The organism is Streptomyces sp. NPDC045778 (assembly GCF_056431945.1).
The window spans coordinates 273,120-329,338 of sequence record NZ_JBWKJZ010000001.1; the positions used below are offsets into that span (position 1 = coordinate 273,120).

The 56,219-nt window shown below is 71.6% G+C and carries 53 protein-coding genes; 22 read left to right on the top strand and 31 right to left on the bottom strand.

The annotated features are described in order from the left end of the window. Positions 1-44: 44 nt before the first annotated feature. The 5 genes from AC07GB_RS01175 to AC07GB_RS01195 all read right to left on the bottom strand — a co-directional run bounded on the left by AC07GB_RS01175 (position 45) and on the right by AC07GB_RS01195 (position 5,361). Positions 45-389 (bottom strand): thioredoxin family protein, encoded by a 345-nt coding sequence (locus AC07GB_RS01175; protein WP_478841129.1) that lies wholly within the window; start codon positions 387-389, stop codon positions 45-47. A 13-nt stretch (positions 390-402) separates the two neighbouring features. Then, positions 403-819 (bottom strand): MerR family transcriptional regulator, encoded by a 417-nt coding sequence (locus tag AC07GB_RS01180; protein ID WP_478841130.1) that lies wholly within the window; start codon positions 817-819, stop codon positions 403-405. Between the two features lie 52 nt (positions 820-871). After that, positions 872-1,756 (bottom strand): NAD(P)-dependent oxidoreductase, encoded by an 885-nt coding sequence (locus AC07GB_RS01185; RefSeq protein WP_478841131.1) that lies wholly within the window; start codon positions 1,754-1,756, stop codon positions 872-874. A gap of 86 nt (positions 1,757-1,842) precedes the next feature. Further along, entirely contained in the window at positions 1,843-3,504 is a 1,662-nt protein-coding gene (locus AC07GB_RS01190) for an AAA family ATPase (protein WP_478841132.1), read from the bottom strand. A 174-nt stretch (positions 3,505-3,678) separates the two neighbouring features. Beyond that, positions 3,679-5,361, bottom strand: a complete 1,683-nt coding sequence (locus AC07GB_RS01195) for an MFS transporter (RefSeq protein ID WP_478841133.1) — start codon at positions 5,359-5,361, stop codon at positions 3,679-3,681. Positions 5,362-5,511: 150 nt separating this feature from the next. On the opposite strand from AC07GB_RS01195, the gene AC07GB_RS01200 reads away from it, so the two are divergent. After that, a complete protein-coding gene (locus AC07GB_RS01200; protein WP_478841134.1) occupies positions 5,512-6,225 on the top strand; it encodes a TetR/AcrR family transcriptional regulator in 714 nt (237 codons plus the stop codon). On the opposite strand, the gene AC07GB_RS01205 is transcribed toward AC07GB_RS01200, so the two are convergent. Next, the gene (locus AC07GB_RS01205; RefSeq protein WP_478841135.1) at positions 6,222-6,662 is read right to left on the bottom strand and encodes an ATP-binding protein; all 441 of its coding nucleotides are present in this window, start codon (positions 6,660-6,662) and stop codon (positions 6,222-6,224) included. The genes AC07GB_RS01200 and AC07GB_RS01205 overlap by 4 nt on opposite strands. Before the next feature lie 177 nt (positions 6,663-6,839). On the opposite strand from AC07GB_RS01205, the gene AC07GB_RS01210 reads away from it, so the two are divergent. Further along, a complete protein-coding gene (locus AC07GB_RS01210) occupies positions 6,840-7,700 on the top strand; it encodes a helix-turn-helix domain-containing protein (protein WP_478841136.1) in 861 nt (286 codons plus the stop codon). Between the two features lie 3 nt (positions 7,701-7,703). After that, the gene (locus AC07GB_RS01215; protein ID WP_478841137.1) at positions 7,704-8,009 is read left to right on the top strand and encodes a DUF397 domain-containing protein; all 306 of its coding nucleotides are present in this window, start codon (positions 7,704-7,706) and stop codon (positions 8,007-8,009) included. Here the strand turns inward: AC07GB_RS01215 and AC07GB_RS01220 are convergent. Both AC07GB_RS01220 and AC07GB_RS01225 read right to left on the bottom strand, forming a co-directional pair. After that, positions 7,980-8,204, bottom strand: a complete 225-nt coding sequence (locus AC07GB_RS01220; RefSeq protein ID WP_478841138.1) for a hypothetical protein — start codon at positions 8,202-8,204, stop codon at positions 7,980-7,982. The genes AC07GB_RS01215 and AC07GB_RS01220 overlap by 30 nt on opposite strands. Positions 8,205-8,297: 93 nt before the next feature. Continuing rightward, positions 8,298-9,743 carry a cation:dicarboxylate symporter family transporter gene (locus tag AC07GB_RS01225; protein WP_478841139.1) on the bottom strand — a complete coding sequence of 482 codons (1,446 nt, stop codon included), beginning with the start codon at positions 9,741-9,743 and terminating at the stop codon, positions 8,298-8,300. Between the two features lie 208 nt (positions 9,744-9,951). Between AC07GB_RS01225 and AC07GB_RS01230 the strand changes: the two genes are divergently transcribed. The 6 genes from AC07GB_RS01230 (at position 9,952) to AC07GB_RS01255 (ending at position 16,333) form a co-directional block, all read left to right on the top strand. After that, positions 9,952-11,586: a sensor histidine kinase gene (locus tag AC07GB_RS01230; RefSeq protein WP_478841140.1), complete on the top strand. Its 1,635-nt coding sequence runs from the start codon at positions 9,952-9,954 to the stop codon at positions 11,584-11,586. Next, entirely contained in the window at positions 11,583-12,278 is a 696-nt protein-coding gene (locus AC07GB_RS01235; protein ID WP_478841141.1) for a response regulator, read from the top strand. The genes AC07GB_RS01230 and AC07GB_RS01235 overlap by 4 nt, the downstream gene beginning before the upstream one ends. A gap of 133 nt (positions 12,279-12,411) precedes the next feature. Further along, entirely contained in the window at positions 12,412-13,776 is a 1,365-nt protein-coding gene (locus AC07GB_RS01240) for an extracellular solute-binding protein (protein ID WP_478841142.1), read from the top strand. Positions 13,777-13,850: 74 nt separating this feature from the next. Further along, positions 13,851-14,696, top strand: a complete 846-nt coding sequence (locus AC07GB_RS01245; RefSeq protein ID WP_478841404.1) for a carbohydrate ABC transporter permease — start codon at positions 13,851-13,853, stop codon at positions 14,694-14,696. Continuing rightward, positions 14,696-15,526 (top strand): carbohydrate ABC transporter permease, encoded by an 831-nt coding sequence (locus AC07GB_RS01250; RefSeq protein WP_478841143.1) that lies wholly within the window; start codon positions 14,696-14,698, stop codon positions 15,524-15,526. Before AC07GB_RS01245 ends, AC07GB_RS01250 begins: the two co-directional genes overlap by 1 nt. Positions 15,527-15,637: 111 nt before the next feature. Next, the gene (locus AC07GB_RS01255) at positions 15,638-16,333 is read left to right on the top strand and encodes a helix-turn-helix domain-containing protein (protein ID WP_478841144.1); all 696 of its coding nucleotides are present in this window, start codon (positions 15,638-15,640) and stop codon (positions 16,331-16,333) included. Positions 16,334-16,463: 130 nt separating this feature from the next. Here AC07GB_RS01255 and AC07GB_RS01260 read toward each other — a convergent pair whose 3' ends face one another. After that, on the bottom strand, positions 16,464-17,489 hold the full coding sequence (locus AC07GB_RS01260; protein WP_478841145.1) for an ATP-dependent 6-phosphofructokinase: 1,026 nt from the start codon (positions 17,487-17,489) through the stop codon (positions 16,464-16,466). Between the two features lie 199 nt (positions 17,490-17,688). Here AC07GB_RS01260 and pta point away from each other — a divergent pair, with 199 nt between their 5' ends. The 3 genes from pta to pyk all read left to right on the top strand — a co-directional run bounded on the left by pta (position 17,689) and on the right by pyk (position 22,504). Beyond that, positions 17,689-19,788, top strand: a complete 2,100-nt coding sequence (gene pta / locus AC07GB_RS01265; protein ID WP_478841146.1) for a phosphate acetyltransferase — start codon at positions 17,689-17,691, stop codon at positions 19,786-19,788. Next, a complete protein-coding gene (locus tag AC07GB_RS01270) occupies positions 19,785-20,999 on the top strand; it encodes an acetate kinase (protein WP_478841147.1) in 1,215 nt (404 codons plus the stop codon). The genes pta and AC07GB_RS01270 overlap by 4 nt, the downstream gene beginning before the upstream one ends. A gap of 74 nt (positions 21,000-21,073) precedes the next feature. Then, positions 21,074-22,504 (top strand): pyruvate kinase, encoded by a 1,431-nt coding sequence (gene pyk / locus AC07GB_RS01275; RefSeq protein WP_478841148.1) that lies wholly within the window; start codon positions 21,074-21,076, stop codon positions 22,502-22,504. Between the two features lie 70 nt (positions 22,505-22,574). Here the strand turns inward: pyk and AC07GB_RS01280 are convergent, their stop codons facing one another. The 4 genes from AC07GB_RS01280 to AC07GB_RS01295 all read right to left on the bottom strand — a co-directional run bounded on the left by AC07GB_RS01280 (position 22,575) and on the right by AC07GB_RS01295 (position 26,884). Then, positions 22,575-23,777: a hypothetical protein gene (locus AC07GB_RS01280; protein ID WP_478841149.1), complete on the bottom strand. Its 1,203-nt coding sequence runs from the start codon at positions 23,775-23,777 to the stop codon at positions 22,575-22,577. Positions 23,778-23,856: 79 nt separating this feature from the next. Then, positions 23,857-24,378 carry a DUF6114 domain-containing protein gene (locus AC07GB_RS01285; RefSeq protein ID WP_478841150.1) on the bottom strand — a complete coding sequence of 174 codons (522 nt, stop codon included), beginning with the start codon at positions 24,376-24,378 and terminating at the stop codon, positions 23,857-23,859. 207 nt (positions 24,379-24,585) lie between these two features. After that, positions 24,586-25,212 carry a DUF6230 family protein gene (locus AC07GB_RS01290; RefSeq protein ID WP_478841151.1) on the bottom strand — a complete coding sequence of 209 codons (627 nt, stop codon included), beginning with the start codon at positions 25,210-25,212 and terminating at the stop codon, positions 24,586-24,588. A 703-nt stretch (positions 25,213-25,915) separates the two neighbouring features. Continuing rightward, positions 25,916-26,884: a tetratricopeptide repeat protein gene (locus AC07GB_RS01295; protein WP_478841152.1), complete on the bottom strand. Its 969-nt coding sequence runs from the start codon at positions 26,882-26,884 to the stop codon at positions 25,916-25,918. Positions 26,885-27,223: 339 nt separating this feature from the next. Between AC07GB_RS01295 and AC07GB_RS01300 the strand changes: the two genes are divergently transcribed. Further along, a complete protein-coding gene (locus tag AC07GB_RS01300; protein ID WP_478841153.1) occupies positions 27,224-27,868 on the top strand; it encodes a TetR/AcrR family transcriptional regulator in 645 nt (214 codons plus the stop codon). Positions 27,869-28,124: 256 nt separating this feature from the next. Here AC07GB_RS01300 and AC07GB_RS01305 read toward each other — a convergent pair whose 3' ends face one another. Further along, entirely contained in the window at positions 28,125-29,150 is a 1,026-nt protein-coding gene (locus tag AC07GB_RS01305; protein WP_478841154.1) for a GDP-mannose 4,6-dehydratase, read from the bottom strand. Continuing rightward, a complete protein-coding gene (locus tag AC07GB_RS01310; RefSeq protein WP_478841155.1) occupies positions 29,147-30,352 on the bottom strand; it encodes a UDP-N-acetylglucosamine--N-acetylmuramyl-(pentapeptide) pyrophosphoryl-undecaprenol N-acetylglucosamine transferase in 1,206 nt (401 codons plus the stop codon). The genes AC07GB_RS01305 and AC07GB_RS01310 overlap by 4 nt, the downstream gene beginning before the upstream one ends. Positions 30,353-30,425: 73 nt before the next feature. On the opposite strand from AC07GB_RS01310, the gene AC07GB_RS01315 reads away from it, so the two are divergent. Together AC07GB_RS01315 and AC07GB_RS01320 are read left to right on the top strand one after the other, a co-directional pair. Beyond that, positions 30,426-31,160 (top strand): response regulator transcription factor, encoded by a 735-nt coding sequence (locus AC07GB_RS01315; RefSeq protein WP_478841405.1) that lies wholly within the window; start codon positions 30,426-30,428, stop codon positions 31,158-31,160. Next, entirely contained in the window at positions 31,157-32,563 is a 1,407-nt protein-coding gene (locus tag AC07GB_RS01320) for a sensor histidine kinase (protein WP_478841156.1), read from the top strand. The genes AC07GB_RS01315 and AC07GB_RS01320 overlap by 4 nt, the downstream gene beginning before the upstream one ends. A gap of 35 nt (positions 32,564-32,598) precedes the next feature. On the opposite strand, the gene AC07GB_RS01325 is transcribed toward AC07GB_RS01320, so the two are convergent. From AC07GB_RS01325 to AC07GB_RS01355, 7 genes are all read right to left on the bottom strand, one after another. Then, on the bottom strand, positions 32,599-32,781 hold the full coding sequence (locus AC07GB_RS01325; protein WP_478841157.1) for a hypothetical protein: 183 nt from the start codon (positions 32,779-32,781) through the stop codon (positions 32,599-32,601). A gap of 112 nt (positions 32,782-32,893) precedes the next feature. Further along, the gene (locus tag AC07GB_RS01330) at positions 32,894-33,028 is read right to left on the bottom strand and encodes a hypothetical protein (RefSeq protein WP_478841158.1); all 135 of its coding nucleotides are present in this window, start codon (positions 33,026-33,028) and stop codon (positions 32,894-32,896) included. Positions 33,029-33,040: 12 nt separating this feature from the next. Next, positions 33,041-36,283: an RHS repeat-associated core domain-containing protein gene (locus tag AC07GB_RS01335; RefSeq protein ID WP_478841159.1), complete on the bottom strand. Its 3,243-nt coding sequence runs from the start codon at positions 36,281-36,283 to the stop codon at positions 33,041-33,043. Between the two features lie 513 nt (positions 36,284-36,796). Beyond that, positions 36,797-38,497 (bottom strand): acyl-CoA mutase large subunit family protein, encoded by a 1,701-nt coding sequence (locus AC07GB_RS01340; RefSeq protein WP_478841160.1) that lies wholly within the window; start codon positions 38,495-38,497, stop codon positions 36,797-36,799. Between the two features lie 72 nt (positions 38,498-38,569). Then, complete coding sequence (locus AC07GB_RS01345; protein WP_478841161.1) at positions 38,570-38,902, bottom strand: DUF3817 domain-containing protein; 333 nt, start codon at positions 38,900-38,902, stop codon at positions 38,570-38,572. A gap of 66 nt (positions 38,903-38,968) precedes the next feature. Beyond that, complete coding sequence (locus AC07GB_RS01350) at positions 38,969-39,478, bottom strand: MarR family winged helix-turn-helix transcriptional regulator (RefSeq protein ID WP_478841162.1); 510 nt, start codon at positions 39,476-39,478, stop codon at positions 38,969-38,971. A gap of 44 nt (positions 39,479-39,522) precedes the next feature. Then, complete coding sequence (locus AC07GB_RS01355; protein WP_478841163.1) at positions 39,523-40,821, bottom strand: MFS transporter; 1,299 nt, start codon at positions 40,819-40,821, stop codon at positions 39,523-39,525. 91 nt (positions 40,822-40,912) lie between these two features. Here AC07GB_RS01355 and AC07GB_RS01360 point away from each other — a divergent pair, with 91 nt between their 5' ends. From AC07GB_RS01360 to AC07GB_RS01370, 3 genes are all read left to right on the top strand, one after another. Then, on the top strand, positions 40,913-41,893 hold the full coding sequence (locus AC07GB_RS01360) for an ArsR/SmtB family transcription factor (protein ID WP_478841164.1): 981 nt from the start codon (positions 40,913-40,915) through the stop codon (positions 41,891-41,893). A 178-nt stretch (positions 41,894-42,071) separates the two neighbouring features. Then, on the top strand, positions 42,072-43,112 hold the full coding sequence (locus AC07GB_RS01365) for a glycoside hydrolase family 6 protein (RefSeq protein WP_478841165.1): 1,041 nt from the start codon (positions 42,072-42,074) through the stop codon (positions 43,110-43,112). 106 nt (positions 43,113-43,218) lie between these two features. After that, complete coding sequence (locus AC07GB_RS01370) at positions 43,219-43,971, top strand: 2-phosphosulfolactate phosphatase (RefSeq protein WP_478841166.1); 753 nt, start codon at positions 43,219-43,221, stop codon at positions 43,969-43,971. 18 nt (positions 43,972-43,989) lie between these two features. Here the strand turns inward: AC07GB_RS01370 and glxA are convergent, their stop codons facing one another. From glxA to AC07GB_RS01405, 7 genes are all read right to left on the bottom strand, one after another. Next, positions 43,990-45,969 (bottom strand): radical copper oxidase GlxA, encoded by a 1,980-nt coding sequence (gene glxA / locus AC07GB_RS01375; protein ID WP_478841167.1) that lies wholly within the window; start codon positions 45,967-45,969, stop codon positions 43,990-43,992. A gap of 4 nt (positions 45,970-45,973) precedes the next feature. Continuing rightward, positions 45,974-47,749: a glycosyltransferase family 2 protein gene (locus tag AC07GB_RS01380; RefSeq protein ID WP_478841168.1), complete on the bottom strand. Its 1,776-nt coding sequence runs from the start codon at positions 47,747-47,749 to the stop codon at positions 45,974-45,976. A gap of 261 nt (positions 47,750-48,010) precedes the next feature. After that, positions 48,011-48,640, bottom strand: a complete 630-nt coding sequence (locus AC07GB_RS01385) for a TetR/AcrR family transcriptional regulator (protein WP_242723274.1) — start codon at positions 48,638-48,640, stop codon at positions 48,011-48,013. Further along, positions 48,637-49,317, bottom strand: coding sequence for a DUF4166 domain-containing protein (locus tag AC07GB_RS01390; protein WP_478841169.1), 681 nt, complete (start codon positions 49,315-49,317; stop codon positions 48,637-48,639). The genes AC07GB_RS01385 and AC07GB_RS01390 overlap by 4 nt, the downstream gene beginning before the upstream one ends. After that, complete coding sequence (locus AC07GB_RS01395; protein WP_478841170.1) at positions 49,314-50,036, bottom strand: hypothetical protein; 723 nt, start codon at positions 50,034-50,036, stop codon at positions 49,314-49,316. The genes AC07GB_RS01390 and AC07GB_RS01395 overlap by 4 nt, the downstream gene beginning before the upstream one ends. 178 nt (positions 50,037-50,214) lie before the next feature. Then, positions 50,215-50,511, bottom strand: a complete 297-nt coding sequence (locus tag AC07GB_RS01400) for an MTH1187 family thiamine-binding protein (protein WP_478841171.1) — start codon at positions 50,509-50,511, stop codon at positions 50,215-50,217. Further along, on the bottom strand, positions 50,508-50,852 hold the full coding sequence (locus AC07GB_RS01405; protein WP_478841172.1) for a DUF3817 domain-containing protein: 345 nt from the start codon (positions 50,850-50,852) through the stop codon (positions 50,508-50,510). Before AC07GB_RS01405 ends, AC07GB_RS01400 begins: the two co-directional genes overlap by 4 nt. Before the next feature lie 146 nt (positions 50,853-50,998). Between AC07GB_RS01405 and AC07GB_RS01410 the strand changes: the two genes are divergently transcribed. The 4 genes from AC07GB_RS01410 (at position 50,999) to AC07GB_RS01425 (ending at position 53,708) form a co-directional block, all read left to right on the top strand. Continuing rightward, complete coding sequence (locus AC07GB_RS01410; protein ID WP_478841173.1) at positions 50,999-51,637, top strand: AIM24 family protein; 639 nt, start codon at positions 50,999-51,001, stop codon at positions 51,635-51,637. 1 nt (position 51,638) lies between these two features. Further along, positions 51,639-52,289 (top strand): AIM24 family protein, encoded by a 651-nt coding sequence (locus AC07GB_RS01415; RefSeq protein ID WP_478841174.1) that lies wholly within the window; start codon positions 51,639-51,641, stop codon positions 52,287-52,289. Next, complete coding sequence (locus AC07GB_RS01420) at positions 52,286-53,113, top strand: AIM24 family protein (RefSeq protein ID WP_478841175.1); 828 nt, start codon at positions 52,286-52,288, stop codon at positions 53,111-53,113. The genes AC07GB_RS01415 and AC07GB_RS01420 overlap by 4 nt, the downstream gene beginning before the upstream one ends. A gap of 118 nt (positions 53,114-53,231) precedes the next feature. Then, on the top strand, positions 53,232-53,708 hold the full coding sequence (locus tag AC07GB_RS01425; protein WP_478841176.1) for a MarR family winged helix-turn-helix transcriptional regulator: 477 nt from the start codon (positions 53,232-53,234) through the stop codon (positions 53,706-53,708). Between the two features lie 56 nt (positions 53,709-53,764). Here the strand turns inward: AC07GB_RS01425 and AC07GB_RS01430 are convergent, their stop codons facing one another. After that, entirely contained in the window at positions 53,765-55,453 is a 1,689-nt protein-coding gene (locus tag AC07GB_RS01430; RefSeq protein ID WP_478841177.1) for a sensor histidine kinase, read from the bottom strand. After that, positions 55,450-56,133 (bottom strand): response regulator transcription factor, encoded by a 684-nt coding sequence (locus tag AC07GB_RS01435; protein WP_478841178.1) that lies wholly within the window; start codon positions 56,131-56,133, stop codon positions 55,450-55,452. Before AC07GB_RS01435 ends, AC07GB_RS01430 begins: the two co-directional genes overlap by 4 nt. Between the last annotated feature and the right edge of the window lie 86 nt (positions 56,134-56,219).

A 56,219-nucleotide genomic window follows, 5' to 3' on the forward strand; every position in this document is an offset into this window, starting at 1 on the left:
CGCCGCTCGACTCCGGCGGACCGGCTTCCGTCAGGCGGCAGGGCTCAGAGCACGCCCGCCCCCGTCAGCTCCCCCACCAGCTTGCGCTTCGCCCGCGCCCCGACGGCCTGCCACACCGGCTCACCGTCACGGAACACCATCAGCGTCGGCGTGGAAAGCACCCCATAGGCGATCGTCGTCTCGGGATTCCGGTCCACATCGATCCGCACCACCTTCAGGCGCTCCCCCTCCTCCGCGGCGAGAGCACCGAGCACCGGCGCCAGCTGCCGGCACGGCCCGCACCACTCAGCCGTGAACTGCACGAGCACCGGCCGCTCACCGCTCAGCACCTCGAACCCGAAATCCCCGTCCGTCACCTCGGCCACACCCTCGGCCCGCACACCACTCATGCCCGTCCACCCCTTACGTCAGTTCGCACCGCGGCTCCGGACCACCCGGAGCCTCCGCGTCGGCCGCCAGCTCCCGCAGCGCCCGCTCGGCCCGCGCCAGCTGCGCGCCGACCTGCGCGCGCACCGCGCCCAACTCTCCGATCAGGGCGTCGATTTCGGCCAGCTTGCGGCGGTACACGGCCACCGACGCCGGACAGGAGTCGCCCGCCGGGTGCCCGGACCGCAGGCACTCCACGAACGGCCGGGTCTCCTCCAGGTCGAAGCCGAAGTCCTGGAGCGTCCTGATCTGCTCCAGGAGCCGGACGTCGCCCTCGTCGTAGGCGCGATGGCCGTTGCCGTCCCGCCGCGCGGGCAACAGCCCCCGCGACTCGTAGTACCGCAGCGTCCGCGTGGTCGTCCCCACCCGTGACGCGAGTTCGCCGATGCGCATGCCGCGACCGTAACCCTTGACGTCGGCGTCAAGGCCAGCGATCCGCGCGGGGTCAGGGCTTGCGGACCGCCTCCACCGTCGCCGTCCAGTCGTCGGCGCCGTGGCCCAGGTCGACGCCGCGCCGGGCCACCGCGTTCACGGCGCGCAGCACGGAGGTGTCGAGGCCGCGGTGCTCGGCGGCGTGCACGATGTGGTCGATGCCCGCCACCTCCATCACCAGGTTCGCCTCCGCGCCCGGGTAGCTGCCGGAGTCGACCTGCCCCGCCATCTCGTCGACGAGGGAGGTGACGAGACCGGCGTTCGCCTTGAGGAAGGGGGCGAGCGCGGCGGCCGGGACGCCCTCCGCCGTCGCCAGCGCCAAGGCGTGCACGACGCCGGACATCGCGGTCCAGAAGTAGTCGAGCAGCGACAGGTCGTACACGGCGGCGAGGCCGTGGTCCTCACCGACGTACGTCGTGTGCCCGCCGAGCGCCTTGAGGGCCTGCTCGTGCTTGTCGTACGCGGCACGCGGGCCCGCGTGGAAGAGCAGCGCGTCCGGCGTGCCGACGACGGACGTGGGCACCATCACCGCGCCGTCCAGGTAGTCGACGCCCGCCGCGGCGGCCCACTTCGCGGCGTTCCGGGCGCGCTCGGGGGTGTCGGAGGTGAGGTTCACCAGAGTGCGCCCGGCGAGGTCGGCGGCGAGCGGTTCGAGGACGGCCGCGGAGGCGTCGTAGTCGACGACACACACGACGACCAGCTCGCTCGCGCGCACGGCCTCGGCGGCGCTCGCCGCGCGGACGGCACCCCGGGCGACGAGGTCCTCGCCCTTGCCCGCCGAGCGGTTCCAGACGGTCGTCGGATGGCCGGCGTCGAGGAACGCTCCGGCGAGGGCCCGGCCCATGGCGCCGAGGCCGATGACGGTGACAGAGGTCTTGGGGTGGGTGTCGTTCTGCATGCCCCCCATGCTTGGTGAGTACGTACGCGGCTACAAGTACCGACTATTTGGTCAGGTACTCACCTTTTGGTAAGCATGGGGGCGCGTCAGCGCAGCGGGCGGTACGAGGCCCGGGTGAAGAACGCGCCGCCGTTCGCACCGAGGCGTCCCGGGCCGGGGAAGTGGTCGGGCAGGTCCCCGCGGCGGAGACCGGGGCCGACGTCGGGGCCCTCGTCGTCATCGTCGTCGTCCCCGTATCCGTATCCGTCGTCGCCGTCGTCGCCGTCGTCCTCACCGTCCTCGTCGTCCTCTTCGTCGCCCGGCACGCCCAGCAGACGGCGTGTCAGCAGGTCGCGGTCCGACAGGAGTTCGTCCAGAGCCGCGCGTACGTCCCCGGGCTCCGTGCGGGCCGCGTCGCGCTCCGCGGCGATGAGGACCGCGCGCCGGACCAGCTCCTTGGTGAAGGACGCCGTCGTGCCCTCCGTGCGCGCGACGACCTCGTCGGCGAACGCCTCGTCGAGGCCGAGCCCGTCGCCGTACAGGGCGAGCAGCCGACGACGGCCCGCCGCGTCGGGCAGCGGGATCTCCACCGCGAGGTCCACGCGGCCCGGGCGCTGCACCAGGGCGGGCTCCAGGAGGTCGGCGCGGTTGGTGGTGAGCAGGAAGGCCACGTCGGCGTCGTCACCGAGGCCGTCCATCTCGTTCAGGACCTGGAAGAGCAGGGGCTGTTCGCCGTCCCCGTAGTCCCGGGCCTCGGCGACGAGGTCGCAGTCCTCCAGGACGACGAGCGCGGGCTGGAGCATGCGGGCGAGCGCGCAGGCCGGGCCGATCGCGCCGATCGTGACGCCGGAGAGCAGCACGACGGTGAAGTCCGGCATGCCCGAGAGCAGATAGCGGATGGTGTGGGTCTTGCCCGTGCCGGGCGGCCCGTACAGGAGCAGGCCGCGCCGCAGGTGCTGGCCCGCGGCGAGCAGCCGCTCGCGCTGCCGGGCCACGCCCACGACGTGCCGCTCGACGCGGTCCAGGAGCCCCTCCGGCAGGACGATGCCGTCGCGGTCCAGGTCCGGGCGCCGGTGGAAGCGGAACGGTCCGAGGCCTTCGCTGAAGTCACCGCCTTCGAAGGACAGGACCTGGCCCCGCAGCACGTTGTGCTCGCGGATCAGCGCGTCGACCCCGGCCAGCAGCCGCTTCGCGGTGTCGCGGTCCGCGGCGAGGACTTCGAGCTGGACCATGTCGTGGCCGTACTCGCGGCCCGGGCCGCGCAGGAGCACGACGCAGCGCTCCTCGCGGCCGTCCGCGGTGCGCTCGGTGCCGAGGTAGAACCCGAAGGACACGCAGGCCAGTTCGGCGTCCGGGGACACGGGCAGGTGCGCGTAGTCGACGGCGCCGATCACGAACCTGTCGTAGCGGCTGGCGGATTCGAGGATCTCGGACAGCGTGTAGTGGCCGCGGTGGTCGGCGCCGGTCATGCCGATCAGCTCGTACGAGCGCGACGCGGCGCCGAACCAGCGCTCCAGGGCCAGGTGCACGTTCGGGTGGTCGTAGGGCGCGTACGCGGCCTTCACCACCGGGGCCTGGCCCGGCTCGACGCCGAGGTGCCGGCGCAGGCGGGCGGTGAGGTCGCGCTCGCCGTCACCCTCGGTGCGCGGGCGGCGCGCCACGGCCTCGACGAACTTCGTGAACAGCTCGCCGACCCGCTCCAGCTCGGCCTGCTCGCTGCCCGGCGCGCCCTCGTCGCCGGGGCCGCTGGAGACGATCCGTGTGGTCATGGGTGTGCTCCCCCGTCGTGCCACGGCCGCTGGTCGGGCGGCCCGAGGTCTTCCAGCGTGGCGGGGGCTGTTCGCCGCCGTCAACGCCATTTCGTGGGCGGGAGGGGCGGGGGCGCGCCGCGGTGTCGTCAGCGCCGATTCGCGGACGGCGGGCCGGGGCGCGCCGCGGTGGCGTCAGCGGTGTGACACGGGTTCCCTCGCCGTGTCCCGCGCCGGCGCGTCGGCCTGGGGCGCGGGCTCCTGCCGCTTCCTCGGCAGCAGCAGGGCCACCACCAGCGTGCCCACGCCGAGGATGACCGCGCCGACCAGGCTGGTGTGGGCCACCGCGTCGGAGAAGGAGGTGCCGACGGCGTGCTTCATCTGCTCGGCGCCCTGCGCGAGTTCGGCGGCCTGGGCCTTCAGCTCGGCGGCCTTCCGCGGGGAGTTCGCGCCCGCGGCCTGCTCGGCGAGGTGCCGCGCCTGCTGCCCGACGGCCTGGGCGACACCGCCGCCCGCGCCCACGGAGTCCTGGGCCTGCTCAAGAGCGGACGCCGGGAGCTTGCTGCCCGCGGTCTCGTCGGCGAGACCGTCGGCGTACGAGGTGCCGAGGACCGAGCCGAGGACGGCGATGCCGAGGGAGCCGCCCAGTTCGAGCGAGGTGTCGTTGACGGCTCCGCCGACACCAAGGTCCGACTCCGGGAAGGCGCCCATGATCGCGTCCGTGCAGGGCGAGACCGCCAGGCCCATCGACAGGCCGAGGACGACGAGGGGCAGCACGAAGTCCCCGTACGACGTCGCCGCGTCGGTGGTGGTGAGCAGGGCCAGGGCCGTGGTGCCGCCGACCATGCCCGCGGTGACCATCACCTTCGCGCCGAGCCTCGGCGTGAGGAAGCCGGTGAGCGCGGAGCCCACGAACACCGCGCCCGCGAGCGGCAGCATGCGCACGCCCGTCTCCAGCGGGTCGTACTCCAGGACGAACTGGAGGTGCTGCGTCAGGAAGTAGAAGGCGCCGAACGCGGCCACGAAGAACAGGGCCACCGCGAGGTTGGCGCCGGAGAAGCCGCGCCGGGCGAACTTGCGGACGTCCAGGACGGGGCGCGGGTGGCGCAGCTCCCGGACGACGAAGAGGACGAGGCCGACGGCGGCGACCACGGCCGCGCCGATGGCACTGGCACCCCACCCGAAGCCGGGCCCCTCAATGATCATGTAGATGAGCGCGCCGATCCAGACGACGGAGAGGAGCCCGCCCACGTAGTCGATGCGCCCCGCCGCCGAGGACTTCGACGGCGGTACGAGCACGAACGCGCCGATGATCGCGACGGCTGCCACGGGGATGTCGATGAGGAACGTCGACGCCCAGCCGTAGTCCTCCAGGAGCATGCCCGCGATCAGCGGGCCCGCCGCGATGGCGATGCCGGACGTGGCCGCCCACAGCGTGATCGCCTTGGCGCGCTCCTGGCGCGGGAACGTGGCCGCGAGCAGGGAGAGCGTCGCGGGCATGATCATCGCCGCGCCCACGCCCATCACGCCGCGCGCGACGATGACGGCCGTCGAGCTGTCGGCGAGCGCCCCGGCACCCGCGCCCGCGCTGAGGACGAGCAGCCCGAGCACGAGCGCGCCGCGCCGGCTGTACTTGTCGCCGATCGCGCCGAAGAGCAGCATCAGGGCGGCGTACGGGACGGTGTACGCGTCGATGACCCATTGCAGGTCGGAGCTGCTGAGGTCGAGGTCGCGGGTCATGTCGGGCGCCGCCACCGTCAGGGCGGTGTTCGCCATGACGGCGATCAGCAGGCTCAGGCACAGGACCAGCAGCGCCCACCAGCGGCGCGCGTAGGGCCGGTCCATCCGCTCCACCGGCTCATTGATCAACAAAGGCATCGTGGCCCACCCCTCGGAGTACGTCGAGCATGTACGCGGTCCAGTAACTTGCACACCGATGTGTAATTGCACGGCGGTGTGCAATCTAGCTCAAGGGTGCCTTCTTGCACAGCAGTGTGCAAATACGGGGGTGGGCGGCACAATGGCGCCATGAGCCGTACGAAGCCGATGTCGTCGCGGGGTGCTGCCGCCGGGGCCGCCGGGGCCGCCGCCGGGGCCGCCGGGCCCGTCGCCGGGGCCGCTGCCGGGTCCCCCAGGGCCGCCGGGTCCGCCGCCACGGCGCGCGCCGACGCGAATCGCCGCCGCATCCTCGATGTCGCCTACGCCGAGCTGACCCGGGACCCGGACGCGTCCATGGACCAGATCGCGCGGGGCGCCGGGGTGGTGCGCCGCACGGTCTACGGCCACTTCCCGAGCCGGGACGCGCTGATCACCGCGCTCCTCGACGAGGCCGTGGAAGCGGTGATGGCCGCGCACTCCGCCGCCTACGCGAACGCGGAGGACCCGGCGCGTGCCGTGGCCGCCGCGATGCTCGGCGTCTGGCGCGTCACCGACCGCTACCGCCTGCTGCTGTCCCTGGCGCAGCGCGCGGTGACCATGGACGGCATCCGCGAACGCCTGGCGCCGATGAACGCGGCGGGCGAGGCGATGTTCCAACGGGCCCTGGACGAGGGCCGTTTCACCACCTCGGTGCCGCCGCGCGCCCTGGTCTACGTCCTGGAGAGCATCGTCTTCGGCCTGATGGAGGCGGTGAACGCCGGGGTCATCGGCTCGGAGGAGGCAGGCCGCGCGGCCCCCATCACGTTCCTCACGGCAGCGGGCCTCCCCCTGCCGGAGGCCACGGCGCTGGTGGACGGGCTCTAGCCCCTGCGGGCCAGCAGCGCCCGGACCGTCTTGCCCTGTCCCTGGCGGGGGAACCAGCCCACGTCCTGGGCGAGTTGGCGTACGACGAGCAGTCCCCGGCCGCCCTCCCCCGTGGGTGACGGGCCTGCCGCGTCGAAGCCGGGGAACTCCCCTACGGGGTCCGACACGTCGACGACCAGGGCGCCGCTCTCCGTGACGGCGAGCCGTAGCCACAGGTGGTGCCCCGTGACGCGCCCGTGCCGGGCGGCGTTGGCGACCAGCTCGGAGACGACCAGGACAGCGTCGTCGGCGTCGCCGCGCCATTCCCATGCGTCGAGCCGCAGCCGCGTGCCCTTGCGGGCGAGGGCCGGGGCCGCCGGGGTCATCGGGTAGCTGGTGGCCCAGGCGCGCGCCAGCTGTACCGCTGGTGGGGGTGGAAGTTCCGTGGGGTTTGTCATGGGCCTACGGTCCCGAGCTTGCACGTTCGACTTCAATCGAACTTCCCTGAAATTTCAGGGTGATTGTGAAGTGGACTATGCGCGAATCTGCACAACCCTCTGCGCCGACCGCGCACGAGGTGTCACACTCCGACCGCAAGGGCAGGTGACACGCACAAGGAAACATGGGCGGTGCACATGGCAGCCAAGCGCGGACGGACCGGGCAGCGGCTGGAACTCGGGCTACAGCTGCGACAGTTGAGGGAAGAACGCGGCCTGACGCGGAAACAGGCCATTCAAGGGCTACGCATCTCCGAGGCATCACTGCTCCGGATCGAGAACGGTGACCTGAACTTCCGCTACGTGGGAGACCTCCGGAAGGTACTGACCAAGTACGGCGTCACCGACGAGGACGCCGTCGATGCGTTCGTCTACCTCAACCGGGAGTCCTCGCGCCAGGACTGGCTCACGCAGTACCGCGGGCTGATGCCCGCTGGCATGCCGAGCTTCGTCGGCCTCGAACCAGAGGCCAGGAGCATGCGGATCTACCACCCCACCCTTGTCCATGGCCTTCTTCAGACACAGCGCTATGCGCAAGCCCTCCACGACTTGAACAAGCCTGTGGAGGAGACCACGTCGGAGTTCATCCGCAACAGCGTGGAGCTACGGATGAAGCGGCAGGAGTGCTTGACCCGGGAGAACCCGGTCAAGCTGCGTGCCATCCTCGGCGAGGCCGCTCTGCGCTATCCGGTCGGAGGCAAGGATGTGATGTGCGAACAGTACGAGAAGCTCTCCGAACTGGCCTCCTGGGAGCACATCACGCTCCAGGTGCTGCCGTTCAGCAACGGCTACCGCTCGACGAACGACTTCGGGATTCTCGACCTCGGCGACAGGCTGCCGCACCGGGTCCAGATCGACAGCGCTTGGGGCGCGGTGCACAGCTCGGACAAGCGCCGCGAAGTCGACCGGTTCATCCGACGGTTCGACGCCATGGTCGCCTCCGCCTTGCCGCCCGAGGACACTCCCCAATTCATGACCCAACTACAACGGGAACTGTGACCCATGACTCGCATCACCAACACATCCGAACTCGCGCCTGAAGAAGCCTGGTTCAAGTCGTCGTACAGCGATGGTCAGGGGCAGAGCTGCGTAGAGGTGGCCGATGTCACGAGCTGGCGCAAGTCGTCGTACAGCGACGGCGTCCCCAGTAGCTGCATCGAGGTCGCCGACCTCACCCGCCAAGCCGGCGGCAGCCACAGCGGTGACGTCGGCATACGGGACTCCAAGAACCCCGACGGCCCCGCCCTGCTCCTGGGGGCGCCCGCCTGGAGGGCCTTCCTAGCGGGGCTCGCCCCCGGCGTGGGGTGATCGCGGGCGGTGCAGCCGGGCCGGGAGGTCGTCCCACTGCGGGCCCAGGCGGTAGTGGGAGGTGTGCACGCAGTCCGGGCACACGTACTGCGTGCGCCAGCCGCCGCCCCGGCAGCGGACCTCGCCCACGGGTATCGGGGCGGTGGTCCAGTGGCCGCAGACGCCGAGCACTCGGTCCGGGAGAGCAGTACGCATGAGGGTGGTCAGCTCCTCTGAAGTCGTATCCCCGGCCCCCGGACCGCGAGGGTCCGGGGGCCGGGGCGCGTCACCTGGGGGCAGCCGCGAGGGCTAGGCCTGCACCGGGGCCTTCGCCAGCGGCACCTGCTCGGGCACGGCCTCGGCCGCCGCCGGAGGCGCCCCGTGCTCGTCGTCGACCAGCGTGCGCTCGTCGAAGGGCAGCTCGCCGTCGAGCACGAGGGCGACCCGCTCCCGGTCGACCTCCTTGGTCCACGTGCCGATGAGGAGCGTCGCCACCGCGTTGCCCGCGAAGTTGGTGAGGGCGCGCGCCTCGCTCATGAAGCGGTCGACGCCGATGATGAGGCCGACGCCGTCGACGAGCCCGGGCTTGTGCGACTGGAGGCCGCTGGCGAGGACGGCGATGCCGGAGCCGGAGACGCCCGCCGCGCCCTTGGAGGCGATCATCATGAACAGCAGCAGGGAGATCTGCTCGCCCACGCCCAGCGGCTGGTCCATCGCGTCGGCGATGAAGAGCGAGGCCATGGTCAGGTAGATCATCGTGCCGTCGAGGTTGAAGGAGTACCCGGTCGGCACGGTGATGCCGACGACGGGGCGGCTGACGCCCAGGTGCTCCATCTTCGCGATGAGCCGCGGCAGCGCGGACTCCGACGACGACGTGGAGAGGATGAGCAGGAACTCCCGGCCCAGGTACTTCAGGAGCTTGAAGAGGTTGACCCCGGTGACCAGGCGAAGCAGCGTGCCGAGCACGAGCAGGATGAAGAGCGCGCAGGTGACGTAGAAGCCGATCATGATGGTGGCCAGGGCCTTGAGCGCGTCCGTGCCGGTCTCGCCGATGACCGCGGCCATCGCGCCGAACGCACCGATGGGCGCGGCCCACATGATCATGCCCAGGATGCGGAAGACCAGCTTCTGGATGTGGCCCACCCCGCGGAGGATCGGCTCGCCCGTGCGGCCCATGGCCTGGAGGGCGAAGCCGACGAGGAGCGCGACGAGCAGGGTCTGGAGGACCTCGCCCTGGGTGAAGGCGGAGACCATCGTCTTCGGGATGATGCCGAGCGCGAAGTCGACGAGGCCCTTGTCCGCCTCGTCGGCGGCGTCGTGGCCCGCGGCCTTGTCCGACGAGGTCAGGTCCATGCCGGAGCCGGGGTGCAGGATGTTGCCGACGACCAGGCCGATGGCCAGGGCGACCACCGACATGGCGACGAAGTAGGCGAGGGCGAGACCGCCGACCTTGCCGACCTTCGCGGCCTGCCGGACCGAACCCACGCCGAGCACGATGGTGCAGAAGATGATCGGCGAGATCATCATCTTGATGAGGTTCACGAAGCCGGTGCCGAGGGGCTTCAGCTCCTTGGCGAAGTCCGGCGCGATGAAGCCCACGGCGATGCCGACGAGCACGGCCGCGATGACGGCGATGTAGAGGTAGTGGGTGCGGTCCCGCTTCTCGCGGGGCGCGCGTGCGGGCGGGGCGTCCGGCCCCGCCGGGGGCCGCGCCCCGGTCCCGGCGGCGCCCGCCGCCGTCCTGTCATCTGCCACGGTTGCCTCCTTGGGCGACTACGACCTCTGCGTCCTCGCGAGTCGTGCGGCTCACGTCCTGGCGATTCCGGGTGACTATCTCCCGGGGTGTGAGGGCGGTCACCCTTGCGTTCATTGAGTTCGCGCGGAGGTCTCCGTGGATGTGTCCGCGCGCGTCTCCGTCGACGTTCCTTTAGGTCAGGCGCGTACGGCGAGGCAGACTTGCACCATGCCCCAGGCCCCCCGACCGCCCCGCCGACCGCGGGCTCCGCGCAGCCTCGCCGGTCAGCTCTTCGCCATGCAGGTGGTCCTGGTGGCGGTCGTGGTCGCGGGCTGCGCCCTGTTCACGTACCTCAGCGACCGGCACCAGGCGGAGGAGGCGGCACGGCGCCAGGCCACGGCGGCGGCGCGCGCGGTCGCGGACGCGCCGTCCGTGCGCGAGGCGATCCGCGGCGACGACCCGTCCCGCGCGCTCCAGCCGTACGCGTCGAAGGTCCAGCGGGACACCGGTGTCGCCTTCGTGACGATCATGGACAGGCGCGGCATCCGCTGGACCCACCCCGACCCGGCCCGCATCGGCCAGCGCTTCCTCGGCCACACGGCGGAGGCGCTGCGCGGCCAGACCTTCACGGAGACGTACACCGGCACCCTCGGGCCCTCCGTGCGCGTGGTCACGCCCATCCACGACGGCGGCCGGATCGTCGGCCTGGTCAGCGCGGGCATCACCATCGAGGAGATCACGGCGAAGGCCCGCGGCCAGCTCGTGTCGCTGCTCGGCGTCGCGGCGGCGGCCCTGGTGCTCGGCGCGGTCGGCACGTACGTCATCAACGCGCGGCTGCGCCGCAGCACCCACGGCATGAACGCGGCCGAGCTGAGCCGCATGCACGACTACCACGAGGCCGCGCTGCACGCCGTGCGCGAAGGCCTGCTCATGCTCGACGGGCGGCGCCGCGTGGCGCTCATCAACGACGCCGCGCGCGAGCTGCTCGGCGCGGGCGAGGGCGTCGTCGGCGCCTACGTCACGGACCTCGGCCTGCCCGCGCCGCTGACCGGCGCGCTGCTCGACGCGGCGCCGCGCGTGGACGAGGTGCACCTGACGGCGGACCGCGTCCTCGTCGTGAACACATCGCCGGTCTCCGGCGGCGACCGCAAGGGCACCGTGGTCACCCTCCGCGACCACACCGAACTCCAGGCCCTCACCGGCGAGCTGACCTCCGAGCGCGGATTCACCCGCGCCCTGCGCTCCCAGGCCCACGAGGCCGCGAACCGGCTGCACACCGTGGTCTCCCTGATCGAAATGGGCCGTGCCGACGAGGCGGTGGAGTTCGCCACCGCCGAGCTGGAGCTGGCCCAGGCCCTCACCGACCAGGTGGTCGCCGCCGTCAGCGAACCGGTCCTCGCGGCCCTCCTCCTCGGCAAGGCGGCCCAGGCCAACGAGCGCGGCGTCGAGCTGGTCGTCTCCGACGACACCAGCGTCGACGACGGCGAGCTGCCGAGCGCGCCCGCCTCGCGCGACCTCGTCACCATCCTCGGCAACCTCATCGACAACGCCGTCGACGCGGCCCAGGGCTCCCCCTCCGCCCGCGTCACGGTGACCGTCCTCGCCGGCCCCGACACCCTGCTCCTGCGCGTCGCGGACACCGGCCCCGGCATCCCCGAGGCCCACCGCGAGGCGATCTTCACCCGGGGCTGGTCCACCAAGTCCCCCGACGGCCGCGGCCTCGGCCTCTCCCTCGCCCACCAGGCCGCCACGCGCAACGGCGGGACGCTGACGGTGGCCCCGTCCCCCGCGGGGGGCGCGGAGTTCACGGCCACGCTGCCCCTCACCGCCCCCGCCGCGCTCCGGGAAGGGGCCGACAGATGACCGAGCAAGCGCCCGCCCCCATCCGCGTCCTCGTCGTCGAGGACGACCCCGTCGCGGCCGACGCCCACGTCCTGTACGTCAACCGGGTGCCGGGCTTCGAGGCCACCGCCACCGCCCACACCGCCGCGGAGGCGCGGCGCGCGCTCGACCGCGGGCCCGTCGACCTGATCCTCCTCGACCTGAACCTCCCCGACGGCCACGGCCTGTCCCTGGCCCGCAGCCTGCGCGCCGCCGGGCACAAGGCCGACGTCATCGCCGTCACCTCCGCCCGCGACCTCACCGTCGTCCGCGAAGGCGTCTCCCTCGGCGTCATCCAGTACGTCCTGAAGCCCTTCACCTTCGCCACCCTGCGGGACCGGCTCACCCGCTACGCCGAGTTCCGCAGCGCGGCGGGTGAGGCCACCGGGCAGGACGAGGTCGACCGCGCCCTCGCGACCCTGCGCGCCCCGGCGCCCGCCACCCTGCCCAAGGGCCTCAGTGGCCCCACCCTGGAACGCGTCACCCGCACCCTGCGCGACGCCCCGCCCGAAGGCCTCACCGCCGCCGCGGCGGCGGACCTCACGGGGCTCTCCCGCATCACGGCCCGCCGCTACCTGGAGCACCTGGTCGACACCGGCCGCGCGGCCCGCAGCCCCCAGTACGGCCAGGTGGGCCGCCCGGAGCTGGTCTACCGCTGGCTGCCGCCGTCCTGAGGGGCCCGGGCGCCCCGCCCGGGGTCCGCCACACCGCTGCACGGGCATTGACCTTGGTTCCAGCAACCGCTTACGTTCACCGGCAGCAGCCGTGCGCGGCAGGCAGCGCGGCCGCGCCGGACCGTAGGAGGTCGTGCCCGTGCGCCCCACCGCTTCCGCCCCTCTCCTCCTCGCGACCGCACTCGCCGCCGGCGCCCTCACCGCGTGCGGCGGCGGCTCCGGTGACGACCCGGACACCGTGAAGGTGTCGTACAAGCAGTCCATGGACAACCAGATCCGGGTGATGGACGACTACCTGGAGGCCATGAAGAAGCAGTTCGAGAAGGCGCATCCGGGCAAGAAGGTGAAGCTGGTGCCGATCAAGGCTCCGGACGCCGAGTACTACACGAAGGTGCAGCAGACGCTGCGCTCCCCCAAGACCGCGCCCGACCTCGTCTACGAGGACACCTTCCTCATCAACTCCGACATCACCAGCGGGTACTTGAAGCCCCTCGACCCGTATCTGGAGAAGTGGAAGGAGTGGCCGAAGTTCATCGACACGGCCAAGGCCGCGGCCCGGGCGGAGGACGGCAAGACGTACGGCGTGCCCGACGGCACGGACACGCGCGGGCTGTGGTTCAGCAGGGACATCTTCAAGAAGGCGGGCCTGCCGCAGGACTGGCGGCCCAAGAACTGGGACGAACTCCTCGACGCCGCCCGCACCGTCAAGAAGAAGGTGCCCGGCGTCGTGCCGCTGAACGTGTACACCGGCAAGCCCGGCGGCGAGACCTCCGCCATGCAGGGCCTGGAGATGCTCCTCTACGGCACGGGCGAGAACCCCGTGTACGACCCGAAGGCCAAGAAGTGGGTCGTCGGCAGCAAGGGCTTCAAGGACGCCCTGCGCTTCGTCGAGACCGTCTACAAGGAGAAGCTCGGCCCCGACGTCGAGGACGCCCTCGACCCGAACATGGCCACGCGCGTCCGCGGCGAGTTCCTGCCCAAGGGCAAGCTCGCCATCAACCTCGACGGCTCCTGGCTCCCGCAGGACTGGCTCAAGGGCTCCGGCCACGAATGGCCCGAGTGGTCGAAGGAGTTGGGCCTCGCGCCCATGCCCACGCAGCACGGCCAGGCCCCCGGCAAGGTCAGCATGTCCGGCGGCTGGACCTGGGCCGTTCCCGCGAAGGCCGACAACCCCGACCTCGCGTTCCAGTTCATCGAGACCATGCAGACCAAAGAGAACGCCAAGAAGTGGTACATCGCCAACTCCGGCATCTCCGTACGGAAAGACGTCGCCAAGGACCCCGAGTACATGACGGCGCAGCCCGGCATCCGCTTCTTCACCGACCTCGTCTCCGTCACCCACTACCGGCCCGCCTACCCCGCGTACCCGAAGGTCTCCACCGCGATGCAGGAGGCCATGGAGAAGGTCACCACCCGTGACGCCTCCGTCGACGACGCGGCGAGCGGCTACGACGACGAGGTCGAGTCCGCCACGGACGGCAAGGTGATCGAGAGGTGACGGCGCCGGCGACGGCCCCGCGCGAGGCCCCGCCACGGGCCGCCGCGCCGCGCCCCCGGCGCCTGGCCCGCTCCATGGGCCGCGCCCTGCCCGTCTCGCCCGCCGTCGTCCTGATGGCCCTGTTCCTCGCGGGCCCCATCGGCTACTGCGCGTACATCGCCTTCACCGACCTCCAGCTCACCGGCCAGGCGCACGAGAGCTTCGTCGGCTTCGAGAACTTCCGCACGGCCTTCGGCGACGAGGACTTCCTCAACGCCGTCCGGCTGACGCTCGTCTTCACCTTCCTGTCCTCGGTCGTCGGCCAGAACACGCTCGGCCTGGCCCTCGCCGTCCTGATGCGCCGCGCCTCCAAGCCGGTCCGCACCCTCACCGGGGCCGTCGTCATCACCGCCTGGGTCCTGCCCGAGGTCGTCGCGGGCTTCCTCCTCTACGCCTTCTTCCGCCGCGACGGCACCCTCAACGCCGTCCTCGACACCCTCCACCTGCCCTCCCAGAACTGGCTGTTCACGCTGCCCATCCTCGCGGTGTCCTTCGCCAACATGTGGCGGGGCACGGCCTTCTCGATGCTCGTGTACTCGGCCGCGCTCAGCGAGATCCCCCAGGAGGTCACCGAGGCCGCCGAGGTCGACGGCGCGGGCGGCTGGCGCCGGATGTGGCACATCACCCTGCCGATGATCCGCCGCTCCATCGGCACCAACCTCATGCTCAACACCCTCCAGACCCTCTCCGTCTTCGGCCTCATCTGGGTGATGACACGCGGCGGCCCCGGCAACCGCAGCCAGACCCTGCCGCTGTTCATGTACGAACAGGCCTTCCAGAAGAGCATGATCGGCTACGGCACCGCGGTCGCCCTGCTGCTGCTCCTCGTGGGGTCCCTGTTCTCCCTGGTCTACATGCGCCTGCTGCGCACGGAGGTCTGATGTCCGCACGCCGCGCCCGCAGCCGCCGACTCGCCGCCGACATCGGCCTGCTGACCGTGGCGGCGGCCTTCGCCGTACCGCTCGCCTGGGTGCTGCTGTCCGCCGTCGACCCCAAGGCCGACGTGGGCGTGAAGCGCCCCGACGGCTTCACCCTCGACAACTTCGACGCCGTCCTCACCGACGAGATCACCTTCACACCGATGCTGAACAGCCTGCTCCTGTGCGGCGGCGGCACGCTCCTGACCGTGGTGAGCGCGGCCCTCGCCGCCTACCCGCTGTCGCGCTACACCTCCCGGCTCAACCGGCCGTTCATGCTGACGATCCTGTTCGCGACCAGCCTGCCCATCACCGCCATCATGGTTCCGGTGTACGCGCTGTTCGTCCGCGTCGACCTCATCGACACCCTCCAGGGCACCATCTTCTTCTTCGCCGCGTCCCAACTGCCCTTCGCCATCTGGCTGATGAAGAACTTCATGGACGGCGTGCCCAAGGAGCTGGAGGAGGCCGCCTGGACGGACGGCGCCTCGCCGCTGCAATCCCTCGTCCGCATCGTGCTGCCCCTCATGGGGCCCGGCGTCGCCGTCGTGACCGTCTTCTCCTTCGTCCTCATGTGGGGCAACTTCTTCGTCCCCTTCATGCTGCTGCTCTCCCCCGACCAGATGCCCGCGGCCGTCAGCATCAACGACTTCTTCGGCAGCAAGGGCGCCATCGTCTACGGCCAGCTCGCGGCGTTCTCCCTCATCTACTCGACGCCGGTGATCCTCCTGTACGTCCTGATCGCACGGCGGCTCGGCGGCGGCTTCGCCCTGGGCGGCGCGGTCAAGGGCTGAGGGCGCGGGGGCGCACGACGGGGCGCTCCGGCGGATGTGGCTTCGTCCGAGGCCCAGCCTCGTAGGAACGCACCGTAGTCGCCCGACTCCGCTCCCCCTACCGTGTGCCCCGTGCCAGCAAGCCAGCCCCCACCGCCCTTCGACTTCCCCGCCGCGCGCCGGCTGCGCGAGGCGCTGGGCATGGCGCCCGGACATGTCGCCTACGGCATGCGGGCCGGCTACGGCCTCACCCACGTCACCGCCGACACCGTCAGCGCGTGGGAGCGGGGCCTCGCCACCCCCACCCCCGCCGAACTGACCGCCCTCGCGGCCACGCTGTGGTGCTCGCCCGGCGAACTCATGGGCGCCGCCCGGACGTTGCGGGAGCATCGCCTGGCCCGCGCCCTCGCCCCGGAGGACGTCGCGCGTGGCGCGGGCGTGGAGCTACAGGCGTATCTGCGTATGGAGGAGACCGACCAGTGGCGCGGCAGCGACCGGCAGTCCGCCGCCCTCGCGCACACGCTCCAGCTGTCGCTGCCGGACTTCATCGCGGTCACCGGCCGCGCCGAGCAGCTCGCGGAGCTGCTGCGCCGGGCGGTCACGACCCGCTGGCAGGGGTACGTACGCCCGGTCAGCAAGCTCCTCGCCGTCGACAAGCGCGCCGTCGAGGGCCCGCTGCGCAGCCTGCACGACGCGTACCAGTCACGGATGGTCCGCACGCTGAGCTGGGGCGGCGGCGCGAGCGCGGACGCCTCGGGCCACGCGGGCCGCGACTTCCTCGACCGCGTCCTCGACCACTTCTGGCCCCTGGTCCCCGGCCCACCCTGAGGCGACCGGGGTACGGCCCGACGGCGGCCACGGCCCGACGGCGGCGGCGTAATCTATCTCAGCTCTAGATAGAACGTTCTAGAAAGTCCAGAGTTCGAAGTCCGGAGCGCCGGACAGCGGGGGCCACGCTCTAGAAGACGGACTCCGCCTCGTCCATCCGGTCCTTCGGGACGGTCTTCAGCTCTGTCACGGCCTCCGCGAGCGGCACCATCTCGATGTCCGTGCCGCGCAGGGCGGTCATGCGGCCGTAGTCGCCGCGGTGCACGGCCTCGACGGCGTGCCAGCCGAAGCGGGTGGCCAGGACGCGGTCGTACGCGGTGGGCGTGCCGCCGCGCTGGACGTGGCCGAGGATGACCGGCTTGGCCTCCTTGCCGAGGCGCTTCTCCAGCTCGTAGGCGAGGGCCGTGCCGATGCCCTGGAAGCGCTCGTGGCCGAACTGGTCGATGGCGCCCTTGCCGTAGTCCATGGTGCCGTCGGCGGGGTGGGCGCCCTCGGCGACGCAGATCACCGCGAACTTCTTGCCGCGCGCGAACCGCTCCTCGACCATCGTGACCAGGTCGGCCGGGTCGAAGGGGCGCTCGGGCAGGCAGATGCCGTGGGCGCCGCCCGCCATGCCGGACTCCAGGGCGATCCAGCCCGCGTGCCGCCCCATGACCTCGACGACCATCACGCGCTGGTGGGACTCGGCGGTGGTCTTCAGCCGGTCCATGGCCTCGGTGGCCACGCCGACGGCCGTGTCGAAGCCGAAGGTGCGGTCCGTGGAGGAGATGTCGTTGTCGATGGTCTTGGGTACGCCGACGACCGGGACCCCGGCCTCGTGGAGCATCTTCGCCGCGGTCAGCGTGCCCTCGCCGCCGATCGGGATGAGGGCGTCGAAGCCGCTCTTCTCGATCAGGTCCTTGGCGTTGTCGCAGGCGGCGCGGAAGCGGGCGCGCTCCAGGCGGGAGGAGCCGAGGATCGTACCGCCGCGGGAGAGGATGCCGCTGACCGCGTTCAGGTCCAGGGTGCGGTAGCGCCCGTCCAGCAGGCCCGCGTACCCGTCCTCGAAGCCGATGACCTCGTCGCCGTAGTTCGTGACGGCTCGGTGCACGACCGACCGGATCACTGCGTTGAGGCCCGGGCAGTCGCCGCCCGCGGTGAGAATTCCGATACGCATCGCGCTGTGTCTCCTGCTCGCTGTTGCTTCGTGTGAGCCGGTCCGATTGTTCCACGGCGTTCGGCCAGCCTGCGACTTAGCCAGCCGCAGAGGTATTGTCAAGAGGGCACGACCAACAATATCGGGTGTTTTTCCGGCGCTGCCGGAGCTGCCCTCCCCCTCCTCACCAGCGAAGACAGAGAAGAAACGGAGAGCACGCGTGACGCGCAGCGTGTACGTGACCGGGATCGACCGGGGCGACGGCCGTCAGGTCGTCGAGCTGGGAGTCATGGAACTCCTGACCCGCCGGGTGGACCGGGTGGGGGTCTTCCGCCCGCTCGTCCACGACGGACCGGACCGCCTCTTCGAGCTGCTGCGCGCCCGGTACCGGCTCTCGCAGGACCCGGCGTCCGTGTACGGCATGGACTACCACGAGGCGTCCGCGCTCCAGGCCGAGCAGGGCACCGACGAGCTGGTCTCCCGGCTCGTCGACCGTTTCCACCAGGTCGCGCGCGCCTTCGACGTGGTCCTGGTGCTGGGTACCGACTTCGCCGCCACCCAGCTCCCGGACGAGCTGTCGCTCAACGCCCGGCTCGCGAACGAGTTCGGCGCCTCCGTGCTCGCCGTCGTCGGTGGCAAGAACCAGACCGCCGAGTCGGTGCGCGCCGAGACCCGCAACGCCTACCGCGCCTACGAGGCCCTGGGCTGCGACGTCCTCGCGGTGGTCACCAACCGCGTGGCCCCGGCCGATCGCGAGGAGATCCAGGAGGGCCTCGCCGCGAGCCTGCCGGTGCCCTGCTACGTGCTGCCCGACGAGCCCGCCCTGGCCGCGCCGACCGTCGCGCAGATCACCCACGCGCTCGGCGGCCGGGTGCTCCTCGGCGACGACTCGGGCCTGGCCCGGGACGCCCTCGACTTCGTCTTCGGCGGCGCGATGCTGCCGACCTTCCTGAACGCCCTGACCCCGGGCTGCATGGTCGTGACCCCCGGCGACCGCGCCGACCTGGTCGTCGGCGCGCTCGCCGCGCACAGCGCGGGCACCCCGCCGATCGCAGGCGTCCTGCTGACCCTGAACGAGCAGCCGGGCCCGGAGATCCTGCGCCTGGCCGACCGGCTCGCGCCCGGCACGCCCGTCGTCGCCGTGTCCGGCGGCTCGTTCCCGACGGCCGCCGAGCTGTTCGCCCTGGAGGGCAAGCTGAACGCGGCGACGCCGCGCAAGGCCGAGACCGCCCTCGGCGTCTTCGAGCGGCACACCGACATCGCCGAACTCCTTGAGCGCCTCTCGGTGTCGGGCAGCGACCGGGTCACGCCGATGATGTTCGAGCACAAGCTCCTGGAGCGGGCCCGCGCCGACCGCCGCCGCGTCGTACTGCCCGAGGGCACCGAGGAGCGCGTCCTGCGCGCCGCCGACGTGCTGCTGCGCCGGGGGGTGTGCGACCTGACGCTGCTCGGCCCGGTGGAGGCCATCCGCAAGAAGGCCGCCGACCTCGGCGTGGACCTCGCGGACTCGCAGCTCGTCGACCCGCAGACGTCCGAGCTGCGCCAGGACTTCGCCGAGGAGTACGCGCGCCTGCGCGCCCACAAGGGCGTGACCGTGGAGCTGGCGTACGACGTCGTGGCGGACGTGAACTACTTCGGCACGCTGATGGTGCAGCGCGGCCTCGCCGACGGCATGGTGTCCGGCTCCGTGCACTCCACGGCCGCGACCATCCGCCCCGCCTTCGAGATCATCAAGACGAAGCCGGACGCGTCGATCGTGTCGTCCGTGTTCTTCATGTGCCTGGCCGACAAGGTCCTCGTGTACGGCGACTGCGCGGTCAACCCCGACCCGAACGCCACGCAGCTCGCGGACATCGCCGTCCAGTCGGCGGGCACGGCGGCGCAGTTCGGCGTCGAGCCGCGCATCGCGATGCTGTCGTACTCCACCGGCACCTCCGGCTCGGGCGCGGACGTCGACAAGGTGCGCGAGGCCACCGAGCTGGTCCGAGGCCAGCGGCCCGACCTGAAGATCGAGGGGCCGATCCAGTACGACGCGGCCGTCGAGCCGTCGGTGGCCGCCACCAAGCTGCCGGGCTCCGACGTCGCGGGCCAGGCCAGTGTCCTGGTCTTCCCTGACCTGAACACCGGCAACAACACCTACAAGGCCGTGCAGCGCTCGGCCGGCGCGATCGCCGTCGGCCCGGTGCTCCAGGGCCTGCGCAAGCCCGTGAACGACCTGTCCCGCGGCGCGCTCGTCCAGGACATCGTGAACACCGTCGCCATCACGGCGATCCAGGCCCAGACCCCCACCCAGTCCCCCACCGAGAAGGCCCCCCAGTGAGCAGCTCCACCCGTGTTCTCGTCCTCAACTCCGGCTCGTCGTCGGTGAAGTACCAGCTGCTCGACATGGCGGACTCGAGCCGCCTGGCGATGGGCCTCGTCGAGCGCATCGGCGAGGAGACGTCGCGGCTCAAGCACACCCCGCTGACCGGTGACGGCGCCGAGCGCGAGCGCACCGGGCCGATCGCCGACCACGAGGCGGCGCTGAAGGCCGTCGCCGAGGAGCTGGCGGCGGACGGGCTCGGCCTGGACTCGCCCGAGCTTGCCGCGATCGGCCACCGGGTGGTGCACGGCGGCCTGAAGTTCACCGAGCCCACGGTGATCGACGACGCGGTGCTCGCCGAGATCGAGCGCCTGGTGCCGGTGGCCCCCCTGCACAACCCGGCCAACATCACCGGCATCCGTACGGCCCAGGCTCTCCGGCCCGACCTGCCGCAGGTCGCCGTCTTCGACACCGCCTTCCACACGACGATGCCGGAGGCGGCCGCCCGCTACGCGATCGACGTGGCCACCGCCGACGAGCACCGCGTACGGCGGTACGGCTTCCACGGCACCTCGCACGCGTACGTGTCGCGGGCCACCGCGGAGCTGCTCGGCAAGGCCCCCGAGGACGTGAACGTCATCGTGCTGCACCTGGGCAACGGCGCGTCCGCGTCCGCCGTACGCGGCGGCCGGTGCGTGGACACCTCCATGGGGCTCACGCCTTTGGAGGGGCTCGTGATGGGTACGCGCTCCGGAGACATGGATCCGGCCGTGATCTTCCACCTGGCGCGGGTGGGCGGCCTTTCCATCGACGAAATCGACACGCTCCTCAACAAGAAGAGCGGCCTTATCGGCCTCTGCGGCGACAACGACATGCGGGAGATCCGCCGTCGCATCGACGAGGGGGACGAACAGGCGCGGCTCGCCTTCGACATCTACATTCACCGCCTGAAGAAGTACATCGGCGCCTATTACGCGGTGCTCGGCCGGGTGGACGCCATCGCCTTCACGGCGGGGGTCGGCGAGAACGCGGCGCCGGTGCGCGAGGCCGCCGTGGCGGGCCTGGAGGAACTGGGCCTCGCGGTGGACGGCGACCTGAACGCGGTGCGCGGCGACGAGCCGCGGCTGATCTCCCCCGAGTACGCGCGGGTGAAGGTCGCGGTCGTACCGACCGACGAAGAACTGGAAATCGCCGCGCAGACTTATGCGCTGGCAGGAAAGAACAGCTGAGCACCGACGCGCCCATTTGTATCTTCCGCCAGACGGAATATTCCGCAGCGAAACAAACCGATAGGATCGTCCCCATGCGCCGTTCCAAAATCGTCTGCACCCTGGGTCCCGCCGTCGACTCCGAGGACCAGCTCGTCTCGCTGATCGAAGCCGGCATGAACGTGGCCCGCTTCAACTTCAGCCACGGCACGCACGCCGAGCACCAGGGGCGGTACGACCGCGTCCGGGCCGCGGCGGAGCGCACCGGCCGTGCCATCGGCGTCCTCGCCGACCTCCAGGGCCCGAAGATCCGCCTGGAGACCTTCGCCGAGGGCCCGGTCGAGCTGGTGCGCGGTGACGAGTTCACCATCACCGCCGAGGACGTGCCCGGCGACAAGTCGATCTGCGGGACGACGTACAAGGGCCTGCCCGGCGACGTCACCAAGGGCGACCAGGTCCTCATCAACGACGGCAACGTCGAGCTGAAGGTCGTCGAGATCGACGGCCCGCGCGTCAAGACGATCGTCGTCGAGGGCGGCGTCATCTCGGACCACAAGGGCATCAACCTGCCCGGCGCGGCCGTGAACGTGCCCGCGCTCTCCGAGAAGGACATCGAGGACCTGCGCTTCGCCCTGAAGATGGGCTGCGACATGGTCGCCCTGTCCTTCGTGCGCGACGCGAACGACGTGAAGGACGTCCACAAGGTGATGGACGAGGAGGGCCGCCGGGTCCCCGTCATCGCCAAGGTGGAGAAGCCGCAGGCCGTCGAGAACATGGCTGACGTCGTGGCGGCGTTCGACGGTGTCATGGTCGCGCGCGGCGACCTGGCCGTCGAGTACCCGCTCGAGAAGGTCCCGATGGTGCAGAAGCGCCTCGTGGAGATGTGCCGCCGCAACGCCAAGCCGGTGATCGTCGCGACCCAGATGATGGAGTCGATGATCACCAACTCCCGCCCCACCCGCGCCGAGGCGTCCGACGTCGCCAACGCGATCCTGGACGGCGCCGACGCGGTGATGCTGTCGGCCGAGTCCAGCGTGGGCGCGTACCCGATCGAGACGGTCAAGACCATGTCGAAGATCGTGGCGGCGGCGGAGGAGGAGCTGCTCTCCAAGGGCCTCCAGCCGCTGGTCCCCGGCAAGAAGCCGCGCACGCAGGGCGGTTCGGTGGCCCGTGCCGCCTGCGAGATCGCGGACTTCCTCGACGGCAAGGCCCTGGTGGCCTTCACCAAGTCCGGTGACACCGCACGGCGTCTCTCCCGCTACCGCGCGGCCCAGCCGATCCTGGCCTTCACCACGGACCAGGAGACCCGCAACCAGCTCGCGCTGAGCTGGGGCGTGGAGTCCTTCGTCGTCCCGCACGTCGACAACACGGACGAGATGGTCGAGCTGGTGGACGCCGAGCTGCTCAAGCTCAAGCGCTACAACGAGGGCGACACCATGGTCATCACGGCCGGCTCGCCCCCCGGCGTCCCCGGCACCACGAACATGGTCCGGGTGCACCACCTGGGCAACGGCTGCCGCGACTGACGTCGTCGGACCGTGAGAGGAGGGCGTCCCCCGGCGGGGGGCGCCCTCCTCTCGTCTCACCGCGGCCGGTTCAGTCGGTGATCGACTGGTGCAGGCCCGGGATGGTGAGGTCGCCGCCGAACTGGCCCGCCTGCTGGACCTTCACATGGGTGAAGTAGATCAGCGGCAGGTTCAGGGGCGGCGGGTGCTCCGGGTCGAAGGTGATCGGGATCAGGCCGAACAGGTTGCCGGAGATGCGCTCCGTGTACATCGTCGTGTCGCCGTTGCGGATCGTGGACGTGGAGCCCTTGGCGGCCTGGACGTGGTACTTCGTGCCGCCCGGTCCTCCGACGATCTGGTGCAGGTCGCCGATGTCCGTGCCGCCGCTGATGATGTACTTCAGCGCCTGCTTGGTCCGGCCGTCGGGCATCTTCAGGTTCACGACGCCCTTGTAGTCGGCCCCCTTGAGCAGCAGGGAGCTGGCCTCCAGGTGCCACGGCTGGTTCGGGATCGGCGCGGGCGGCTGCTCGTCGTCGCCCGCCACCTTCTTCTCCACGACGCACGGGAAGGGCTTCTTGCCGTTCCCGTCCGGGGCCATGGGGTCCTTGGACTCCTCGGGGGCGGGCTCGTCCTTGGCGCCGCCGGCCTTGTCCTCGCTCTTGTCCCCGGTCTTGTCCTCGGCCTTGTCGCGGGCGTCCTCGGCGGTGTCCTTCGCCTTGCCGGTGGTGTCCTGGACGGGCTCGGTGGCCTTGCCTGGCCGACTGCCGTCGGTCTTGTCGGCCTTGTCATCCGGTGACTCGGACGGCTTCGGGGCCCGCGGCTCCTTCTCGCGCTCCTCCGGCGTGAGGAGGTCCTTGAGGGCGTCGCCGACACCCAGCGGGTCCAGCGGATTCGTGGGCTTGGCCGACTCCGGGGCGGGCTTCGCCCTCTCGGGGGTCTCCGCGGTCCGCGACGCCGAGGGCGTAGGCGACGCCGACGGCGAGGGCCCGTCCGCCTCGTCCTTCTCCCGCACCTCCTCGGCCCGCTTCCGCGCGTCCTCCGCCTGCTTCTTGCGGGCGGCCTCCTTCTCGGCCTTGTCCGCGGCGGCCTTGTCGGCAGCTGCCTCGTCCGCGGCGGCCTTCTCCGCGTCCTTGGACTGCTCGTCGGGGGCCGTCACGCACGGCCCGTCCTGGAAGGGGTTCTCGGGCACACCCGGCTTCGCCTGTGCGAGCTGCGGCGTCAGCCCCATCCCCATGAGGACGGCGGTGGGCATGGCCGCGAGGGCGATGGCCTTGCCGACGGGTACACGAGTCAACAGCGGCTTCCTGGGGGCCGCGTGCCGCGGCCCCGTTCTCCCACGGGATGTGCCCGCGTCACTCCCGCGGCGCACCTCGTCAGTCGGCACGGTGCCTCCCGTTCGTCCCGTTGGCCGGGCTCGTTCCTGACAAGTCATCGGTCGCGCCGCCCGGTGCCTTCGTGCTGCGTCTCTTGGGCCGCTGGGGCCTGTGGGGCTTCTGCGGCTTCTCGTGCACCCAGGAGACGCCGAGCGCACCGCCGACGAGGGCGAGCAGGAAGCCCATGACGAAGCCGCCGAAGTTGGACACCACCAGGGAGACCAGGGCGAGCAGGATCGCCGCGACACCCGCGAACACGCGGGACTGCGGCTGGAACCACATGGTCAGGCCGAGCACGACCAACAGCACGCCGATGATCAGGGATCCGGCCCCGGCGGTGGTCGCCATCCGGATGGTCAAGGTGCCGAGCGTGAGGTTCGCGTACGGGAAGTACATGATCGGGATGCCGCCGAGCAGCGTCAGCAGGCCACCCCAGAACGGGCGCTGACCGCGCCACCCCCGGAAACCCCGGCGCATCCGGGCAAGCTTGCTGTCGAGGCCCACCTGCGCTTCGGCGCTCATGTCGTACCGCTCCTCGGGTATGGCGTTTGGTTCTCTGTGTCGGATACGGGCACGGGGACGGCTGGTTGAAGACGTGGCGCCCCCGCGCCCGGCCGTTCGGCGCGACGAGCGCGGCTCAGACAGCAAGGGCCCCGGCAGTGGTCCCGCCTGCGGCTCGGTGGAGCGAAGCGGAGGGGTGGGACCGGGGAGACCGAGGCGTCGACTGCCTCAGTAGCACTCGTGCTTGCCCTTCTTGACCGACATGTGCAGGCCGGAGAGCTTGAACGTGCCCGCGCTGGTGGCCCACGCGCGCTGCTCCACATCGGTGAAGAGCACCTCGTCGGCCTGCTGCGCGAACGAGTCCGGAACGTACTGCTTCTTGGGCTTGTCCTGCGGGTTCCGGCCGGGACCCTTCGTCGTGCGGTCGATCGACACGCCGATGTCGACGTTGGTGAACGTCGCGTTGGCGCGCAGGTCGTCGGCGTCGATGAAGAGCTTCTTGGCCAGGACGGGGTCACCCCCGCCACCGGCCTTGAGCGTCATCGACACATCGCCGAACATCGGCACCGGGACGACCACGGACTGGCACAGCTTCGTGATCTCCGCCGAGTCCAGGCCGACGACGGCGACCGGGTGCTTGCCCGACTTGCCGACGTCCATCGCCCCGTACTGGACGAATCCCGTGCCCTTGAGTTCCTTGGCGGTCACCTTGAACTGCTGACCGGACACACTGAACGATGCCGCGAGCGCACCCTGCGAGAGGGCCACGCCTATCGCGGCGGTCGCCGCGACGCTCGGCACCATGACCACGGCGAACCGCTTCCATCTGGTTCCGCCACGAGCCACGGACTCCATGACTTTCCTCCTTCTCGGACGTACATCTCCGTCCCGCTGCTCCCGAGGGGCCGGTTCAGCGGAGCGGGGATGGGAGAAGTGCTACGTCCTCGGACAGGAGAGCGCCCGCGTCGCCAGGCGCGCGTCGCGCCTGAGTCACCGGCGATCACCCCCGAGCGACAACCACTGGTCGCGCCTGACTCATCACGCACAACCCTGCCGGACAGGCCCTGCCGTCGGGACGGGCAGAGACCCCCCTGTCCAGGACCGGCGACGGTGTCACCGGCCCACTCGGTGGGGAACCGGAAAACCCGTCTCCCGAATGGCTGTCGGAGTGCGGGCAACGGACCGAGCGTGGCCGATCGTGGTGCATTCTCGGCGCCCGCACAAGGGGTTCATTACTGGCCGGTAACGGTGGGATAACCGAAGCCTGACGGCCTGATATCGATCAACGACACACGGTGGTTTCAACAGACCGGCAACATCCGGATATTGGAGAACAGAAGGGGACAGAAGACCGCCCTCGACTTACTCCAAGTAACAGTGGCCGCGTTTACCAAGATTTGGCAAAACGCGGCCACTGTGGCACTGCGGAGGCAGATTTTTCACTTGGACACCACGCGCCCCCGCCCGATGTGAACCGGTCAGCGGACAGTTCGCCGGGCAGGGCGGGGCAAAACCGGCGGAATGCCGGACTCCGGGCTTATCACGCCCGGAGGGCGGTTCAGAAGAGCACCCGGGCGAGCGCCGTGCGCGCCGCCGTCACGCGCGGGTCGTCCGCGCCCACCACCTCGAAGAGTTCGAGCAGGCGCACGCGAGCGGCGTCGCGCTCCTCGCCCGCGGTGCGCCGGACCGTCTCGACCAGGCGCCCGAAGGCGTCCTCGACGTGCCCGCCGACCAGGTCGAGGTCGGCCGCCGCGATCTGCGCCCGGGCGTCGCCCGGCTTCTCGGCGGCCTCCTTGCGGACGGCCTGCGGGTCCATGTCCTGCACGCGGCGCAGGAGTTGGGCCTGGGCGAGGCCGAGCTTGGCCTCGGTGTTGCCGGGGTCGTCGCTCAGCACGTTCTCGTACGCCCGGACGGCGCCGCTCAGGTCGCCCGCGTCCAGGGCCTGGACGGCGGCCGCGAGTGCGGCGTCGTACGGCCCCGCGGGGACGGGGGCGGGCTGCGCCTCGTCGGAGGCGTCCGCGTCGACGGTCAGGCCGGTGAGCCCGAAGCGCTCCTCCGCGACCTGGACCAGCTGGTCGAGGGTCTGGCGGATCTGCGCCTCGGGGGCCGCGCCCTGGAAGAGCGGCAGGGCCTGGCCCGCGACCACCGCGAACACCGCGGGGATGCCCTGCACGCCGAACTGCTGCATCAGCATCTGGTTCGCGTCGACGTCGATCTTCGCGAGCAGGAAGCGGCCGGCGTATTCCAGCGTCAGCCGTTCCAGAAGCGGGCTGAGCTGCTTGCACGGCTCGCACCACTCGGCCCAGAAGTCGATGACGACGGGCACCTCGGTGGAACGCTGGAGTACGTCGCGCTCGAAGCCCGCCTCGTCGACGTCGATGACGAGACTCGCGGGGGTGACGGCTCCGCCGCCGCCCTGCCTGGCCGCTTCGGCGCGGGCCTGCTCCGCCTTCGCCTTGGCCTCCTGGGCCGCCTTCACCGCGGCGAGGTCGACGACTCCGCTCATGGACATGTTCCGTGGCTGCATGAGTACATCCTCCCCCAAGCCGTACGGGAACCGTGCCCCTCCGTGGACCCCCGCCGGATTGCGGGCCTCGCGGACGGGCTCGGGTCCAGGTCCCGAGGAGGACCTTCGTGCCGTTCGTCGCGCGGAGTCCCCACCCCGCGCTCGTGGTTGCCGCCCCTGGGGCGGTAGAGGTTCGCTCGCAGCGCCTCGCCGCCGGACGTGGCCGTGCGGCCTGCGTACGCGGCTTTCGCTACGGGTCGTAGCGTAACTGGATCCGGTTCGGCCCGGCACCGGGCCCCAGGTGATCTGCCTCACTCGCGGCCGGCCGACGGGAGCGTACCGACCGGTATGGTCGCGGGCATGCAGAGCCGCAGTACACCGTCCGCGCGCGCCGGTGGCCGCCCGCGCAGCGCCGAGGCGGACGCCGCCATCCTCGAAGCGACCCGCGCCGCCCTGGTCGACCTCGGCTGGACGAAGCTGACCCTGGGCGACGTGGCGACGCGGGCGGGGGTCGCCAAGACGACCCTGTACCGGCGCTGGGCGGGCAAGAGCGAGCTGGTCGTGGACGCGGTCGCCGAACTCTTCGACGAGCTGGAGCTGCCGGACAGCGGCAGCCTCGCCAGCGACATCGAGAGCGTGGTCCTCCAGTTCGCGGCGCTGCTCGGACGGCCCGAGACGAAGACGGCCCTGATGGCGGTGGTCGCGGAGTCCACGACGGACGCCCCGCTGCGGGAACGGGTCCGCGCCTCCATCGTGGACCGGCAGAAGCGGCTGGTCCTCGAAGGGCGGCAGCGCGCGCAGGCGCGGGGCGAGCTGCCCGTCGAGCCCGACGCGGGCGCCGCCGCCCGGACGGCCGACCTCATCTTCGACGTCATCGCCGGGGCGGTGGTGCACCGCGCCCTGGTCAGCGCCGAGCCGGTCGACCCCGACTGGGCCCGCAGCTTCACCCTCCTCCTCCTGGGCGGCCTCTCCGCGGCGCCTGGCCGGGGGCCTGACACGCCCTAGCCCGCGGCCCGCCCTCGCGACCCGCTCGAACACCGCGCTACCGCGCTCGTCCTCAAACGCCGGACGGGCTGAATCGGTCCCCCGCATGCCGTCGGCCGTTCGCTCCCCACGACGACGCCGCGAAAGCCGCCAGGTCGGGGCCGGACCAGGTCGCTGGGGCAGGCACGGGGGGAGCGGGTGGGAGAGATCCCGCCGCGTAGCGGCGGGGCAGGAGGGAGACGGCCCCGCAGCCGCCCCGCCGGGCCCGGGGCCCGGGTCAGACCTGGTAGCGGGAGGGGGCGAAGAGGGCGAGGTTGGCCTCCACCCAGGCGGAAGTGTGGGCGAGGCCCTCCTTGAGGGAGACCTCCGGCGTCCAGCCGGCCCACTCCCGGGCCCGGGAGTTGTCGGAGACCAGGCGCTCCACCTCGCTCCCGGCCGGCCGCAGCCGCGCGGGATCGACCACGACCCGGGCCTCGCGCCCGCTCGCGGCGACGAGCGCGTCCGCCAGCTCCCCGATCGAGATCTCCCGCCCCACCCCGAGGTTCACCACGTGCCCCAGCGCCCGCTCGCTCTCCGCGACGGCGAGGAAGCCGCGCGCGGTGTCGGTCACGTACGTGAAGTCACGCGTCGGCGTGAGGGAGCCGAGCTTGATCTCCCGCGCGCCGGAGTGCAGTTGGGCGAGGATGGTGGGGATCACGGCCCGGGCGGACTGCCGCGGCCCGTAGGTGTTGAAGGGCCGCACGACCGCCACGGGCAGCTCGAAGGCGTGCCAGTGGGACAGCACCGTCATGTCGGCGCCGATCTTCGACGCGGAGTACGGGGACTGCGGCTGCAACGGGTGGCTCTCGCCGATCGGCACCGTACGCGCGGTCCCGTACACCTCGCTGGTCGACGTGTGCACGAGCCGCCGCACCGCGTGCCGCCGGCAGGCCTCCGCGACGTTCTCGGTGCCGACGACGTTCGTCTGCACGTACGCGCCGGGAGAGTCGTACGAGTACGGGATGCCGATGAGCGCCGCCAGGTGGAAGACGGTGTCGCACCCGGAGACGACATCGGAGACGCGCCCCGGGTCGCGTACGTCACCGGCGACGAACTCGATCCGCGGGTCGCCGAGCAGATGCGCCAGGTTCCCCTTCTCCGCGTACGGCTTGTAGTGCACGAAGGCGCGGACGCGGGCGCCGCGCTCCAGGAGCAGGTCGACGAGGGTGGAGCCGATGAATCCCTCGGCGCCGGTGACGAGGACGGTGCGGTCGTTCCAGTCGAACCGGTCGAAGGACGACGACTGCGGGGTGGGCGTGGTCATGCGGCGTTCTCCCAGGGGGTGAAGGGGTGGTGGGCGGGTACCGCCCGGTGGGCGAGGTCGAGGACGCGCGCCGCGAGCAGGTCGGCGGCGCGGGCGTGCGGCCCGGGATCGGCGGCTTCGCTCATGGCGGCGAGCCGCGCCGGGTCGTCGAGGAGCGGCCCGGTGAGGGCGGCGAGCCGGTCGGCGGTGACCTCCGCGTCGGGCAGGAGGAGGCCCGCGCCCGCGTCGGACAGGACGCGCGCGTTGTGGGTCTGGTGGTCGCCGGGCGCGTGCGGATAGGGCACGAGGACGGCGGGCACCCCGGTGCTGGCCAGTTCGGCGACGGTCGCCGAGCCCGCGCGGCACACCACCAGGTCGGCGGCGGCGTACGCGAGGTCCATGCGGTCCAGATAGGGCACGGCACGGGCGACGGCGTCCCCGCCGTCGTACGCGAGCCGCGCCCGCGCCTCGTCGAGCGCGGCGGGCCCGGTCTTGATCAGCAGATGGACGTCGCCGCGGTGCCGCCAGCGCGCGGCGAGTCCGAGCGCGGCCCCGGTGAGGCGGGCCGCGCCCAGGCTGCCGCCGTTGAAGAGCAGGAGCCGCGCCCCGTCCGGCACCCCGAGCGCCCGGCGCGCGTCGGCGCGCAGGGCGGCCCTGTCCAGGCGGGCCAGGGCGGCCGCGATGGGCATGCCGGTGGTGTGGGCGCGGTGGCCGCCGGGCAGGTGCGCGCGGCTGCGGTCGAAGGCGACGGCGATGTGCGGGGTGAGGCGCGCGGCGAAGCGGTTGGCGCGCCCGGGGACGGCGTTGGACTCGTGGATGAGGCTGGGCAGGCCCACCATCCGGGCGCCGACGACGACGGGGGCGCTGGGGTAGCCGCCCATGCCGACGGCGAGGTGCGCGCCCTGCTCGCGCAGGATGGCCCGGCACTGGGCGCCGGACTTCAGGAGCGCGGCGGGCAGCAGGTACCGCTTCGCGCCGAGCGCCGGGTCGAAGGGGATCATGTCGACGGTGTGCAGGCGGTACCCGGCCTCGGGGATGAGCCGGGTCTCCAGGCCCCGCTCGGTCCCCACGAACGAGACGACGGCGTCCGGTACGGCCCGGCGCAGGGCGTCGGCGAGGGCGAGGCCCGGGTAGATGTGCCCGCCGGTGCCCCCCGCGCCGATCACGACGGACAGGGGCCCGGTCGGCCCGGGCACGGTGGCGGAAGTGACGGCTGGTTTCATACCGACTCACCGTCGACGCCCGCTCTAAGAGGGTTTTAAGAGCCGCGTTTGGCACCTTTGGTGCATGAACGAGATGAGGCACAAGGGGCAGCAGGGGCCCGCGACCCGCGGCCCCGCCGCCAAGGTGCTCGTCGTCGACGACGACCCCGAGGTGCGGGCCGCCGTGGAGGACGCGCTCACCGTCGAGGGCTATCTGGTCCGCGGGGCCGGGGACGGCCAGCAGGCGCTGACCGCCGTGGCCCGGTGGGAGCCGGGCCTGGTCGTGCTCGACGTGATGATGCCCGTCATGGACGGGCTCGCCGTCTGCCGTCAGCTGCGGGCGGCGGGCGACCGCACCCCGGTGCTCGTGCTCACCGCCCGGGACGCCGTGAGCGACCGGGTCGACGGACTCGACGCGGGTGCCGACGACTACCTGGTCAAGCCCTTCGCCCTGGACGAGCTGGCGGCCCGGGTGCGCGCGCTGCTCCGCCGCGCGGGCGCGGACGCGGGCGACCCCGCCGCCGACGGCGACGAGCTGACGTACGGGGACCTGAGCCTGGATGCGCGCACCCGCACCGGCGTGCGCGGCGGGCGCCGCGTCGAGTTCAGCCGGACGGAGGCCACGCTGCTCGAACTGCTGCTGCGCAACGCGGGCCAGGTCCTTCCGCGCGAGCTGATCCACGAGGCGGTGTGGGGGCGGGACTTCGGGCCGGACTCCAACTCGCTCGCGGTGTACGTCGGCTATCTGCGGCGCAAGCTGGAGTGCGGCGGCGAGACCCGGCTCGTGCACACCGTGCACGGCGTCGGCTACCGGCTCGGCTCACCGTGAGCGCCGCCCGCGCGCGCCGCGCGCTGGGGGCCCGCTGGCGGCGGCGCCGTCCGCTGCGCACCCGGCTCGCGGTGGCCGCGTCCGCCGCGGTGGCGCTGGTCGCGATCTGTGTGTGCGCCGCGTCGTTCTTCGTGCTCCGCTACAAGCTGTACCAGCAGCTCGACCAGAACCTGGCCCAGTCCGCGACCCTGGCCGCGCAGCAGCACCGCGCCGAGGACGGGGACTACGGCGTGCTCGCGGGCGAGTGCCGCTACCTGGGTGCTCCGGCCTGTGCGCAGGTCGTCCCCGCCGCCGCGGCCGACGACCCGGAGAAGCCGTACCTGCTGCCCGTGAACCGCTCCACGCGTCGGGTCGCGGCGGGCGAACTGCCCGCGTTCTACTCGAACTTCACCCTCCCCAACGGCAAGCCGGGCCGCATGCTCACCACCAGCTACGGCAAGGGCGCGGCCGTCCAGGTGGCGCTGCGTGCCGACATCGCCGAGCGCGGGGTGCGGCAGACCGCGGCGATCCTGTCGGCGGTGGGCGGCGCGGGCGTCCTCCTGTCCGCGCTCGGCGGCTACTGGGTCTCGCGCACCGGCCTCGCGCCGGTCGCGCGCCTCACCGCGACGGCGGAGCGCATCGCCGCGACCCGGGACGCCCGGCACCGCATCGAGCTGCCGCCGGGGCCGCCGGGCCGCGAGGACGAGGTGACGCGGCTCGCCACGGCCTTCAACACCATGCTCGCCGAGCTGGAGGAGTCCGTCGCGGCCCGCCGCCGCCTCGTCGCCGACGCCTCGCACGAGCTGCGCACGCCGCTCACCGCGCTGCGTACGAACGCCGAACTGCTCGCCCGGGCCGACCTGTTGAACGCGGCCCAGCGGGACCGGGCATCGGGCGCGCTCGCCCGTCAGCTGCGCGAGGTGACCGGGCTCGTCAACGACCTCATCGAGCTGGCCCGGGACGAGGAGCCGCGGCCGCTCCTCGAGGACGTGGCGCTCGCGCCGCTCGTCACCCACGTGGTGGAGGCCGCGCGGGAGCACTGGCCGGGGGTCGTCCTCACCCTCGACGTCGCGCCCGGCGCGGAGGGCCTGACGCTGCCGGGCGTGCCCGCGCGGCTCGCCCGGCTCGTCACCAACCTCCTGGACAACGCGGCCAAGTTCAGCCCTCCGGGCGGCCTCGTGGAGGTCACCCTCTCCCCCGGCGAGCTGACGGTCCGCGACCACGGCCCCGGCATCGCCCCGGAGGACCTGCCGCACGTCTTCGACCGCTTCTACCGCGCCGAAAGGGCCCGCGCCCTGCCCGGCTCCGGCCTGGGCCTGGCCATGGCCCGCCAGATCGCCCACGCCCACGGCGCGGACCTCCACGCGGAAGCCGCCCCGGGCGGCGGCGCCCTGTTCCGCCTGACCTGGCCGGCCCCCGCCTAGGCCCCGCGCTCACCGACCCGGTCAGCCGGAACCCCTCATGAGCCGGGACCGACCACCCCGAGCGCGACGAGCACCCCCGAGACCGAGAGGACTGTCCCGGTCACCCGGAATATCCACGTGTTGTAGGCACGGGCAGCCCTCCCCGGCCTCCGACCGGACAGCGCGCTCCCGTCACCCCCGGCAGCGCGCTGGAACCTCTTCGCGTTGATCGCGAACATCGCTCCGAAGACAGTCAGAAAAAGTCCGACAGCAATATGCATCGATCCCCCGGGGGCTCTCGCGTTGCCTCGTGATGGATGCGCCGCGTCCACACGCGGCGCATCCACCCCGTCACTTCCTGCGGTCACGCAGCAGCTTGGTCACGATGGCGACACCGAAGACAGCGGCCACGGCCAGAAAGAGCGCCTGCCCCCAGACCGGCAGCTCAGGCTTGCCACCGGCAGCGATCAAGTAGTGCGTCTGCATAGCGGATCCTTCTCAGAATGTGTACTTCACCTTCGCCGAACACTTGGGATTGCTGCTGAAGCTGGTACCGAGCGAACCCGAGGTTTCGCCTGTGTCACTCACCGACGCGCTGTAGTACCCCGCTGAGCACTGCGCCTCTCCGCCCAGCCCGGCAGTTGCGTCGGCCGCGCCGGCTGACAGCCCGCCACTGATTCCTGGGGTGCCTGCCCCTACACCGACACTGGGGTGCACCGACGCGTCGTCGTTGACGGATACGCCTACTTCCAGGCACCCTCCGAAGGCGCAGCCTTCAATGCTGAAGCCGATGGACGCGAGTCCGGCGGGGTCGATCCGGTTGACCGGGTCGCCCTCCGCGTAAAGGTAGGGGTTCTTGTCCTGGCCCGACGGGTCCGGTTGGGTGAAGCGACCTATGAAGGGGTCGTAGTAGCGAGCTGCGAAGTGGTACAGACCGGTGGGGTCCTGGTAGCCGCCGGCAAAGCGGTACGGCTGGTTGACGGTTTCCCTGGTGGCTTTGCGGGTGACACCACGGGGACTGTACGAGTAGTCATTGACCTTGGTTCCGGACTCGTCGACGAGTGCGACCACTGAGCCGGTCGCGTCGGTGAGGTAGTAGTAGCGCTTGCCGTCGACGGTCACGGAGTTGAGAGTGCCCCCAGGTTCTCGGTTGAAGCCCATGTCGGCTCCCCCCGTGGTCTTGGCCGACAGACCGAGCGGGCCGTTGTGGAAGAACGTGTCGCCGAGCCGGATCCGCTCGCCCTGATCGGTGGAGCCGTACTGGCCCGCGTACGTCGTGCCGCCGACGGTGATCGATGTCATCTGCGAGTGGTCGGACCAGGCCACACCCGTGCGCGCCTGCGCCGCGTTCGGCGCACCCGCCGTCTCGTTGCCGGATTGGTCGTAGGACCAGCCGACGCTGGAGCCGTTCTTGGCCGTGAGCTGCTGGGCGTCGTTGAAGGTATGGGTGGTGCCACGGGGGCAGCCCTTCTCCATACCCTGACTGGTGAGGTTCCCGGCGAGGTCGTAGCAGTACTGCCAGGACTCGTTGACGGCGGAGCCCTTGTTCTCGGCAGCGTAGGAGAAGCGCCCGGCACCGTCGTAGGTGTAGGTCGTCCTCATCCCGGTCGTCGCGTCGGACTTCGTGCGGATCTTGTTGCCGTCGGTCTTGGCGTCGGTGCCGTAGCCATAGGTGTACGACAGGTCGACCAGCGTGCGCTCTTTCAGGGTTGCCTTGATCTTCTCGGGGCGGCCGGACTTGTCGACGTCGACCTTCTGGACGGTGCCGCCAGGGTAGGTCGTCTCGGTGCGGACGTCGTTGCGGTTGTAGTCGAAGGTCGTGGTCTTGTCCGCGGCATCGGTGAGGGACTTGAGCTTGTTGACCTCGTTCCAGGTGTAGTCCGTCCTCCCCGCGGGGTCCTGGTAGAAGTGGACGTTCCCGGCGGGTGTGTAGGTGAGGAGCGTCTGCGAACCGTCCTGGAGCGTGCGGACCGTCTCGCGCTGGAGTGGGTCGAAGGCGTACTTCACCGTCCCGGTGGAGTCCGAGCGCTGCGTGAGGTTGCCGTCACCGTCGTACCAGTAGCGGACTGTGCCCCCTGGTGTGAATACCGTCTTGACGCGATCACGCTCGTCGTATCCGTACTCGGTCCTGATACCGCGCCCGTCGGTGACGGACGCGGTGCGGCCGAGTTTGTCATGGGTGTAGGCGACCTCGCCCAGCGGGGCAGGGGTCTTGACCCTGGTCAGGTTGCCCTTGGCGTCATAGGTGAAGGACGTGGCGACCGTCCTGGACGAGCTCATCTTCGTCTTCGCCGTGCAGCGCTGGCCTTCGAAGCCGCCGCAGTCAGGCGTGGCGGAGTTGTAGGTGTAGGTGCGGGTGCCCCCGCCGCTGCCCGTCTGTGCGACCGAGAGGGTATTGCCCGCCGTGTCGTAGCCGAAGTCGGTCTTCTCGCCGTCAGCGTTGGTCGAGGACTTCGGTACGTCACCGCCGGCGATGGTCTGCCAGCTGTTGACGCTCTTGCCGCCGGTGGGCGTGGTGACACTGGTCGGATTGTTACGGGAGTCCCACCCGTACTTGGTCACGTTGCCCGGCGTGCTCCCTGAACCCATCGCGTCCGTCGCGGAGTCGATGTTGCGGTTGGCGTCGAAGGTCTTGGCGCGCTCCCGCCCCAAGTGGTCGACCGACTTGGACACTTCGCCGTCCGCGTTGTGGTGGTAGGTGGTGTGATGCCTCTCGGGGTCGGTGACCTTCGTGGTACCCGCGGCCGTCGGCGCGGGCGCCGAGTAGGTGTAGGTGTACGTCGGGCCGGTGTGGCCGGAGCCGTCGAAGTCGGTGGCCCGCAGCATCGAGGTGACGCGGTTGGCATCGTCGTAGGTGAAGACCGTGACCCGCCCCTCCGCCGTGGTGATCTTGGTGAGCCGACGGGAGGAGTCGTAGCCGAGCACGGTGGACTTGCCTTCGGTGTCGGTCGTGCGGGCCAGGTCGCCGGCCGGATTGAGGTCGAACACCGCGGTGCGGCCGGTGTGATCCTTGGCCTGCCACTGTGAGGCGTCCGTCTTCACGAGGTCGACCCAGCGCCCGGAACGGGCCTCCGTGACCTTGAAGCCCTTGTGCTCGCTGCCCCCGTCGTGCTGTTCCACGGTGATCGTGCCGTCGTTGCGGTCGGTCACCTTCGTCAGGGTGCCGTGCTCGTCGTAGGTGTCCTTGGAGCCGGACTTGCGGTCGGTGAGCGTATAGGTCCCGTCACCGTTCTTCTTCAGGTCCCTGGAGTAGCCCTTAGGCGTGATGAGAGAGCTGCCGCTCCTCTTGAAACGCACCGACGCACCAGTGGCGTCGTACAGGACGACCTCGGCGTCTGCCAGTTGGAGATAGCGCTCGTAGCCCTGCCACCAGCGCTGGGAGACCTTGCCCCAGGGTGCGTCCAGTGAGTTGTACGTGCGGGAGAGGGTGAGGTCCTGCCCCACTCCCGCGATGTCGAAGTCCGTACCAGCCAACAGGAGGTTGCCGGTGGACAGATCGATGCGGGCGGTCAGCGAGTCAGTGACACGGAAGTCGCTGAACTGGTGCCAGGGCACGCCACCCTGCCCCTCCGGCACATCGGCATCGGCATCGGCATACGAGCGAGCCACCCCGCCCGTACGCGATGCAACCTCTCCGACCCGCTTGCGCTGCTCCTCGCGCCAGGCCGCACGCCGTGCCGAGGGTGCCGTCTCCACCTCACTGGCGACCGGCTTGTTGGTACCCACCTTCACTGCCGGCATCGATAAGTCCGGCGCACCCCGGCCCCAGACGGAGCCGCCCCTCTCCAGCGGATCGGACGGCTTGGCGGTCGCGGGCAGTACGGTGAGCGTCAGGGCTCCGGCTGTCAGAGCCGAGAGCACGAGGGCGACCGATCTCTTTCGAGCACGTCGAGATGACGTGCTGGTGGCACGCGAATGCATGTGGTCCCCCACAGATGCGAACGTCCCTGAGACCCCAACGGTCAACAGGCGTTCACAAGGTGACACAGGCCCCACACAGGCGAACCCTCGTACCCTTCATTCCCTTCTGCAAACTTCCCGGAATCAGCCCCTCCTCGCGGAGGGCGATCAGCCATGAAAGGCCCCTTGAGAAGCAGGAATTGAACCTCTCGGGGACATGCACCCGCTTGAGCAGTCGTGCATTGCGACCGAAAAGGGTTCCTGCCCCGACCAGCACCATGGGTACCCGGGGCCCGACTGCGGCGGGCGCGCAGGAAAGGCCACGCGCCCGCCGGTGTTCTCACGCGCCGGGGGTCAGAACCCCGCGGGCTCCGTGTACACGCCCCACTCCTCGCGGAGCACCCCGCAGATCTCCCCGAGGGTGGCCTCCGCGCGGACCGCGTCCAGCATGGGGGCGATCATGTTGGACCCGTCGCGGGCGGCGGCGAGCATGGCGTCGAGGCAGGCCCGCACCCGGGCGTCGTCCCGTGCGGCCTTCCGCGAGGCGAGCAGCTTCACCTGCTCCCGCTCGACCTCGTGGCTGACCCGCAGGATCTCCAGGTCCCCGGTCACGGAGCCGTGGTGGGCGTTGACGCCGACGACCCGCTTCTCGCCCTTCTCCAGGGCCTGCTGGTAGCGGAAGGCGGACTCGGCGATCTCCCCGGTGAACCAGCCGTCCTCGATGCCGCGCAGGATGCCGGAGGTGATCGGGCCGATCGGGTGCTGCCCGTCGGGGTGGGCCCGCAGGCCCCGCTCCTTGATCTGCTCGAAGATCTTCTCGGCGTCGGCCTCGATGCGGTCGGTCAGCTGCTCCACGTACCAGGAGCCGCCGAGCGGGTCCGCCACGTTGGCGACGCCGGTCTCCTCCATGAGGACCTGCTGGGTGCGCAGCGCGATCTCCGCGGCCTGCTCGCTGGGCAGCGCGAGGGTCTCGTCGAGGGCGTTGGTGTGCAGGGAGTTGGTGCCGCCGAGCACCGCGGCGAGGGCCTCGACGGCGGTGCGTACCACGTTGTTGTACGGCTGCTGGGCGGTCAGGGAGACGCCCGCCGTCTGCGTGTGGAAGCGCAGCCACTGCGCCTTGTCGGTCCTGGCGCCGTACACCTCCTTCATCCAGCGGGCCCAGATCCGGCGCGCGGCGCGGAACTTGGCGATCTCCTCGAAGAAGTCGACGTGGGCGTCGAAGAAGAAGGACAGGCCCGGGGCGAAGACGTCGACGTCGAGGCCGCGGCTCAGCCCCAGCTCGACGTACCCGAAGCCGTCGGCCAGCGTGTACGCCAGCTCCTGCGCGGCCGTCGCACCCGCCTCGCGGATGTGGTACCCGGAGACCGAGAGCGGCTTGTACGCGGGGATCTCGCGGGCGCAGTGCTCCATGAGGTCGCCGATGAGGCGCAGATGGGGCTCGGGCTCGAAGAGCCACTCCTTCTGCGCGATGTACTCCTTGAAGATGTCGGTCTGGAGCGTGCCGTTCAGCACGCGCGGATCGACTCCCTGACGCTCGGCGGCGACCAGGTACATGCAGAAGGCGGGGACGGCGGGGCCGGAGATCGTCATCGACGTCGTGACGTCGCCGAGCGGGATGTCCTTGAACAGGACCTCCATGTCGGCCGCGGAGTCGATGGCGACGCCGCAGTGGCCGACCTCGCCGAGCGAGCGCGGGTCGTCGGAGTCGCGGCCCATCAGCGTCGGCATGTCGAAGGCGACGGAGAGGCCGCCGCCGCCCGCGGCGAGGATCATCTTGTACCGCTCGTTCGTCTGCTCGGCGTTGCCGAAGCCGGCGAACTGGCGGATCGTCCAGGTGCGCCCGCGGTACCCCGTGGGATAGAGGCCGCGCGTGAAGGGGTATTCGCCCGGCCACCCGATCCGCTCGAAGCCCTCGTACGCGTCCCCGGGCCGGGGCCCGTAGGCAGGCTCGACCGGGTCACCGGAGAGCGTCGTGAAATCGGCGTCGCGCTTCTTCGCGGCGTCGTACCGGGCCTGCCAGCGACGGCGGCCCTCCTCGATGGCGTGAGCGTCCATGCCACCAATTTACTTGGACGTCCTAGTAAATGTCGATGGCTGACCGCCACGGGACGGTCCGTGGCGGTGCGGTTACGCCTTGGCGATCACGGGCGAGGCGTCGGTGAGCAGCGGCTCCACCTCACGCGCGACCTTGCGCTCGACGAAGAACGCCGCCGTCGGGATGGTGCCGGACACCAGGATCCACAGCAGCTTGCCGAACGGCCACTTCGCCTTGGAGCCCAGGTCGAAGGCGAAGATCAGATAGATGATGTAGAGGACGCCGTGGACCTGCGAGACGACGAGCGTCAGGTCCTCGCCCTTCTCGAAGCCGTACTTCGCCACCATGCAGGCGCAGAGGACGAGGAGCATGACGGCGGTGACGTAGGCCATCACCCGGTAGCGGGTCAGCACGCTGCGTTTCATGGCTATGAGCGTAACTGTCCGGTTCACGCGATCTTCGGGCGCCCTAGGCGGCCACGCGCCCGGCGCTCACTCGTCCTCGAAGTCCCGCGCGGCGACCCGCAGGGGCCGCAGCATCGCGAAGATCTCGCCGCACTCCTCGGCGTCGTACACGCCGAGGCCGAAGTCCATGGCCATCAGCTCGCGGGTGGCCTCGTCGACGACCTCGCGGCCCTTGTCGGTGATGGAGGCGAGGGTGCCGCGGCCGTCCTTCGGGTTCGGGCGCTTGTCGACGAGGCCGGAGCGGACCAGGCGGTCGACGGTGTTGGTGACGGAGGTGGGGTGCACCATGAGGCGCTCGCCGATCTTGGACATCGGCAGCTCGCCCGCCTTGGAGAAGGAGAGCAGCACCAGGGCCTCGTAGCGCGCGAAGGTCAGTCCGTACGGCTTGACGACCGCGTCGACCTCGGCGAGCAGGATCTGCTGGGCGCGCATGATGGAGGTGATGGCGCCCATGGCGGGCACGGACCCCCAGCGCTGCTTCCAGAGTTCGTCGGCGCGGGCGATGGGATCGAAGGGGAGACTGAGCGGCTTCGGCACAGCGTCGACCTTAGCCGCCGGGCCCAGGGCGGTCAGCCCCAGTCTCACGATTCGGCAGCGCGTTCGCTTTCCGGGGCGCGTTCGCCGGTCAGAGGGCACGCGGGCGGCGCCGGTGCGCGCGGCGCGGTGGCGCGCACCTCCAGGGCCAGGGCCGCGCAGCAGACCGTGCCGAGCGCGGCGACGGCCGCCACCACCGTGCTCACCGCGAAGAACTCGGCGGCCAGGCCCGCGAGCGCCATGCCGACGCCCTGGAGCGTCATCAGACCGGCCGTGTGGACGGTCATGGCCCGCCCGCGCAGCTCCGGCGGCACCGCGTCCACGAACCAGCGGTCGAGCCCGAGCGTGTACGCCGCCCCCGCCCCGGCGAGCACGAGCACCGGCACGGCGAGGCCGAGGCCGGGCGCGGCCCCGTAGGCGAGCAGCGGCAGGAGCGTGGTGGCCGCGAGCGGCAGCGTGATCCGGGCCCGGGCGCGGGCCGAGAGCGCGGCCCCCGCGTACAGCTCGCCGGCGATGGTGCCGATCGGCATGGCGCACATCAGCAGGCCGACCCCGGCGGATCCGGTGCCGATCTGCTCGGCGTAGGGGGCGGCGAGCGCCTCCGGGGCGACGGCGAACATCGGCGGCGCCCACAGCAGCAGCACCAGCGCGCGCAGGCGCCGCTCGCCCAGGACCTGGCGGGCCCCGGCCAGGGAGTACTTCACGAGGGCGGTGTCGCCGTGCGCGGGTCCCGAGCGGGCGGGGCGCCGCCGCGTCCCGCAGCGCAGCAGGAGCGCGGAGGCGAGGAACGTCACCACGGTGATCACCAGTGCCCCGCGCGGCGGGACCACGGTGAGCAGGACGCCGCCGAGCCCGAAGCCGACGAGCACGGCGCTCTGCGACACCATCCGCAGCAGCGAGCGCCCGAGCACGAACACGTCGCCGTCGCCCAGGACGTCGGTGAGCGTCGCCATCCGCGTGCCGTTGAAGACGGGTGCGACGGCGGCGATCGCGCAGCGCAGGGCGAGCAGGCCCGCCACCGGTGTCGCGGGCAGCGCCATCAGGACCGCGCAGCCCGCGCACAGCAGGTCGCAGCCGACCAGGACGCGCCGGGGCGGATGCCGGTCGGCGACCCCGGCGAACAGCGCGCCGCCGACCAGGTACGGCAGCATGCCGAGCGCGAAGGCGAGCGCGCTGAGCAGCGGCGATCCGGTGAGGTCGTAGACGAGGACGGTCAGCGCGATCTCGCTGACGACCACGCCGAGCAGGGACAGGGCGTGGGCGGCGAAGACGGCCCGGAACTCGCGGACGGCGAAGACGCGCCGGTAGCCGCCCGTGTCGGCGGGCGTGGGGGCTTGCTGGGACATGCGCCCACCCTGGCCGAGTCAGGGAGCGCGCCCTAAAGTTTCGGCTCCGGCCGAATCCACGGCCGGGCCCACGGCCGGACGGGGAGGCCGGATGCCCTTTCACCTGCACTTCGGCGAGGCCGACCCGCTGCGCTGCCGCTTCGCGGTGTCGCCGCTGTGGGAGACCCAGGAGGCGGTGCGCACCCTCAAGCGGCCCGAGCGGCACGGCTACCACCCGCGCTGGCTGCGGCACTCGCGCGCGGCGGCCGAGCGGCTCGACCTGGCGGCCGTCTGGCTCCTGATGCCTCCGCGCGGGCACAGCCCGGACTTCCTCGGGCCGCCGCCGATCGGCCCCGCGGCGGCGTTCGACGAGGAGATCGCGGCGGTGCGCGCGGCGGACCCCGAGGCCGCGCGCGCCGACATGGCCCGGGCGCTCGCGGACACGCCGGGCGCCGCCGAGAGCCCGCTCGGCCGCCGCCTGCTCGCGCGGCCCGCGCGTGCCGTACGGGAGTTGGCGGACGCCCTGGAGGCGGCCTGGCACGCCCTGGTCGAGCCGCACTGGCCGCGCCTGCGCGCGCTCCTGGAGGCGGACGTGGCGTACCACTCGCGGCGGCTCGCCGAGGTCGGCCTCGAAGCGCTCCTGCCGGAACTCGACCGGCGCCTCGCCTGGGAGGCGGGCACGCTGACGGCCCAGTGGCGCGGCCGCCACGCACGGCACCTGGACGGGCGGGGCCTGGTGCTCATGCCGAGCGTGTTCAGCTGGCCGGACGTGATCAGCGGCTACGACCCCCCGTGGCAGCCCACCCTGGTCTACCCGGCCCGCGGGATCGCCGGCCTGTGGACGGCCCCCGCGGAGCACACCCCCGAGCCCCTGGCGCGACTCCTGGGCCAGAACCGCGCCGCCGTCCTCACCGCGCTCGCCGAGCCCGCCACCACCTCCGCGCTCGCCCACCGGCTCGGCCTGGCCCCGTCATCGGTGTCCGCGCACCTGTCCGTGCTGCGCGGGGCGGGCCTGCTCCAGTCGCGCCGGTACGGCCGTCAGGTCCTGTACGAGCGCACGCCGCTCGGCATCGCGCTCAGCACGGGCGGCTGACGCACCCACCGCGGCGCCCGTCCGGCGGGCGGCGGGCGCGCCGCGGCCCGCCGTGTGTCCGACGGGCGGCTGACGCCCGGCCTGTCGGCGGTGTCGCACCCGCGACCGATTAATCCCCTATGCCACGATTGCCGCGCGCCCACCCGTACGTCACGTCACCGTCGCCCTAGGGGGCTGGATGCACCGGCTGCTCCGTACGTTCACGGCACTCACGGCCGTCGCCGCCTTCGGGCTCGCGGCGGGATGCTCGTCCGGGCCTGGCTCCGGCGACTCCGGCGGCTCCGGCGACTCCGGCACGAAGGAGCGGGAAGCCGCCCCCTCCAAGGGCACGAAGGCGGCGCCGCACTCCTTCTGGGTGGACCCGCAGAGCGCGGCGGCCCGGCAGGTGCGCCAGTGGGAGCAGGAGGGCCGCACCCAGGACGCCGAGGCGCTCCGGCGGATCGCCGAGCAGCCGATGGCCGAGTGGCCCGCGGGCGACGACCCGGCCCCGGACATCCGCGAGGCCACCGCGGGCGCCGCCGAGGAGGGCCGCACCGCCGTGCTCGTGGCGTACAACATCCCGCACCGCGACTGCGGGCAGCACTCCGCGGGCGGCGCGCCCGACGCCGGGTACTACCGGCAGTGGCTCGGCTCCTTCGCCGCCGCCATCGGGGACAGCCCGGCCCTGGTGATCCTGGAGCCGGACGCGATCCCGCACATCGTGGACGGCTGCACCCCGGCCCAGTACCACGAGGAGCGCTACCAGCTGCTCTCCGAGGCGATCCAGCGGCTCAAGCGCCAGCCCCGCGTCAAGGTCTACCTGGACGCGGGCAACCCCGGCTGGATCACCGACGCCCGCAAGCTGGCGCAGCCGCTGCGGCGGGCGAGCGTGGACGCGGCGGACGGCTTCTCGCTCAACGTCTCCAACTTCCAGAGCGACGAGACCACCAAGGCCTACGGCCGCACCCTGTCCGCGGCCGTCGGCGGCAAGCACTTCGTCATGGACACCAGCCGCAACGGCCGGGGCCCCCTCGCGGGCGACCGCCAGGACGCCTGGTGCAATCCGCCGGGCCGCGGCCTCGGCACCCCGCCCACCGACAGGACCGGCGACCCGCTGCTCGACGCCTACCTGTGGATCAAGCGGCCCGGTGACTCCGACGGCCCGTGCCGAGGCGGCCCCGCGGCCGGGCAGTGGTGGCCGGACTACGCGCTCGGGCTCGTCCGCAACGCGAAGGCGTAGCCCCGCGGCCCGCCGGGTGGACGCAGCGTAAAGGTCAACCCCTCTGCGGTCACGGTGCGTCGAGGGCACTGGCCAAGCATCGCGGCGGCTGGCAGCCTCGTGGCACATGCGCGAGGACTTGTCGCAAACGGGCTACGGCATCCGGTTCGAATGGGGCCCGGCCGGGGCGAAGCGCCTGGCGCCGGCCGTCTCCTTCCTGGTGGTCGTCGACGTGCTGTCCTTCACCACGTCGGTGTCGGTCGCGGTGGAGGCGGGGGCGCGGGTCTTCCCCTACGCGTGGCGGGACGAGCACGCCACGGCGTTCGCCCGGCAGATGGACGCGAGCCTGGCGGTGGGGCGGCGCGCGGTCACCGCGGCGACGCCGTGGTCGCTGTCCCCCGCGGCCCTGCGGCGCGCCCCCTTCACCCAGCGTCTCGTGCTGCCCTCGCCCAACGGCTCGGCGATCGCGGCCGCCGCGGGCGGGACGGGCGTCGCCGCCGGGTCCCTGCGCAACCCGGCCGCCGTCGGCCGGTGGCTCGCCGGGCAGGGCCACGGCACCGCCGAGCGGCCCGTCGGGGTGATCGCGGCGGGCGAGCGGTGGCCCGACGGCAGTCTGCGGCCCGCCGTCGAGGACCTGCTCGGCGCGGGCGCCGTGATCGCGGCCCTGCGCGAGCACGGCGCCGCCGCGCTCTCCCCGGAGGCCGCCGCGGCCGCCGCCGCCTTCACCGCGGTCGCCGACGTCGGGGCGGCCGTCGCGGACAGCGCGTCCGGCCGGGAGCTGACCGGCGACGGCTTCGCCGACGACGTGGCCGTCGCCACGGAGCTGAACGCGAGCGCCCAGGTCCCGGTCCTGCGCCACGGGGCCTTCGTACCGGCGTGAACGGCCTTGGGCCGCGCGCTACTTGACGTGCACCCACTTGGCCTCGGAGGAGGCCCCGTCCGCGTCCGTCACGAAGAGCATGTACCAGCCGGGCGGCACGAGCGCCGTGTCGCCGCGCGGCACCTCCACCGTCACCGAGCCCTGGCCCTTCGTCAGGCCGAGCGCGATGGAGCGCTGCTCGACGTCCGTGGTGTGCGTGACCGCGCTCGGGCGCATGAGGCGGGCCGAGACGACCTTCTCGGGGTGGGCCGTGCGGAACGTGGCGCGGCCGTCGGCCGGCAGGTCCCGCGGCCCCTCGCCCAGGACGGGACGGTCCTTGCCCGCCTTGTGCAGCGTGGGCGGGGTGAAGATCTCCATGCGCTGCTCGAAGTGGCCCAGCTTGGTGTTCTGCTCGTTGTCGAAGAGCGGGTCGGAGCCGAAGGTGGCCACGCGCCCGTCGGGGAGCAGCAGCGCCTCGGAGTGGTAGTTGCGGCCCACCGTGGGCTCGGCCGCGGTGCGGAAGGCGCCGCGCCCGGCGTCGGCCTTGGGGTCGTAGAACTGCGCCTTGAGGATGTTGCTGCCGCTGCGGCCCCGGTAGTCGGACGAGCCGTTGGTGGTGAACACCGAGTCGTCCGGCATGATCACGCTGTTCAGGTAGCGGGTGCCCTGCGGCAGCCGCGGCCCGGTCCTGAAGGCGGGGTTGGCCTCCTTGAGGTCGATCACGGCCGTGCGGCGCGTGGCCTTGTCCGACTCGCCGACGCCGCCCCCGCCGAGGATCATCACCTTCTGGTCCTGGGCGGGCGGGAGCAGCACGGACGCGGAGGTCTCGGTCTGGTCGAGGTCGGTGAGCCCCGGCACCTTGGTGAAGGTGTTGGTCTTCAGGTCCCACAGGCCGGGCTCGCGCCCCTTGGTCGCGGGCCCGTACCCGGCGTTGGACGCGGGGTAGAAGAGCTTGCCGCCCTTGGTGAGGAACAGCGCCGGGTAGCTCGGGAAGTAGCGCTTGGGGCCGTCCGTCCACTTCTTGGTCTTCGGGTCGTAGATCTCGTTGTCACCGGGGTCGATGACGCCGACGTCGTCGAGCCCGGACACCGCGAGCACCCGGCCGTCGTCGAGCCCCACCAGCGTCGGGTACCAGCGGGCCTTCTCCATCGGCTCCACGGCCACGTACCGCTCGGTCTCCGGGTCGAACTCGTACGCCGCCTTGATCCCCTGGAAGTCCTGCTTGTCCATGGTGATCTTCTCGGCGATGCCGTACGTGTTGTCGGCCTCCTTGCCGGTCAGGCCCTCGATCTCGTACTGCGCGGCCTTCTCGGTGACCGCCTGCTCGCCGTCCTGCACGGCCTCCACGAAGACCCGGGCCTCGCTCGCGGTGACCTTCGTCTTCCAGGGCTGCATCACACCGGACTTGGAGTACGTGATGCTGAAATCCCGCTTGGCCTTGGGGACTTCCACGTCGAACTTGCTGACGTACTCGACGCCCGAGGGCGAGCGGAACTTGGTGCCCTTCTTCAGCACGACCGATTTATCGGGGTTCTCGTTCTTCACGCGCATGCCGCCGCCCGCGCGCTCCACCTCGCCGTCGAGCAGCTCGTACCGGGCGGTGCCGCCGGCGACGAGCAGACGCCCGTCGGGGAGCTGGGCGTGCCCGGCGCAGAAGAAGTCCACGGGCGTCGGCACCTTCTTGAAGGTGTTCTTCTTCGGGTCCCACAGGATCGTGTCGAAGGACCCGGCGTCGAATTTCTTCTGCTCGTTGCCGGAGCCCGCGACGATCAGCACCTTCCCGGTGTACAGGAGCGCCGCGTGAATGGCGTTCGTACGGAACTCCTTGGGAATGCCGATCTGTTTCCACGAGCCGTACTTCTTCTTGTAGCCGGGCTGGGCGATCTTGTACGCGTGGTACTTCTCCTCGGCGAAGGAGACCGCGGCGGGGGCGTTGAGGCCGATGAGCAGCGCGCCCGCGCCGGCGCCGAACGCGATCTTCTTGGAACGCTGGGAGAGCTTCGAGAGCCGCAGGGCCATGGCGTCAGTTACCTCCAGTGGTCGTGCCGGTGGCGAAGGCCGGCTCCGGCTCGCCCTCGGTCCCGCGCTCCGCGAGCCGCTGCCGCGCCGCCTTGCGGACCCGGCGCTCCCTGACCACGGTGGCGCCCCACACCGTCACCGGCGCGAGCGAGATGACCAGGGCGAGCACGGCCCAGGTGCGCATCGCCGCATGCGTGTGGCCGAGGACGAACGAGGCGACGAGTGAACTGGCGAGCACCGCCGCCCAGAACAGATGGACGCGGAAGGTGAGCAGCCGGTCGGACGTGGCGCCGCAGCCCTTGGGCGTGACGACGAAGCGGCTCGGGCGGCGAAGGAGCGCGGCGCCGAGCGACTTGGCGTAGATGGGCGCGGAGAGGGCGGACATCGCCATGCCCGCGAGGCCGCCCGACCCCGCGGGTTCGTGCGGCGAGACGTTGTGCCGCCGGTTCCAGAGGTAGAGGCCGATCTGGAGGGCCGCGGCGTCGCTGTAGAGCATGAGCCACACGGAGGCGGCGACCTGCGTGCCCGAGGCCCCGAACCACAGGAACAGGACGCAGCTGAGGATGCCCAGGAGCCAGTTGACGGCCGTCATCGGGTAGTAGACGAGCATCAGGGTGTACGAGAACAGACGCCCGGGCGGCATCGTGAACGGCGCCTTCCAGTACTGCTTGAACAGCGTCTCGTAGGTGCCGCGCGACCAGCGCATCTGCTGGGTGAAGAAGTCCGTCCAGGACGCCGGGCCCTCGCCGACGGCGAGCACGTCCGGGGTGTACACGGACCGCCAGTGCCGCCGGGTCGCCGGGTTGCGGTGCCGGTGCAGCTCGAAGCCGGTGGCCATGTCCTCGGTGATGGAGTCGTAGAGGCCGCCGACCTGTCGCAGGGCGGCGATCCGCACCACGTTGTTGGTGCCGACGAACATGGGCGCCCGGTAGCGGTTCCCGGCCCGCTGGATCAGCGCGTGGAACAGGAACTGCTGCGACTCGGCGGCCTTGGTGACGGGCGAGGTGTAGTTCCCGTACACCTGCGGGCCGACCACGAAGGCGACGTCCGGGTCCCGGAAGAAGCCCATCATCCGCTCCAGGAAGTTCGGCAGCGGGACGTGGTCGGTGTCCACGGAGGCGAAGAAGTCGTAGTCGTCACCGTGCATCGCGAGCCAGGCGTTGTAGTTCCCGTGCTTGGTGCGGGTCTTGTGCGGGCCCTTCTCGCGGTTCCACTCCGGTACGCCGTCGCGGGTGAAGTGCCGCACGCCCAGCTCCGCGCACAGGGCCTTCGCCTCGTCGTCGTCGCCCTCGTCGAGCAGCCACACGTCGAGCGGGCCCGTGTGGTGTATCCGCACGGCACCCTCCAGCGTGGCGCGGACCATGGGGAGCGGTTCCTTGCCCGGTACGTACGTCGTCAGGAACGCGACGCGGGTGCCCGGCTCGGGCACCACCGGCACGGGGTCGCGGGCCACCATCGTCGCGTGCGCGATCGACACGACGTTGACCAGCATGAACAGCTCGATGAGCCCGATCGCGACGAGCATCGCCACATCGAGCCCGACCAGCCAGCGGTCGCCGCCCTCGCGCTCGGTCCAGTGCGTGGGCCAGACGAGGTACACCAGCAGGGCGCCGGTGAGCAGCGGGGCGAGCGTCATCAGCAGGACGGCGCGTATTCGGCGGGGCTCGCCTGCGAGGAGCGACCTGTACCGGACCCGGTAGCCGCCGCGGCCCTCCTCTGGCTGCGTGAGCGGACCGGCCAGCCGGCTGTGGGTGTCGTAGTCGTAGCCCTCCGGCCGCACAGCGCCCTCCTCTGGTCATCAAATGAGCCGATAACCAAACAAAAAGGGACTTTCGACGGCGTGTCGAACGGGGCGGGGCTGGCCGGGTGGTGTTTCCTGCTCCCTGCCCTTTCCTGCTGTGGCCCCGAGCCCCACCCGCTGTGGGCACTGAGCCCCACCCGCTGTGGGCACTGAGCCCCACCCGCTGTGGGCAATCGTCCCGCTGGGCGGGACGGGTGGGCACAGCCCACAGCGCCGAGCAACCGTTGGCGAGGCCCCACGTCAGCGCGCAGCACGCCGCAGGCGATGGCGGACCGCCCGCTGGGCCACAGGACCCAGGTCGTCCAGGGCGGCAACCAGGGCCCCCAGGTCCTCCAGGGCATCGAGCGCCCGCCCGGCCCCCTCCGCGTCCACCCCTTCGTACAGCTCGATCCCCACGAACGACGCCGCCACCGCTCGCGCAAGCCCCACCGCGTCCACGAACCCACCCAGCGGCGAAGCCCCCAGCACCCGCACGAGGACCTTCTCGACCTCCGCGACCCAGAGCGAGAGCCCCGCCGCCGTCGCCGCCGCGAGCCGCGGCTGGGTCTGCGCCCCGGCGAGCAGCTGCCCGAGCACGGCCACGGACCCCGCCGCCCGCTCCTCCTCGTGCATCCGCCGCCCGAACTCAAGGAGTTCCCCGAGCGTGGAGATCGCGGCGAGGGCGTCCCGGTAGCGGGCGACCCGCTGCTCCGTGCCGTACCGGCAGGCCTCGGAGAGCAGTTCGTCGACCGACCCGAAGTGGTAGAAGACGAGCGCCTGGTTCACCCCGGCGGCCGCCGCCACGCTGCGCGCGGAGGTCTTGGCGATGCCCTGCTCGGTGAGCGTGCGCAGCGCCCCTTCCAGGAGCTTCTCGCGGGTCTCCGCGCTCACGCGCGCACCTCCTCGCGCACGGGCCTGAGACCCGGCCGCACGCCGCACTCCCGCACGTCCCGGTACGCCGCCCGGAAGGACCCCTCGTACCCGAACAGCGGCCCGGCGTACCGGTTGACGACCCGGACGCTGATGCGGAAGCACCCGGCCGCCTCGTCGTAGGACTCGCGCACCTCGGCGTCGCCGCCGATGACGTCCGGCACCCGTACGTCCACCGGGCCTTCGCGGAACCGGTGTTCTCCGGAGCGGATGACGAGCGAGCCGTCGGGCTCGGCCGCGAAGTGCAGGTCGCTGGCGAGGTGCTGGTGCGTGCCGAGGTAGTCGAGCACGCGGTCGCCCTCGGGGGCGAGGACCATCTGGGCGTCGAAGCGCCGGTCACGGCCGGGGAAGTGGAAGGTGCGCACGAAACTCACCGTCTCACGCCCGAAGGTGTCGGCGTACGGCACGTTCTCAATGGTGAACGGTACGTTCCGGCCGGTGCGCGGCACGAGGATGTGCCGGGTGGCGCCGACCGCGAGGAAGGGCTTCACGAAGCCGCGGCCGTGCCAGATCCGCCGCATCACGCCGTATCCGACGCAGGCCTCGCCGCTGTCGAGCCCGACGGAGAACCGGCGTTGGAGCCGGGGGTGCAGCCGCTCGAAGTCGGCGCCGAGGGCAGTACGGAAGATCGACGTCATACGGGGCTCTCCTGGAGGTCGAGGGGCGCGGCGGCGGGCAGGCGGTCGAGGGCGCGCGGCGCACGCGCGCGCGTCGGCGGCGTGCGCAGACAGCGGCGCGCGGCGGGCGTGCCGGGAAGCGGCGGCACCAGGAGCGCCACGAGGGCGGCCCCGAGCGCGGCCACCGGCCCGCCGCACAGCCCCGCCACGGCCACCGCGAGGCCACGCGCCCCGGCTTCGGCCGCCGCGCGGGCGAGGGCGCGCTCCGGGGTGATGCCGCGCTCCAGCCAGAGCCGGAGCCGGTCGAAGGACCACGCCGTCGCCCAGCCCATGAGGGGGCGGAAGAGGAACCGGTCGGCGAGCGCGCCGGGGCGGCCCCAGCGCGGCCGGTAGTCGTAGCCCGTGAGGAAGCGGACGCCGTCGCCGGTGGGCACGTAGCGCCAGTAGCCGCTGCCTTCGGCGAGCAGCGAGAGCGGATGCGGCGAGGCGAACCGGAGCACCGAGGTCCGGGTGCCGTCGGGCCTGCGCTTCTCGCCCGCGCTGACGCCGGTGCCGGCGATCGTGAGGAAGGGCAGCACGCGGGTGGCGTACCGGAAGCGCTGCGGCTGACCCTGCGTGGTGGGCAGGTAGTCGATCTCCGTGAACCGGAGGTCCCACTTCTGGTGCGCGGCGGGCTCCTGGGTGTGTGCCCACAGGTCGTCGATGTCGGCGCGGATCAACGCTTCGATGTACAGGCTCACCGGAAACCTCCACGTCAGGACGGCTTGAGCGACTGCTTTGAGCACTCGCTCAACTGCGGTCGTGGCAACGTAGCAGGGTTTTGAGCAGTCGCTCAACCGCTCCGGGGGACGGGACAGCACAAGGCCCCCGCCGGTGTGCGGCGGGGGCCTTGCGGCGGCATGACGTGAGCCTCGGCTGTCAGCCCTGGGACAGGTGGCGCTCGACGGTCTCGACCTTGGAGGTCAGGCCGTCCGTCACACCGGGGCGGACGTCGGCCTTCAGGACGAGGGAGACGCGGGGCGCCCGGGCCTCGACCGCGGCGACGGCCCGCTTGACCACGTCCATGACCTCGTCCCACTCGCCCTCGATCGAGGTGAACATCGCGTCGGTGCGGTGCGGCAGGCCCGACTCACGGACCACGCGGACGGCGTCGGCGACGTACTCCCCCACGTCCTCACCGACGCCGAGCGGCGTCACGGAGAAGGCGACGATCACGCGTTCACGACCCCCTCGCGGCGGGCGCGCGAGGCGATGACCGCGGCCTCGGCCTCACGCTTGAGCTTGCGGTCGGCGAAGAAGCCTCCCGTCGGCAGGACGGAGAGCACGAAGTACAGGGCGGCCGTCTTCAGGCTCCACTTGGTGCGGTTCCAGGCGTCGGCCCAGAACAGCACGTAGAGGATGAAGAGCACACCGTGGATCATGCCCATCGCCGGCACGGCGTTGAAGTCCGTGGTCCGCTTGAGCACCGAGCAGACGATCAGGAGGAGGAAGGACACGGCCTCCGGAATGGAGATCAGGCGGAGGCGGCGGAGTGCGGAAGCGGTGTTGATGTCCACGAGTCACCTTCGGGGGGCGGGGTCGGGGTCGATCTTGTGAACGGATGCACAAGCGTCCCCCCATTGTGGCATCAGGGATCTACCCGGGTTCGTTCAGGGTCGGTAACCCTGTCGCCGCGCACCGCGCTGCGGATACCTTCGCTTTCGTGGCTACGTTCCGAGTGCAAGGCAGCAGAGTGCTCGCCGTCGACATGACAGGCGACTCGGTCAAGGCGAAGAACGGTTCGATGGTCGCCTATGACGGCACGATGAACTTCAAGAAACTGACGGGGGGCGGCGAAGGCATCCGAGGCATGGTCACCCGTCGTCTGACCAACGAGCAGATGACGGTGATGGAGGTGAAGGGCCACGGCACGTGCTGGTTCGCCGACCGCGCCACGGAGATCAGCCTGGTCCACCTCCAGGGCGAGAAGCTGTATGTGGAATCCAGCAATCTGCTGTGCACCGAGGCGAGCCTGCGCACCGGCACCACCTTCACGGGCCTGCGCGGCGCCACCCAGGGGAACGGCATCTTCACCACGACCGTCGAGGGCACAGGCCAGGCGGCGATCATCTCGGACGGCCCCGCGGTCGTCCTGCGCGTGACGAAGCAGTATCCGCTCCATGTCGACCCGGGCGCCTATGTCGCGCACCAGGGCAATCTCAAGCAGAGCTTCCAGTCCGGCGTCACCTTCCGCCACCTGTTCGGCGAGGGCGGCGGCGAGGCCTTCCAAATCCGCTTCGAGGGCGACGGCTTGGTGTACGTCCAGCCCAGCGAGCGCGAAACGATCGCGGGAGACGTGTGACATGCCGTTCCGTGAAGTCACTCCGAAGATGGTCGAGGCGACGGTGCAGCCGGGTGTGAAGCTGTTCAGCCAGCGCGGCGCGATGCTCGCCTACAAGGGCGACGTCTCCTTCACCCCGAACCTCACCGGCGGCCAGGGCGGCCTGATGTCCATGATCGGGCGCCGCCTCGCCGACGAGGACGTCCCGCTGATGACCGTCGAGGGCAGCGGCACCGTCATGTTCGGGCACGGCGGCCACCACGTCCACGTGATCACCCTGACCGGCGACACGCTGTATGTGGAGGCCGACCGCCTGCTCGCCTTCGACGGCACCCTCCAGCAGGGCACCGTGTTCCTCGGCTCGCAGGGCGGCGTGATGGGCATGGTGCGCGGCCAGATCTCGGGCCAGGGCCTGTTCACCACGTCCCTGAAGGGCCAGGGCGCGGTCGCCGTGATGGCGCACGGCGGCGTCGTCGAGCTGCCCATCACCCCCCAGCGCCCGGTCCACGTCGACCCGCAGTCCTATGTGGCGCACCACGGTGACGTACGCAACAAGCTGTCCACGGCGCTCGGCTGGCGCGACATGGTCGGCCGCGGCTCCGGCGAGGCCTTCCAGCTGGAGCTGAGCGGCAACGGCGTGGTGTACGTCCAAGGATCGGAGGAAAAGCTGTGAGCACACCCGTGATCTTCGACCCGGCCACGCTCCCGAGCGATGACAACGTCAACGCGTACACCTTCTGCGTGGAGCTGCGCGGCAGCCAGTGGTTCCTCCAGAAGGGCAAGATGATCGCCTACTACGGGCGCATCGACTTCAACGGCATCGGCCACGGCCGTCTCGACCGCCTCCTGCGCACGTCCTTCCACTCCCCGCTGCACGCGAGCGACTGGGTGGTGGCCGAGGGTGAGGGCAAGATGCTGCTCGCCGACCGGGCCTTCGACGCCAACTCGTACGACCTGGAAGACGGCAACCTGACGATCCGCGCGGGGAACCTCCTCGCTTTTCAGCCAAGTCTCTCGCTGAAGCAGTCCATCGTCCCGGGCTTTCTGACGCTGATCGGCACGGGCAAGTTCGTGGCGGTCTCCAGCGGTCCCGTGGTGTTCATGGAGCCGCCGATCCGCGTGGATCCGCAGGCCCTCGTCGGCTGGGCGGACTGCCCGTCCCCCTGCCACCACTACGACCACGGGTACATGACGGGAGTGATCGGCGGACTGCGCGCCCTGACCGGCATCGGCGGCACATCGGGCGAGGAGCACCAGTTCGAGTTCGTGGGCGCGGGCACGGTCCTGCTCCAGTCCTCGGAGTCCCTGATGGACAGCGTCGACACCGGCGCGCTCCCGCAGCAGGCCGGGGTGCCGGGCGCGGCGGGCACCGGCGGCGGCGCGGGCGGACCCGGCTCCTCCGGCCAGGGCGGGCAACATGGCCAACGTGGACAGCAGCCGCTCGGACCGCGCCTTCCCGGACAACTAGGCAGCCTCCAGCGTCGCTTCGGCCTGTGAGCGGTAGTCTGCGGAGTGTGACGGCGAACGCCTGTGCCCCTCGGTGTCCCGGGGGGTGCGAGCCGTGTCACACCCCTTCACTCGTTCATCATTCAACTTCTTAGGTAGAATCGATTCCATGGAGACCGAGACGGCCCCGCAGTGGCTGACCGACGAGGAACAGTGCGCCTGGCGCACCCACGTGGAGGTCAACAGGATGCTGACGTACCAGCTGGAGAAGGATCTCCAGCCGTTCAACCTGACCATGAACGACTACGACATCCTCGTACATCTCTCCGAGTCCGACGACCTGCGCATGCGCATGAGCGACCTCGCGACCGCCACGCTCCAGTCCAAGAGCCGCCTGTCGCACCAGATCACGCGCATGGAGAACGCGGGCCTGGTCCGGCGTGAGAACTGCGAGTCCGACCGACGCGGCCTGTTCACCGTGCTCACCGACGAGGGCATGGAGACGATGAAGCGCGTCGCGCCGCACCACGTGACCTCCGTGCGCCAGCACTTCGTGGACCTCATCTCACCGGAGGCCCTCGGCGACCTGCACAAGGCACTGACACCGATCGCGGAGCACCTGCGCGGCCTGCGCGGCAAGCCGTGACGCTGCCGCTGTGCCTCGGCGGGGCTCCGGGGTGAGGTCGGCTCGGCTCGTGCCCTTCAGTGCCGGTCGTCCGTGGCTGGTCGCGCCGTTCCCCGCGCCCCTTCGCGGCGCTCCCGTGGCGCTCGGGGCAGAGTCAGGGTGAACAGGGCGCCCCCGCCAGGGGCCTCGTCGACCGTGAGCGTGCCACCGTGCCGCGCGGCCACGTCGCGGGCGATGGCGAGACCGAGGCCCGCGCCTCCCTCGTCCCGGGTGCGCGCGTCATCCAGACGCACGAACCGCTCGAAGATCCGCTCACGCTCCGCCGGCGGCACCCCGTTCCCGTCGTCGGCCACCTCCAGGACCGCCCAGGCCTCGTCGGTCCGGGTGGTGACCGTGATCCGCGACCGGGTGTGCCGCTGGGCGTTGGTCACGAGATTGCCGAGGACCCGGCTCAACTGCCCGCGCGATCCGGCCACTTCGACGCTCTCCAGCTTCGTCGTGACCGGGACGCGGTCCGCCGGGCGCTGCGACAGCTCCTCCCGGACCAGGGCCGCGAGCTCCACCCGGCCGTGGCCCGGCTTCTCCCCGGCGTCCAGCCGGGCGAGCAGCAGCAGATCGGCGGCCAGCTCCTGGAGCCGCACGGTGTCCTCGACGGCACCCGCCACATCCAGCAACTCCGGGTGCGCGGCGCCCACTTCGAGCTGAGTGCGCAGCGAGGCGATCGGGCTGCGCAGTTCGTGCGAGGCGTCGGCGACGAAGCGGCGCTGGCGCTCCACGGACGTCTGGAGGGCGGCGAGCGTCTCGTTGGTGGTGCGGGCCAGACGCGCGATCTCGTCGTGCGTGTCCGGCTCGGGCACCCGCCGCGCCAGGTCTTCGGAGGCGGTGATGGCGGCCATCTCGCCGCGGATCGCGTCGACCGGCCGCAGCGCGCGGCGCGTGACCAGCCAGGTCACGGCCGCGATCACGGCGAGGAGCACCGGGAAGCCGATCAGCATCGCGGTCAGCGCGGTGGTGACGGCGTTCCGTGCGGTGGTCAGCGGGGCGCCCGCCTCGACGGTCAGCTCACCCTTCGACTCCGTGTTCACGCCGACGGCGGCGAAACGGTAATCCTCCGTGTCGCCGTCGACGGTCGCGGAGCGCTCGGTGATCTCGGTCTCGCCGTCGATCTCACCCACCTTGAGGTCGTCGTCCGAACCGTCGCCGGAGCCGTCGCCCGAGCCGTCGCCGGAGCCGTTCGCCTTCTCGGCGGCGTCCTCGGCCGCGTCCTCGGCGGCTTCCTCCTTGTCCTCCGCGGCGTCGTCGGGGTCGTCGGCGTCGGCCGGGTCGTCGGAGTCGTCGGTCTCGCGCGGTTCCTCGGAGTCGTCCGGCTCGCCGGAGCTTCCGGGGGCCTTGGTGGCTCCGGGGGCCCGGGGGGCGGGCCCGGTGGACGCGGCCTTCGGCTCGGGGCGCGCGGCCTTGACGCGCTCGCCGGACAACCGCTCCAGGTCGTCGGTGTGCGCGACGACGCGGCCGTCCTCGTCCAGGACCCGTACGGGCTTGTCGTCGTCGGACAGGTCGAGCTTGTCGTACGAGCTGCCCGCGGCCAGCGCCGACGCCACCTTCCGGGCGGCGGACTCGGCCTGCGCGTCGGCCTGGCCGACGAGGCTGGACCGGAGCGCGAGCAGCACGGCGGCGCCCGCGGCGACCAGGGCGAGGGCCACGACGAGCGTCGCCGCCGCGGTCGCGCGGGCGCGCACCGAGGCGAAGGGCCGGAAGCGGCGGCTCATCGCGGGGCCTCCAGGCGGTAGCCGGCGCCGCGGACCGTCTTGATCAGCGGCGCGCCCAGTTTGCGGCGCAGCGCGCTCACGTACACCTCGACGATGTTCGGATCACCCTCGTACGCGAAGTCCCAGACGTGCTCCAGGATCTCCGCCTTCGACACCACCTGGCCCACGCGCACCACCAGTTGCTCCAGGACCGCGAACTCCTTCGCCGTCAGGGCGACTTCGGTGCCCGCGCCGTCCGCCCCGTCCCCCTCGCGGAAGACGCGGCGTGCCGCCGTGTCGATCCTCAGCTCGCCGATCCGGTGCACCGGCGAGGGGGCCGCGGCGCGGCGGCGCAGCAGCGCCTTCACGCGCGCGACCAGGACGACGTAGCTGAAGGGCTTGGTGAGGTAGTCATCCGCCCCCGTGTCCAGGCCCTCGGCCTCGTCGTACTCGCCGTCCTTGGCGGTCAGCATCAGGATCGGTACGTCGTTGCCCGCGGCGCGCAGCGTGGAGCAGATCCGGTAGCCGTTCATGCCCGGCAGCATGATGTCCAGGATGACCAGGTCGTACGTTCCCTCCGTCGCCCGGTGCAGGCCGTCGACGCCGTCGTGGACGACGTCGACGGCGTAGCCCTCGGCGGTCAGGCCCTTGGCCAGGGACAGGGCCAGACGCTTCTCGTCCTCGACGATCAACAGACGCATGCCTTCAGGATGCCGGAGCGAGCCTGAAGAAATCTTCAGGCGTCTTCAGGAGGGCTTCAGGAACGTTCAGGCAGCGTGTTTCCCAT

Coding starts and splice junctions, on each gene's coding strand:
- AC07GB_RS01185 (WP_478841131.1), bottom strand. CDS start 1,756: ATGCAGAACGACACCCACCCCAAGACCTCTGTCACCGTCATCGGCCTC.
- AC07GB_RS01360 (WP_478841164.1), top strand. CDS start 40,913: ATGCCCTTTCACCTGCACTTCGGCGAGGCCGACCCGCTGCGCTGCCGC.
- AC07GB_RS01370 (WP_478841166.1), top strand. CDS start 43,219: ATGCGCGAGGACTTGTCGCAAACGGGCTACGGCATCCGGTTCGAATGG.
- AC07GB_RS01300 (WP_478841153.1), top strand. CDS start 27,224: ATGCAGAGCCGCAGTACACCGTCCGCGCGCGCCGGTGGCCGCCCGCGC.
- AC07GB_RS01305 (WP_478841154.1), bottom strand. CDS start 29,150: ATGACCACGCCCACCCCGCAGTCGTCGTCCTTCGACCGGTTCGACTGG.
- AC07GB_RS01310 (WP_478841155.1), bottom strand. CDS start 30,352: ATGAAACCAGCCGTCACTTCCGCCACCGTGCCCGGGCCGACCGGGCCC.
- AC07GB_RS01245 (WP_478841404.1), top strand. CDS start 13,851: ATGGGCCGCGCCCTGCCCGTCTCGCCCGCCGTCGTCCTGATGGCCCTG.
- glxA (WP_478841167.1), bottom strand. CDS start 45,969: ATGGCCCTGCGGCTCTCGAAGCTCTCCCAGCGTTCCAAGAAGATCGCG.
- AC07GB_RS01190 (WP_478841132.1), bottom strand. CDS start 3,504: ATGACCACACGGATCGTCTCCAGCGGCCCCGGCGACGAGGGCGCGCCG.
- AC07GB_RS01315 (WP_478841405.1), top strand. CDS start 30,426: ATGAGGCACAAGGGGCAGCAGGGGCCCGCGACCCGCGGCCCCGCCGCC.
- AC07GB_RS01195 (WP_478841133.1), bottom strand. CDS start 5,361: ATGCCTTTGTTGATCAATGAGCCGGTGGAGCGGATGGACCGGCCCTAC.
- AC07GB_RS01435 (WP_478841178.1), bottom strand. CDS start 56,133: ATGCGTCTGTTGATCGTCGAGGACGAGAAGCGTCTGGCCCTGTCCCTG.
- AC07GB_RS01425 (WP_478841176.1), top strand. CDS start 53,232: ATGGAGACCGAGACGGCCCCGCAGTGGCTGACCGACGAGGAACAGTGC.
- AC07GB_RS01205 (WP_478841135.1), bottom strand. CDS start 6,662: ATGACAAACCCCACGGAACTTCCACCCCCACCAGCGGTACAGCTGGCG.
- AC07GB_RS01200 (WP_478841134.1), top strand. CDS start 5,512: ATGAGCCGTACGAAGCCGATGTCGTCGCGGGGTGCTGCCGCCGGGGCC.
- AC07GB_RS01180 (WP_478841130.1), bottom strand. CDS start 819: ATGCGCATCGGCGAACTCGCGTCACGGGTGGGGACGACCACGCGGACG.
- AC07GB_RS01295 (WP_478841152.1), bottom strand. CDS start 26,884: ATGCAGCCACGGAACATGTCCATGAGCGGAGTCGTCGACCTCGCCGCG.
- AC07GB_RS01330 (WP_478841158.1), bottom strand. CDS start 33,028: ATGCAGACGCACTACTTGATCGCTGCCGGTGGCAAGCCTGAGCTGCCG.
- AC07GB_RS01345 (WP_478841161.1), bottom strand. CDS start 38,902: ATGAAACGCAGCGTGCTGACCCGCTACCGGGTGATGGCCTACGTCACC.
- AC07GB_RS01340 (WP_478841160.1), bottom strand. CDS start 38,497: ATGGACGCTCACGCCATCGAGGAGGGCCGCCGTCGCTGGCAGGCCCGG.
- AC07GB_RS01235 (WP_478841141.1), top strand. CDS start 11,583: ATGACCGAGCAAGCGCCCGCCCCCATCCGCGTCCTCGTCGTCGAGGAC.
- AC07GB_RS01430 (WP_478841177.1), bottom strand. CDS start 55,453: ATGAGCCGCCGCTTCCGGCCCTTCGCCTCGGTGCGCGCCCGCGCGACC.
- AC07GB_RS01290 (WP_478841151.1), bottom strand. CDS start 25,212: ATGGAGTCCGTGGCTCGTGGCGGAACCAGATGGAAGCGGTTCGCCGTG.
- AC07GB_RS01390 (WP_478841169.1), bottom strand. CDS start 49,317: ATGACGTCGATCTTCCGTACTGCCCTCGGCGCCGACTTCGAGCGGCTG.
- AC07GB_RS01220 (WP_478841138.1), bottom strand. CDS start 8,204: ATGCGTACTGCTCTCCCGGACCGAGTGCTCGGCGTCTGCGGCCACTGG.
- AC07GB_RS01210 (WP_478841136.1), top strand. CDS start 6,840: ATGGCAGCCAAGCGCGGACGGACCGGGCAGCGGCTGGAACTCGGGCTA.
- AC07GB_RS01260 (WP_478841145.1), bottom strand. CDS start 17,489: ATGCGTATCGGAATTCTCACCGCGGGCGGCGACTGCCCGGGCCTCAAC.
- AC07GB_RS01230 (WP_478841140.1), top strand. CDS start 9,952: ATGCCCCAGGCCCCCCGACCGCCCCGCCGACCGCGGGCTCCGCGCAGC.
- AC07GB_RS01325 (WP_478841157.1), bottom strand. CDS start 32,781: ATGTTCGCGATCAACGCGAAGAGGTTCCAGCGCGCTGCCGGGGGTGAC.
- AC07GB_RS01415 (WP_478841174.1), top strand. CDS start 51,639: ATGCCGTTCCGTGAAGTCACTCCGAAGATGGTCGAGGCGACGGTGCAG.
- AC07GB_RS01355 (WP_478841163.1), bottom strand. CDS start 40,821: ATGTCCCAGCAAGCCCCCACGCCCGCCGACACGGGCGGCTACCGGCGC.
- AC07GB_RS01285 (WP_478841150.1), bottom strand. CDS start 24,378: ATGAGCGCCGAAGCGCAGGTGGGCCTCGACAGCAAGCTTGCCCGGATG.
- AC07GB_RS01215 (WP_478841137.1), top strand. CDS start 7,704: ATGACTCGCATCACCAACACATCCGAACTCGCGCCTGAAGAAGCCTGG.
- AC07GB_RS01365 (WP_478841165.1), top strand. CDS start 42,072: ATGCACCGGCTGCTCCGTACGTTCACGGCACTCACGGCCGTCGCCGCC.
- AC07GB_RS01335 (WP_478841159.1), bottom strand. CDS start 36,283: ATGCCGGCAGTGAAGGTGGGTACCAACAAGCCGGTCGCCAGTGAGGTG.
- AC07GB_RS01175 (WP_478841129.1), bottom strand. CDS start 389: ATGAGTGGTGTGCGGGCCGAGGGTGTGGCCGAGGTGACGGACGGGGAT.
- pyk (WP_478841148.1), top strand. CDS start 21,074: ATGCGCCGTTCCAAAATCGTCTGCACCCTGGGTCCCGCCGTCGACTCC.
- AC07GB_RS01250 (WP_478841143.1), top strand. CDS start 14,696: ATGTCCGCACGCCGCGCCCGCAGCCGCCGACTCGCCGCCGACATCGGC.